The following is a 56,870-nucleotide window of genomic DNA, read 5'->3' as shown; positions in this document are numbered from 1 at the left end:
TCGTTTTGGCGGACGGATGCATGCGCGCAACGACGGGATCAAACCGTTTATTCAGTCGGTGCGCCAGGGCTACTGGGGCTACTATTTGCCCGATCAGGATCACGGCGCCGAGCACAGCGAGTTTGTGGATTTCTTCGCTACCTATAAGGCCACCCTGCCGGCGATTGGCCGCTTAATGAAGGTATGCCGCGCCCGCGTCGTTCCGCTGTTCCCGGTCTACGATGGCAAGACGCATCGCCTGACGGTGCTGGTGCGCCCGCCGATGGACGATCTGCTGGACGCTGACGATACAACAATCGCCCGGCGGATGAACGAAGAGGTGGAGGTGTTTGTTACGCCGCACACCGAGCAGTACACCTGGATCCTGAAGCTGCTGAAGACGCGCAAGCCGGGTGAAATCGAGCCCTACAAACGCAAAGAGCTGTACCCTAAGAAGTAGACTGCAAGCGCGCCAGTGGGCATTCCAGGCTCACTGGCTATATTGCGTCAGCAACATCACGCTCTCGGCCACAAGCCGGTAGCGATACTCCGGGCGGCCGGTGATGCCGTAGTGATTGCTGGTGAAGAGCACGTTGATCTGCTCCAGCCAGATCAGGTATTTGCGGCACGATACTCGGGAGATCTGCAGCGCCGCCGCCAGCTCATTGGTTGAAAAATCCCGCGCCTGATGCGCGATTATCCACCGGCACACCAGGCGAAGCGTTTGCGGCGTCAGCCCTTTCGGCAAGCGGCGGGGACCGTCCTGTTGCAGAACCCCGCGGCGTAGCAGGGTGTCGATATCCGCCTGGGCGTAGCAGGATTTCGCTTGCTTCGCATCGCGTTTATTGCGCCAGGTCCGCAGCGCCTCCTCAAAGCGCGACAACTGAAACGGTTTAATCAGGTAATCAACCACGCCATAGCGCAGTGCCGTCTGGACGGTGAGCGCATCGGCAGCGGACGTCATCATGATGACGTCAATATTCCGCCCCTCAGCGCGAAGCGCTGGCAGCAGGTCCAGGCCACTCTCCTGGTGCATATAGACATCCAGCAGCAGCAGATCGACCTGCGCCAGATGGCTTAGCATCGCTTTGGCGTCGGCGATCGTCGCCGCTACTCCACAGCAGTGAAAATCAGCTACCCGGCTGATAAATAACTGGTTCAGTTCGGCCACCATGGGATCATCATCGACAATCAGCACATTGAACATGAGTGGTTCCCCCGAGTGGCGGGAAGCCTGCCGGCTTCCCGCGAGATGAGCGATCACAATGACGAACGTTTATACGCGGTGTAGCGCGCTCGCCAGAAGGTTTTATCGATATTCGCCGCCAGTTGCACCTCGTCAATCTGCGGCGCTACGCCGTCCTGCTGAGCCGCGCGGGCGACATCAGCGGCAATGGCCCGGGAAATCATTTCGATCTCTTCTACCGGCGGCAGCAACCCGCCGGTTTCGCGGGTCGCCAGAGGCGAGTGGGCGGCCAGCGTTTTACTGCAGGTGATAAGCATTGCTTCGGTGACGCGCTCGGCTTTACTGGCAAGGATCCCCAGCCCCAGACCGGGGAAAATATAGGCGTTATTGCACTGGGCGATGTCGTAGGTTTTGCCGTCATAGAAGACGGGGTCGAACGGGCTGCCGGTGGCGATAAGCGCGCTACCCCGAGTCCACTCCAGCAGATCCTTCGGCTGGGCCTCGGCCCGGGAAGTGGGGTTAGAGAGCGGCATAATAATCGGACGCGGGCAGTGCCGATGCATCTCTTTCACTATCTCTTCGCTAAACAGCCCCGGCTGGCCTGACACGCCGATCAGCACGGTAGGGTGGACGTTGCGTACGACATCCATCAGCGACAGCTGGGCCGCCTCGGTATCCCAGTGGGCGATACTGGCTCGGGGGGTGACCAGCTCGCGCTGAAAATCGAGCAGATTAGGCATCTGATCAGTCAGCAGACCAAAGCGGTCAACCATAAAGATGCGGCGGCGTGCTTCCGTCTCTGAGAGCCCATCATCCACCATCAGCGCAATGATTTTTTCCGCAATGCCGCATCCGGCCGAACCGCCGCCAAGGAAAACCACCCGCTGATCGCGGAGCGGCGTCCCGGCGGCGGCAGCGGCGGCGATCAGCGTCCCCGATGTCACGGCGGCGGTTCCCTGAATATCATCGTTAAAACAGCACAGCTGGTGTCGATAGCGGTTGAGCAGTCGCGTGGCATTTTTTTGGGCAAAATCTTCAAACTGGAGCAAGACATTCGGCCAGCGCTGTTGAACGGCATGGACAAACATGTCCATAAACTCCAGGTATTGCTCGTCGCTGATGCGCGGATGTCGCCAGCCCATATACAGCGGATCTTCCAGATGCTGCGGATTGTTGGTACCGACATCTAACATAATGGGCAGCGTTGATGCCGGATGAATACCCCCGCAGGCGGTATATAACGAGAGTTTGCCGATGGGGATCCCCATCCCGCCAATCCCCTGGTCGCCCAGCCCCAGAATACGCTCGCCATCGGTCACCACGATGACTTTGATATCGTTGCGGGAAAATCCCTGCAGCATCTCGTCAATATGGTGACGGTTGGGCCAGGAGATGAACAGGCCGCGTCCTCGGCGATATATTTCTGAAAAATGTTCGCATGCTTCACCCACCGTCGGGGTATAAATAATCGGCAGCGTCTCTTTCATATGGCTGCGCAGCAGGTTATAGAATAACGTCTCGTTGGTGTCCTGAATATTTCTGAGATAAATATGGCGCGAAATACTTTTTTTGAACTGGCAAAACTGGCCCCATGCGCGCTCGGTTTGTTCTTCAATGGTTTCCACATTGTGCGGTAACAGTCCCTGAAGATTAAACGCTGTGCGTTCGCTTTCCGTAAACGCGAGGCCTTTATTTAATAACGGGTTTTCCAGCAGGACGGCACCATTATAGGGGGTGTATAAGGTTTCTGTGGCTAACATGACATGACTCCTGAATATCAAATTAAAACGTTGCCTGATGTCTAGGTATTTTATTTCCGTGATTACGAAATGAGATAAATCATGACGCCTTCGGTGACCACGCCGATGGCGGTGCCCAGCAAAATAGAAGATGAGGCGGGTTCAATATAGGTATCGCTGCGCAGGGCAAACATCCCTGCCGCGATAGCGGAAGGCGTCGCGCCGATGATAATAACCTGTTGCATCAGGGTATGACTAAGCCCAAAGGCTAGCCCGGCCAGCGCCATCATGGCCGGCTGGATCAGGTTTTTAATACTGATGTTGGTGCAGGTTTGAATATTGACCGTCGGACGTTCACCGTAAAACAGCAGCCCAAGGGCGAAGAGTGACAGACCGCCGGCGATTTTACCCACCATTTCAACGGGTACGCTGAGCAGATGCGGCAGCTGGATCCCGGCCAGGCTGAGCAGTACTCCGGAAATGGGGATCCAGACAATGGGGTTTCTCACGGCTTTCAGCAGGTTTTGCAGGATCAACTGCCCGGCGTGGAGCTGGGGAGCCCCAGCGTCTCCGGGCTGGTCTCCCATGCGGATCAGGATGATGGTCAGAGGGATCATCAACACGCTGGTCACCAGGTTTCCGATAAGCACCCCGAGAAAGCCCTCCGGACCTATCAGCACCGCCAGCACGGGGGCGCCGAAGTAGGCCATATCAGGGAAGGCGCAAACCAGCGACTGAATCGCGCTAGTTTTAATATCATGACGAAAAACATAGCGTGAGATCAGTAGCGTAAGAAAATACGACCCCATCAGACCGATAACCAGCACCGCCATAAAGGTGAAGTTTTTTATTTTATCCGGGCTGGTATGTAATGCGCCGATAAAAAGATGAAAAGGAAGCGCAAAGCGGATAACTACCGTGGCGAGAACGGAGGCGTCCTCACGGCGGGTATAGCCGAGTTTGCCGCTAAGCCATCCGAGCAGCATGATAAATACCAACGGGAAAAGAGATTGCAAGAGCAGTGAAGGCATAAAAGGTCCTGACATATATTATCGGTTTGTTGTGCTGCCAATCTAACGATCCCCTAACATTTAAAAGGTGATAGCCATCACAGTCATCTGGCTTTAAATAATTTCGCCTTGGCTACTTTACTTACAAATAGGGAAAAGAGGATTAAATCATAGGGTTGCATTAACAGGGTTTATTATTTTAGCGGACGATAACTTTAGCTTCGTGATAATAAATTAAATTACTTAAAATAAACTTTATGGCTCAGTCACAAAGCCGACAGCGTTAATACGGTTGTCGTTTTTAGTTTTAAAGTCCTGTGTTACCGTTTCGGTGTATTTAGTTGATACGGCGTTTAGCGCTTTTGAATTCATAGTGCTGCGCAATTTTAATATTGCATCCTGACCCTACGTGACCTCTTTATTATTCAGGTAAAAATATGAAAAATAATTCACTCAACCAACCGATAGATAAAACATTGCCGAACGGGCAAGCGACTCGACTTTTCGCCAATATCGAAGTCGGCGCTGTGCCATTAACGCTGTTCATCGGTATCGCCGCGATAGTGGCGCTCTCCGCGGGCGCGGGGTTGTTGCCAAAAAACATGATTGGCGGACTAGCGGTCATCATGACCCTGGGGTTCGCGCTGGCGAAAATTGGCCGCATGGTGCCGGTGTTAAAAGATATTGGCGGTCCGGCGATTTTGTGTTTGATGATGCCCTCAGTGCTGGTCTACTTTGGCGTGTTTGAAGCGCATACGCTCGATACCGTGCATTTGCTGATGAAGGAGGCCAATCTCCTCTATTTCGTCATCGCCTGCCTGGTGGTCGGCAGTATCCTGGGAATGAACCGCACGATTCTGATCCAGGGGATGGTGCGCATGTTTGTCCCGCTGGTGGTTGGGACCGGCGCGGCAATCGCCACCGGCCTGCTGGTGGGCAGCTTATTCGGCTACAGTCTGTATCACACCTTCTTCTTTATCATTGTGCCGATTATCGGCGGCGGCATTGGCGAAGGGATCCTGCCGTTGTCGCTGGCTTATTCGGCGATCCTCGGGCAGACGCCTGATGTCTACGTGGCCCAGCTGGCGCCGGCGGCGGTGGTGGGTAACATCTTCGCCATTATCTGCGCCGGCTTTCTGGCCCGCATGGGCGCCCGTCGCCCGGCGCTGTCCGGCAACGGGCTACTGATCCGCAGCCATGAAGATAACAGCGTCTTTGCGCAGAATCAGAGTACGCAGCCGACCGATTTTCAGCTCATGGGCGCCGGGTTGCTGATGATTTGCGCCTTTTTTATTGTCGGCGGCCTGCTGGAGAAGGTGGTGCATATTCCGGGGCCGGTGCTGATGATTCTGGCGGCGGTATTCTGCAAATATACCAAAGTTATCCCGGCGGCGATGGAGCTGGGGGCGCACAGCTGCTACAAGTTCGTCTCCGCCGCGCTGGTGTGGCCGCTGATGATCGGCCTGGGCATGCTGTATGTACCGCTGGAGAGCGTGGTATCGGTCTTCTCCGTTGGCTACGTCGTGGTGTGCGGCTCAATTGTCATTGCCATGGCGCTGAGCGGGTTCTTTATCGCTTCACGTCTAAATATGTATCCTGTGGAAGCCGCCATTGTCACCAGCTGCCACAGCGGGTTAGGCGGAACGGGGGATGTGGCCATTCTCTCGGCCTCAAACCGCATGGGATTGATGCCGTTTGCACAGATTGCGACGCGTATCGGCGGGGCGTCGACGGTGATCGCCGCGACGCTATTACTGAGCTGGATGGTGTAGCCTGCCGGAGGGCAAAAAAAAACCTGCCAGCCGTATCGCTGGCAGGTAGACACCGAGGCTTACTCGACGGTGAGGATACGCGTGGTGTTGGTGCTGCCGATGGTGCTCATCACGTCACCCTGGGTAACAACCACCAGATCGCCGGAGACCAGGTAGCCTTTGTCCCGCAGCAGATTGACGGCATCGTGCGCAGCGGCCACCCCGTCATTCTGGCTGTCGAAGAACACCGGCGTCACCCCGCGGTAGAGGGCGGTCAGGTTCAGGGTGCGCTCGTGGCGGGAGAGAGCGAAAATTGGCAGACCGGAGCTGATGCGCGAGGTCATCAGCGCGGTGCGGCCTGATTCGGTCATGGTGATGATAGCCGTGATGCCTTTCAGGTGGTTGGCGGCATACATCGCCGACATAGCAATCGCTTCTTCCACGTTGTCGAACTGGACGTCCAGACGGTGTTTGGAGACGTTGAGGCTCGGGATTTTTTCGGCGCCCAGACACACGCGCGCCATCGCGGCCACGGTTTCGGACGGGTATTGGCCGGCAGCGGTTTCCGCGGAGAGCATCACGGCATCGGTACCATCCAGCACGGCGTTGGCCACGTCCATGACTTCCGCACGGGTCGGCATCGGGTTGGTGATCATCGACTCCATCATCTGGGTGGCGGTAATGACGGAACGGTTCAGCTGACGCGCACGACGAATCAGCGCTTTCTGGATGCCCACCAGCTCCGGATCGCCGATTTCGACGCCAAGGTCACCGCGGGCAACCATCACCACATCGGAGGCGAGGATCACGTCGTCCATGGCGTCCTGATCGCAGACGGCTTCCGCACGCTCGACTTTGGCGACGATTTTCGCATCACAGCCGGCATCGCGCGCCAGGCGACGGGCGTAGTTCAGGTCTTCGCCGCAGCGCGGGAAGGAGACGGCGAGATAGTCGACGCCGATTTTAGCGGCGGTGACGATATCGGCCTTGTCTTTGTCGGTCAGCGCTTCGGCAGACAGGCCGCCGCCGAGCTTGTTGATCCCTTTGTTATTGGACAGCGGGCCACCAACGGTCACTTCAGTGAAGACTTTCATCCCCTGAACTTCGAGGACTTTCAGCTGCACACGACCATCGTCGAGCAGCAGGATATCGCCAGGCACGACGTCCGCCGGCAGGCCTTTATAGTCGATTCCGACTTTCTCTTTATCGCCTTCGCCCTTGCCGAGGTTGGCATCGAGCAGGAATTTGTCGCCGACGTTGAGGAAAATTTTGCCTTCTTTGAAGGTCGATACGCGAATTTTTGGTCCCTGGAGGTCGCCGAGGATGGCCACGTGACGGCCCAGTTTTGCCGCAATCTCACGCACTTTATCGGCACGGAGCTGATGATCTTCCGGGGTGCCGTGAGAGAAGTTCATACGCACTACGTTTGCGCCCGCGGCGATAACTTTTTCCAGGTTGTTATCGCGGTCAGTTGCCGGGCCTAAGGTAGTAACGATTTTGGTTCTGCGAAGCCTTCTGGACATGTAATACTCCGTTGACTGATACAACTTTGGTGTTGCGTGAACATGGATTCGGTAGCGCCAGCCTGCAACGTCGCACAGCCGGATCGTTATCGAAGGTGTAATGGGGTACTGCTTGTTATCAACTTTTATTGATTATCACTGGGTACGAACGGTTCTTTATCAAAACGCGATTCCTTCAGCGCTTCCTTGACCCTCTTCAAGTTATCTCTGAATTTTGCCCCCCGGCGCAGGGTAAAGCCTGTCGCCAGCACGTCAATGACGGTCAACTGGGCCAGACGCGAGACCATCGGCATATAGATGTCGGTATCTTCCGGCACATCCAGGGTAATGGCCAGCGTGGCTTCCCGGGCCAGCGGCGAGCCGGGGGAGGTGAGAGCGATCACCATGGCATCGTTTTCACGCGCCAGCTGCGCCAGCTCTACCAGGCTCTTGGTTCTTCCGGTATGTGAGATAATCACCACCACATCATCGTCATCGCAATTCATACAACTCATGCGTTGCAGGACAATGTCGTCGGAATAGATGACCGGCACGTTAAAGCGGAAAAATTTGTTCATCGCGTCATGAGCGACCGCCGCCGAGGAGCCGAGGCCGAAAAAGGCGATTTTTTTTGCCTGAGTCAGCAGATCCACCGCACGATTCACCGCCGACATGTCGAGAGAATGGTGGACCTGATCTAAACTCGCCATGGCCGATTCAAATATTTTTCCCGTGTATGACTCAACGCTGTCGTCTTCATCAACATTGCGGTTAACATAGAGCGTGCCGTGCGCAAGGCTCTGGGCGAGATGCAGTTTGAAGTCAGGAAAGCCGCGGGTTTCGAGACTACGGCAGAAGCGATTGACGGTCGGTTCGCTCACTCCGGCCTCAAGGGCGAGGGCGGCGATGCTCGAATGAATGGCCTGCGCGGGGGTGGCAAGGATCACTTCCGCCACTTTGCGTTCAGATTTGCTAAGGTGTTCCAGTCGGGACTGGATTTTTTCCAGCATGTTCATTAGTAACAGGGCGCTCATCAATGGAAACGATTTCATTAATGGGTGAAATCATCGGGCGTTTTAGCAAGAATATACCCCTCCGCAAGCGCAAGCGGTGAGGAATGACGGGAAAAAATGTTGTTTTTTTTCATTACATGATCAGAGTCGTATTTTACTGACCTGAAACAGGTACAAACAACGAACAATATCAGCCAGATGCCTAAATCATCGCCGAATGTTTTCACCCTGTGCGGTTTTCCCGCTGCAAACGGAGGGGAAGGCTTTCGGGAAACAGGTAAACACAGTACAGTGCAGTGTAAGAAAATTACAAATATAGCCTGGCAAAAGCACCAGACTATCAACTGAGGAGAATGACATGGCGGTAACGCAAACGGCCCAGGCATGCGACCTGGTCATTTTCGGCGCGAAGGGCGACCTGGCGCGGCGTAAATTGTTGCCTTCCCTGTATCAGCTTGAAAAGGCGGGCCAGATCCACGCCGACACCCGGATCATTGGCGTCGGCCGTGCCGACTGGGATAAAGCGGCTTACACCAAAGTGGTGCGCGAAGCGCTGGAAACCTTCATGAAGGAAAAAATTGATGAAGGTTTGTGGGATTCCCTGAGCGGCCGCCTGGAGTTCTGTAATCTTGACGTCAATGACACCAGCGGCTTCACCCGCCTGGGTGACATGCTGGACCAAAAGAATCGCGTCACCATCAACTATTTCGCCATGCCGCCGAGCACCTTTGGCGCCATCTGTAAAGGTCTGGGCGAAGCGAAGCTCAATGCCAAGCCTGCGCGCGTGGTTATGGAAAAACCGCTGGGCACCTCGCTGGAAACCTCGCGGGAAATCAACGATCAGGTCGGCGAGTTTTTTGAAGAGTGCCAGGTCTACCGTATCGACCATTACCTCGGAAAAGAGACAGTCCTCAACCTGCTGGCGCTGCGCTTTGCCAACTCTCTGTTCGTCAATAACTGGGACTGCCGTACCATCGATCATGTGGAAATCACCGTCGCGGAAGAGGTAGGCATTGAAGGGCGCTGGGGGTACTTCGACCAGGCCGGACAGATGCGCGACATGATCCAGAACCACCTGCTGCAGATCCTGTGCATGATTGCCATGTCGCCGCCGTCCGATCTCAGCGCCGATAGCATCCGTGATGAAAAGGTCAAGGTGCTGAAATCCCTGCGCCGTATTGACCGCTCCAATGTGCGTGAGAAAACCGTTCGCGGCCAGTACACCGCCGGCTTTGCCCAGGGCAAAAAAGTGCCAGGCTACCTCGAAGAAGAGGGGGCGAACAAAACCAGCAACACCGAAACCTTCGTGGCGATCCGCGTTGATATCGATAACTGGCGCTGGGCTGGCGTACCGTTCTATCTGCGTACCGGCAAACGTCTGCCAACCAAATGTTCCGAAGTGGTGGTTTACTTCAAAACGCCGGAGCTGAACCTGTTTAAAGAAACCTGGCAGGAGCTGCCGCAGAACAAGCTGACCATTCGTCTGCAGCCGGACGAAGGGGTGGATATCCAGGTCCTGAACAAAGTGCCGGGCCTCGACCATAAGCACAACCTGCAGATCACCAAGCTGGATCTGAGCTACTCCGAAACCTTCAACCAGACGCATCTGGCCGATGCCTATGAACGTCTGCTGCTCGAGACCATGCGCGGTATCCAGGCGCTGTTCGTCCGCCGCGATGAAGTGGAAGAGGCATGGAAGTGGGTGGACTCCATCACCGAAGCCTGGGCGGCCGACCGCGATGCGCCGAAACCGTATCAGGCCGGGACCTGGGGACCGGTGGCCTCGGTGGCCATGATCACCCGCGATGGACGCTCGTGGAACGAGTTTGAGTAAGCTCGCGATCTTATCCGTCAGGGTTATTTTACCGGTAACATGATCTGACGCAGAAAGTCGCACGCTTTTTAATCTTTTAAGCCCCGTGAGGATTCACCCACGGGGCTTTTTTTATTACACTGCCTTCAGATATTTTGCCCCTGAGCGCTGGTGTTGGTGGCTTCGGGCACCAAAACACGTCATCTCGCAGCGGCCGGACAGATAAAATTTTGAGGAGCCTTTATGAATTCGACAATATTACGGGTAACAAATCGCATTATCGAACGGTCGCGTGATACCCGCGCGGCTTACCTCGCAAGGATTAACCAGGCCAAAACCGACACCGTGCATCGTGCGCAACTGGCCTGCGGCAATCTGGCTCACGGTTTCGCGGCCTGTCAGGCCGACGACAAAGCCTCTCTGAAAAGCATGTTGCGCAACAACATCGCCATCATCACCTCCTACAACGATATGTTGTCCGCGCACCAGCCCTATGAACACTACCCGGATATCATTCGCAAAGCGCTGCACAGCGCCAATGCGGTCGGTCAGGTGGCCGGCGGCGTGCCGGCGATGTGCGATGGCGTGACCCAGGGACAGGACGGCATGGAGCTCTCTCTCCTGAGTCGCGAAGTGATCGCCATGTCCGCGGCCATCGGCCTGTCGCATAACATGTTCGATGGCGCTCTGTACCTCGGCGTGTGTGATAAAATTGTGCCCGGACTGACCATGGCCGCGCTCTCATTCGGCCACCTGCCGTCGGTCTTTATTCCCTCCGGTCCGATGGCCAGCGGCCTGCCTAATAAAGAAAAGGTTCGCATTCGCCAGCTGTACGCGGAGGGCAAAGTTGACCGCATGGCGCTGCTGGAGTCCGAAGCCGCTTCTTACCACGCGCCGGGAACCTGTACGTTCTACGGTACGGCGAACACCAACCAGATGGTGGTGGAGTTTATGGGCATGCAGTTGCCGGGCTCGTCCTTTGTCCATCCGGATGCTCCGCTGCGGGAAGCGCTGACCGCCGCCGCCGCGCGCCAGGTCACCCGCATGACCGGCAATGGCAACGAGTGGATGCCGTTGGGCAAAATGTTTGACGAAAAAGTGGTGGTCAACGGCATTGTGGCGCTGCTGGCGACCGGCGGCTCCACCAACCACACTATGCACCTGGTGGCGATGGCCCGCGCGGCGGGCATTATCATTAACTGGGATGATTTCTCCGACCTGTCAGACGTGGTACCGCTGCTGGCGCGCCTCTACCCCAACGGTCCGGCGGATATCAACCATTTCCAGGCGGCGGGCGGCGTTCCGGTTCTGGTGCGCGAGCTGCTGAAAGGCGGCCTGCTACATGAGGACGTTCACACCGTCGCTGGCTTCGGTCTGTCGCGCTACACCCTCGAGCCGTGGCTCAACAACGGCGAGCTGGACTGGCGGGAAGGGGCGACGGCGCCGCTTGACGATCAGGTCATCGCGACATTCGAGAAACCGTTCTCCCGTCACGGCGGCACCAAGGTGCTGAGCGGTAACCTGGGCCGCGCGGTCATGAAAACCTCGGCAGTCCCGGCTGAGAACCAGGTGATCGAGGCGCCGGCGGTGGTGTTCGAGAGCCAGCACGACGTGTTGCCGGCCTTTGAAGCGGGTCTGCTGGACAAAGACTGCGTGGTGGTGGTCCGTCATCAGGGGCCAAAAGCGAACGGGATGCCAGAATTACATAAACTTATGCCGCCACTTGGTGTATTATTGGACCGCCGTTTCAAAATAGCGCTGGTGACCGATGGCCGACTCTCTGGCGCCTCCGGTAAAGTCCCGTCAGCCATCCATGTCACGCCTGAAGCCTATGATGGTGGGTTGCTGGCGAAAGTGCGCGATGGCGATCTTATTCGCGTGAACGGGCAGACGGGGGAACTGACGCTGCTGGTGGACGATGCCGAACTGGCGGCGCGTCAGCCGCATATCCCTGACCTCAGCGCGTCGCGCGTAGGTACCGGTCGGGAGATGTTTGGGGCGCTGCGTGAGAAGCTCTCTGGCGCGGAGCAGGGCGCAACCTGCATCACTTTTTAAGACGATTTAATTTGTAGATCTGGCGAGAGAAAATCCTGATGAAAAACTGGAAAACAACAGCAGAAGCAATCCTCACCTCCGGTCCGGTTGTCCCGGTTATCGTAGTGAAAAAGCTGGAACACGCGGTACCGATGGCGAAAGCGCTGGTCGCGGGCGGCGTGCGCGTCCTGGAAGTGACTCTGCGCACCGAGTGCGCCCTGGAGGCGATCCGCGCGATTGCTAAAGAAGTGCCGGACGCGATTGTCGGCGCGGGCACCGTCACCAACGTCGAGCAGCTGAAAGCGGTAACAGAAGCCGGCGCGCAGTTCGCTATCAGCCCGGGGCTGACCGAATCTCTGCTGAAAGCGGCGACCGAAGACGGCACTATTCCGCTGATCCCGGGGATCAGCACCGTCTCCGAGCTGATGCTGGGCATGCAGTACGGTCTGAAAGAGTTTAAATTCTTCCCGGCAGAAGCCAACGGCGGCGTGAAAGCGCTGCAGGCGATTGCGGGTCCGTTCGGTCACATTCGTTTCTGCCCGACCGGCGGTATCTCCCCGGCTAACTACCGTGATTACCTGGCGCTGAACAGCGTGCTGTGCATCGGGGGCTCCTGGCTGGTGCCGGCCGACGCCCTGGAAGCTGGCGACTACGATCGCATCACCACCCTGGCGCGTGAAGCGGTGGAAGGCGCGAAGTAAACCGCGCCTCAAGGTCAACAACCCGGTCAGCGGCAACGCGACCGGGTTTTTTTGTCTTTACCCCTCGACGATAACCGCCGCGGCGGCGGTTTTAGCCCGCGTCACAGCCTCTTCCACCGAATCGGCGACGGCGAGGGTCACCCCCAGACGACGGGTGCCGTCAATCTCCGGCTTGCCGAACAGACGCAGCTGCAGGCCAGCTCCGACGGCCGACTGCAGCTGGCCGAAGCTGACGTTCTGACTGGTCAGCTGCGGAAGGATCACCGCGGAAGCGGCCGGACCATACTGGCGGATAGCGCCGACGGGCAATCCAAGAAAGGCGCGAACGTGCAGGGCGAATTCCGAGAGATCCTGCGAAATAAGCGTCACCATTCCGGTGTCGTGCGGGCGCGGGGAGACTTCGCTGAAGATCACCTCATCGCCGCAAACGAACAGCTCTACCCCGAACAGGCCATGCCCTCCCAGCGCCAGCACCACCTTACGGGCGATATTCTGCGCGCGTTCAAGGGCCAGGTCACTCATCTGCTGCGGCTGCCAGGATTCACGATAATCGCCATCTTCCTGACGATGACCGACCGGGGCGCAGAAATGCACGCCATCGACGGCGCTGACGGTGAGCAGGGTGATTTCAAAGTCGAAATTCACCACCCCTTCGACGATCACCCGCCCGGCGCCGGCGCGGCCGCCCTGCTGGGCGTAGCGCCAGGCTTCGCTGAGCTGGTCAGCCGAGCGGATAAAGCTCTGACCTTTACCGGAGGAGCTCATCACCGGCTTGACGATGCACGGCAAGCCGATCTCCGCTACCGCCGCGCGGAAGGCTTCATCACTGTCGGCGAAACGGTAGCTGGAGGTGGGGAGCTGCAGCTCTTCGGCCGCCAGACGGCGTATGCCTTCGCGGTTCATGGTGAGCTTCGCTGCCCGCGCCGTGGGGACCACTTTCTGCCCGGCCTGCTCCAGTTCGACCAGGGTATCGGTGGCGATAGCTTCGATCTCCGGCACGATGTAATCGGGTTTTTCCTGTTCGATCAGCGCGCGCAGGCTTTCGCCGTGCAGCATATTGATGACGTGGGCGCGGTGGGCGACCTGCATCGCCGGGGCATCGGGGTAGCGGTCGACGGCGATAGTTTCAATGCCCAGACGCTGACATTCGATGGCGACTTCTTTACCCAGCTCGCCGGAGCCTAACAGCATAACTTTGGTGGCTGCCGGGCGCAGCGCGGTGCCTAATACAGTCATAACTCTCTTCCGCAGTAAAAAAAGATGCGGTCGATTATAAACGAAAACGTTTGCGTCTGTCTTTATGCGCGTGAGTTGAGTCCGGAAGGGAAATTTGCTATACTGTATAAAAATACAGTTCTAAGAGGCTGCAGCATGGCGGTTGAAATTAAATATGTAGTGATCCGCGAAGGTGAGGAAAAAATGTCTTTTGCCAGCAAAAAAGAGGCCGACGCTTACGACAAAATGCTCGATCTGGCAGAGGTGCTGAATGACTGGCTGGTAGCATCGCCGCTGGAAATGGACGATGCCCAGCGCGATACCATGGCGATGTGGCTGGCGGAGCGTAAAGAGGCGCTGCAGCATATTCTGCGCGCCGGCAGACTGCCGGAGCAGGATGCGACTGCGCACGATGCGCCCGCGCCGTCAACGGACGCTGAGGCTTCCCCGGCGGAAGAGGCCGCCGCGCCAGCTGCCAAAACGCGGAAAGCCAAAGCGGCCTGATGGCTGGCGGTCAGCCGCTGATGGGCTGATGGGCTGATGGGCTGATGGGCTGATGGGTTGGTCGGTTGGTCGGTTGGTCGGTTGGTCGGTTGGTCGGTCGGTCGGTCGGTCGGTCGGCTGGACCCGGTGCCGCCGCCGCGCGCACCTTTGCGCATCTTTAGCCATGTCTAACATTTCCTGACATCGCGTCGTTTAGGCTGATAACAGTGTTTGTCACCTGAGAGGAAAACCATGGCTAACTGGCTAAATCAACTGCAGTCGCTGCTCGGACAGCAGGGCGCGTCGCCGTCCGGCGAGTCGTCAAAAGGGAGCGCCCTGCTGCCCGGCGCCATCGGCGGGCTGGCGGGGCTGCTGGTGGCCAGCAAATCGTCACGCAAGCTGCTGGCGAAATATGGCACCAGCGCGCTGCTGGCTGGCGGTGGGGCGGTGGCGGGTACCGTATTGTGGAACAAGTATCAGCAGAAAATGCGCGCTCAGAACACGCCCGCTCCGACACCCGAGACGGCTGCGGCGCCGACGGAGGTCGATCCGCGCAGCGTGCGGTTGATCACCGCCCTGGTGTTTGCCGCCAAAAGCGATGGTCATATCGACGATCACGAGCGGGCGAGGATTGAAGCCCAGCTTCGGGAGGCCAATATTGACGTGCAGGCCCGGGTGCTGATTGACCAGGCGCTGGCTCAGCCGCTGGATCCGCAGCGTCTCGCCGAGGGCATCGTTGACCCGCAGGAGGCGCTGGAGATCTACTACGTCAGCTGCGCGGTGATTGATATCGACCACTTTATGGAGCGCAGCTATCTCAACGCCCTGGGTGAGGCTCTGGCGTTGCCAAAAGATGTCCGGGCCGACATCGAACAGGACATCCAGTCACAAAAACAGGCGCTAAGCGTTTAAATTATCACGTTTCGCTTGCATCGCCCGCGTCTTTTGCCACCCTTATAGACACGTCATCATTCAGGCGCCACCCTGCGGCCTGAATGCTCTTGTGTCACGAAAAAGCAGCAGAAGAATAACATGCCACCTAAAGCCAAACGGATCCCTCACGCCATGACCTTGCATGGCGATACACGCATCGATAACTATTACTGGCTGCGCGACGATGAACGCGCGCGGCCTGATGTGCTGGAATATCTGCACGCGGAAAACGCCTACGGCAAGCAAGTGATGGATTCGCAGCTCAGCCTGCAGGAGCGTCTGCTGAAAGAGATTATCGACCGCATTCCGCAGCGGGAAGTCTCTGCCCCCTATAGTAAAAACGGCTTTCGCTACCGGCAGGTGTATGAGCCGGGCTGCGAATACGCTATCTACCAGCGACAGTCGGTGCTGAAAGAAGAGTGGGACGAGTGGGAGATCCTGCTTGATGCCAACCAGCGGGCGGCAAAGAGCGAGTTTTACACCCTGGGCGGGCTGGGTATTGCGCCCAACAACCAGTTGATGGCGGTGGCGGAAGATTATCTCTCCCGTCGCCAGTACGGTCTGCGTTTTTGCGACCTCAGCAACGGCGAGTGGTATCCGGAGACCCTGGAAAATGTCACCTCCGGCTTTGCCTGGAGCAACGATTCACGCTTTGTGTGGTACGTGCGTAAACATCCCACCACGCTGCTTCCTTATCAGGTCTGGCGCCACACCGTCGGGACGCCGGCGCAGAGCGACGTGCTGGTCTACGAGGAAAAAGATGAGACCTTCTACGTCAGCGTGCATAAAACCACATCCCAGCAGTTCGTGGTGATTTATCTCTCCAGCGCCACCACCAGCGAAGTACTGCTGCTCAACGCCGAACTGCCAGACGCTGAGCCGGTCTGCTTCCTGCCGCGGCGTAAAGATCATGAATATAGCCTCGATCACTATCAGCACGCCTTCTATCTGCGATCCAACCGGGACGGGAAGAATTTTGGTCTCTATCGTACCGTGCTACGCGATGAAGATCAGTGGACCACGCTGATCCCGCCGCGTCACGACGTGATGCTTGAAGGATTTACCCTGTTTACCGACTGGCTGGTCGTCGAGGAGCGTCAGCGCGGCCTGACCAGTCTGCGGCAGATTAACCGCAAGACCCGGGAGGTGGTGGGGATCGCCTTTGACGATCCGGCCTATGTCACCTGGCTTGCCTATAATCCGGAGCCCGAAACGTCGCGCCTGCGCTACGGCTACTCCTCGATGACGACGCCCGACACCCTGTTTGAACTGGATATGGATACCGGCGAACGACGGGTGATCAAGCAGCAGGAGGTGAAGGGGCTGGACACCCGCTGCTATCAGAGCGAGCACCTGTGGGTGACCGCCCGCGATGGCGTCGAAGTCCCGGTCTCGCTGGTCTACCATCGCGACCATTTTCGTAAAGGGAGCAATCCGCTGCTGGTCTATGGCTATGGCTCGTATGGCGAGAGTATCGATGCCGATTTCAGCGCCAGTCGGCTGAGCCTGCTCAACCGCGGCTTTGTCTACGCCATCGCCCATGTCCGCGGCGGCGGCGAGCTGGGTCAGCAGTGGTATGAGGACGGTAAATTCCTGTGTAAGAAAAATACCTTTAACGACTATCTCGACGTCTGCGACGCGCTGCTGGCTCAGGGGTACGGCGACCCGCGGCTCTGCTATGGCATGGGCGGCAGCGCCGGCGGGATGCTGATGGGGGTGGCCGTTAACGAGCGTCCAGAGCTGTTCCACGGCGTGATAGCCCAGGTGCCGTTCGTCGACGTGGTAACCACGATGCTGGATGAAACCATTCCGCTGACGACCGGCGAATTTGAAGAGTGGGGGAACCCGCAGGATGAAACCTATTACCACTACATGAAAAGCTACAGCCCCTACGACGGCGTGAAGGCGCAGGCGTATCCGCATATGCTGGTGACCACCGGGCTGCACGATTCCCAGGTGCAATACTGGGAGCCGGCGAAGTGGGTGGCAAAACTGCGTGAACTGAAAACCGACGATAACCTGCTGCTGCTTTGCACCGATATGGACTCCGGGCATGGCGGAAAGTCCGGGCGTTTTAAAAGCTATGAGGGGGTGGCGCTGGAGTACGCCTTTTTCATCGCCCTGGCGCAGGGGACACTGCCGGGGAAAGCGGCAGTGTAGGGGCTATTCCCCAAGGTAATGCTTGAGCGTGAGGCGCAGTTCGGGGCTCATGCGGTCGAGATTGTTGAATAACCAGCGCAGATAGCCTGGATCGTTTTCAGCAATCTCGGCGACGGCTTTACCGCGATATTTGCCGAAGGTAAAGGTGGTGAGCAGCGCCGGCCGACCTGTGATATCGGCCATTTCGTCAGGCGTCCAGCCGGAAACGTTGATGATATCCAGCAGCAGCGCAGCGGTGATATAGCAGTCATACAGCGCCCGGTGGTGATGCAGCCCCGGCGGCGTGGCCACGTTCAGCTTGCGTGATTTATAGAGCCCCATATTACTGTATTTGATCCCCGGCCACAGCCGGCGGGCCAGCTTCATCGTACAGATCCACTCGCCATGCATCTCCGGTAGCACCCGACGATCGAAGCTGGCGTTATGCGCGACGTACCACGGGCTGCCATGATAGTGCGGAATAATCTCCTCAATCCACGGCTTATCGGCGACCATCTCTTCGGTAATCCGGTGGATAGCCATCGCCTGCGGGCTGATGGGGCGGTCAGGACGCACCAGATGACTCATGGGATTGGTGATTTGCCCGTCGACAATGTCGACCGAGGCGATTTCAACGATGCCCCCCTGCAGTCCGCAGGTTTCGGTATCAATGACGCGCAGCATGGCTCGCTCCAGAGCAAAACAATAAGCGTAAAGTAATTGGCCGGGCTTGCCAACCGACGGCGAGGAGGCAAGTAGGCATTATTTCTGTTTCGGCTCCCAGGGCAGGCGGGACAGTGAAACGGAGGCCAGCCGATGGGCGATCAGCCGTTCGCGGAACCAGTCGCGCAGATGGGCGGGCTGTTCACGCTCGACCAAATCAGCGACCACCGGCATATTATACCGCTCTTTAAAGGCGACGCCGGCGGCGGCGAGATCGACGTTAACTTTATCCATCTCATCTTGCGAAATTTTGGCCAGATTTCTTTCCATCATACACTCCACTCTGCTTGTAAACCCGGTCAGGGCCTGACGCCCGGCTCGACTCTGCCATTATACAGGGTTATTCTCTGTGCTACAGACATAACAAAAGGGAATGACGAATATGCGACTTCTTGCTGGACGCGCATTGCGCCTCTCCGTTGCGTTTGCCGGGCTATTAACCGCGGCGGGCGCGCTCGCCCACGCTCACCTGCAGCAGCAGATCCCCGCCGCCGGAGCGCAGCTGGCGGCCTCCCCGCAGACGTTGACGCTCAGTTTCTCCGAAGGCATTGAACCCGCGTTCAGCGGCGTGACCGTCACCGGTCCACAGCAGCATGCGGTAGCCACCGGCAAACTGACCCGCAGCGCCGACAACCCCGCCCAGGTCACCGTGCCTGTAGCGGAAACCTTGCCGCCGGGAGAATACACTGTGGCTTGGCATGTGGTCTCAGTGGATGGCCATAAAACCAAAGGGCAATACACCTTTAGCGTGAAGTAAGCGATGCTGACCGGGCTCTACATTACTCTGCGCTTTGGGCACTTTATCACCCTGATGCTGGCTTTTGGCTGCGTGCTGTATGGCGCCTGGTGGGCGCCGGTGCCGCTGCGACGCGTACTGATGCTGCGCTTCTATCCGCTGCTGCGCCCGCTGCTGCTGATCGGCGCCCTCTCTACCCTGGCGCTGTATCTGCTGCAGGGGGGATTGATGGGCGACGGCTGGGCAGATGTCTGGCAACCCGCCGTCTGGCAGGCGGTGGCGGGCACCCGCTTCGGCGGGGTGTGGATTTGGCAGATCCTGCTGGCGTGGATCGCCCTCGCCGTAGTGTGGATCCGTCCCCGACATGGCGCTCGCCAGCTGGTGGCCCTGCTGGCGGCCCAGCTGCTGCTTTCCGCTGGGGTAGGGCATGCCGCCATGCATGATGGTTTACTCGGCGCCCTGCAGCGGACTAATCATGCTGTCCACCTCTTCTGCGTTGCCAGCTGGTTCGGCGGCCTGTTGCCCTTTATCTATTGCCTGCGCCTGGCGCAGGGGCGCTGGCGGCAGGCCGCGGTCTATACCATGGCGCGCTTTTCACGTTACGGGCATCTGGCCGTCGCCGGCACCCTTGCCAGCGGGGCGATCAATGCGCTGTTGATCCAGGGAGGGATGATTGGCGCATCGCCCTGGGGACGTCTGCTGTTGATCAAATGTGCGCTGGTGGCCGGGATGGTGGTAATTGCGTTAGTGAACAGGTATGTTCTGGTACCGCGCATGTCGGCAAGCGGTTCGCGGGCGGAAAGTCTGATCCTGCGAACCACGCAGGCTGAGATAGGGCTGGGCGCGCTGGCGCTGCTGGCCGTCAGTCTGTTTGCCACCTGGGAACCTTATTGAATTAACTGGCAAAATCATGAAAAAAATTGTTCTGACCATGTTGTTACTGGCAAGCTCCGGCGCTGCACTGGCGGCGCCGCAAATTATCACCGTGAGCCGCTTTGAGGTAGGGAAGGAGAGCTGGGCGTTCAACCGTGAAGAGGTGATGTTGACCTGTCGTCCGGGCAATGCCCTTTACGCTATCAACCCGAGCACCCTGGTCCAGTATCCGCTCAATGAGGTGGCTGAGCAGCAGGTCAAAGCCGGCAAAACCACCGCCCAGCCGATCTCAGTGATCCAGATCGACGATCCGCAGCACCCGGGGCAAAAAATGAGCCTCGCGCCGTTTATCGAGCGCGCGCAGAAGCTCTGCTAGATTTTCGCGCTATCTCGCTGTAATAGCATAAAAAAAACCGCCCTTGCCGGACAACGGCAGTGGCGGTTTTTTGGCTGGCAGCGCCCACTTTTCCAGGAATTATTCGGCCACATTGGCCGCAGACTGGAAAAGCTGACGCGTTAAACTATTCTTATAGTGCAAGGCGACTTAGCCTGCATTAATGCCAACTTTTAGCGCACGGCTCTCTCCCAAGAGCCATTTCCCTGGACCGAATACAGGAATCGTATTCGGTCTCTTTTTATCTTAATCTGTCTGCTTTCGCGATCACCAGCGACATCCTGTCAGTCAATTCAGTCAATCACCAGGCTGGCCTCTGGATGTCCCGTTATAGCACACCGTTTTTAGCATACACAATTCATTTACACACAAATTGCATCCTGCGGAAGAACGGTATGGGGAAGGCGGAACCGTAAGCGAGGGGAGAGGAAAAGAAAAAACCTGCACCTAAACAGGCCCGGCGTGCAGGTTAACTGGCGGGCCAACATCGGAAGGCTGCTAGTATACATATTTGTATGATAAATAGAATAAACAAAACCTTATTGATTTGGCAATTCATGCGATTAGCCGTCCGCGCCCCACGAAAGGGCGGGAAATAATATTGAGGGGCGTAGTTCCGAGCGTCCGGTATTATTCCGGAACGCTGAAGGTGGGAAATATCTGACTTTCCAGATAGCAGAGTAGAAGCCAAATTTCATCGCTGAAAATAAACCATATGCTGCCCAGCAGGACGACCGCGAGAATAATCAGCAGGAAAATTTCGGTTTTACTCATCATGCTAACGACTATCCAGTGGTCTGCGGGGACCATGATAGTAGCGAAATAAGCACATAATAAGCAAACGCCGCGTGACGGGACGAGTTCACTGATCGTGAAATTACTCGCCCGGCAGTGGCTGCGTCAATATTGCCACCTGCTCCGCCAGCTGATCCAGCAGCTGGAATCGACGCCGGTATTCGGCCCGTTTTTTACTGGCGATGCTCTCCAGCGGTTTTCTTTCCAGACGCAGCGGTAGCTGCCAGCGCCAGGGGCTTTCCGGCTTGCCGTCGATGGATTGCCAGAATTCGTCGTAGCTGGCGTGGAAATGGCGCCCCTTGCTCAGGCGATAGCGCAGGGCGCGAAACACATGGCCATTATCGCTAACGCCGTAAATCGCTGCGATATGGCTGCGAGCGGCCAGCAGCCAGATAAACTCCAGCAGCAGGCGCTTCGGGAACAGACCGTAGCAGGCGCGGGTCGCCTGCTTGATCACCTCATGAGAAACGTGGCGTCGCGGTCCCTGCAAGCCGCCGATGATCAGTTGCCAGGCTTCGCCATCCCAGGTCACGCTGAAGGTGGCGCTGGCCAGCAGGGTATGATCGCTGTCGCGCAGCCACAGGGTGGTTTCACCCTCACGCTCGGCCTTCCCGGCCGAAGAGGCCGAGAGGGAAAACTGGCGCTCTTCCTTTCCATTGAGCGTCAGCAACGGGACCTCGCACACCGCGGTCATGGCATGCGCCAGCCGGGAACCGCGCAGGGTATCGACATAGCGATAATGGCTTATTACCGCCATCGCCCGCTGCCAGGCGTTGAGATCGCGCGTTAGATATTGACGGTGCACTTTCCCCGGCAGCGTCGTCTGCGCCGCCAGCAGCTGGTTAAAATCGTCACGAGCGCTCAGCGCCTCCAGCATCGCTTTGGTCGGGCTATAAAATAATGCCGTGCGCAGCAGAAATTTAAAGCGGTAATTTTTCTGCCGCCATATAGGTGCGGGTGTTAATCTACCCATCACCAGATCGGCAATGAGATGCGAGCGCGGCGTAAGCACGCTGGATGAATGCAGGCTATTGTCTGTCACGATAAACACCTCGTTGTTATTTCCTGCTATTTTAAAACGAGGCGCTGATAAGCTTAATCCTCTGGCCGACTATATTTGCCGTTTGTTTAAAATCGATTGAGGTGTAAATAAAAAACAGCGGCTATAAGCTGGAATTACCTATAATTACAGCAGAGAGGTAATTATATGTATCAGCGTATTAATGGCAGAGACTGGCGTAATATCTGGCTGATGGGCGATCTGCATGGCTGCTTTGCGCTGCTGATGGCGCGCCTGCGCCGACTGCGCTTTGATCCCTGGGCCGATCTGCTGATCTCGGTGGGCGATCTGATCGATCGCGGGCCGCAAAGCGCTGACTGTCTCGGCCTGTTGCGCAGCCGCTGGTTCCGGGCCGTGCGCGGGAATCATGAGCAGATGGCGCTCGAGGCGCTTGAGAGCGGAGATATGACGCTCTGGCAGATGAACGGCGGCGACTGGTACGCCCGGAGCAACGTGCGGCAGCGGGATGACGTCGATCGCCTGCTGGCGCGCTGTCAGCGGCTGCCGTTGATTATTGAAGTGGAGTGCGCAAAAGTGCGGCATGTGATCGCCCATGCCGATTATCCGGCGCCGGTCTATCGCTGGCAGCAGCCGGTGGATCCCCAGCGGGTCCTGTGGAGCCGCCATCGTCTGAGTGAACATCTGGCCGGGCGTCATGGCGCTATCGCCGGGGCTGACCATTTCTGGTTTGGCCATACGCCGCTTCGCGCGCGTTATGACTCCGACAATCAACACTATATTGACACCGGCGCTGTGTTCGGCGGCACGCTGACGCTGGTGGCGCTGCAGTCGGCAGACTAAAAGTCACTGTATTCGCTGGCGGGTTGCCAGAAGCCGTCAATAAAATCTTCTATCGGGTAGCAGCCGCCGTGGCGGATCCGCTGATCTTCCATTGCCACCAGGCACTGCGTTTCCTCGCGGTAGACGTCCACCACAATGTCCTCGCAGCCGCCATCCAGATAGCAAATAAACAACACTAAGGCAAACATCCTGGCCTCATGTTCGGGGGGACATACTGTTTAGTGTAGGGGATGACGGCGGGACGGGGAAATAAATAACCCGTCTCAGGCGACGGGTTCATTGGCGTCAGGCAAGGCGCATGACCCAGGCATCGGACTGGCGGTCGTAATGTTTACGGTAGAGGACGGAATGTTCACCATTGAGAATCGCGGGAACGCTGGTGTCGGCATCCCAGGCGTCAAGCTGCATACATAAATCTGGATCGGATTTGCAGGGAATGCTTAACGTTCGCTCACCCTGATGTTCACCATGCAGTTCGGCATCGTCTATCTCAAACGCGCCGATGCGGACATTGGTTTTACTCATCGCTTCACCCCATTTTTTTAGCTGAGTTGTGGTACGACCAGTTGCGGCCGTCATTTTTCAGCGTAGTCAATGGGGGGAAAACCGCCAGTCAAAAAGTGCGTATTTTTTGCGCGGCGTCACACCTTGCCGGCAAAAAGTTTCCCATCGCGTACCAGCTCGCGCGGGTAACTGTTCTTCAGACGGGAGCCGACGCGCTTGGCCAGGCCCAGCGGCACGCCCTGGAAGGTGACAATGGCTTCATCCTGCGCTGGCGGGGTTTGCGGATAGACGTCGCGTCCGCGATACCATTCCTCCGCTTCCTCCAGCGTCAGCTCGAAGGCGCGCTGCGGCGCGGCAAAGGCAATAACCGCCTCATGCTGCCAGCGGTAACCCTTATTGTGCAGTTCCGCCAGACGCACGCCAATGCGCGAAAACCGCACCTGACCAAACAGAGGCTCCATAGACTGCGGAAACAGCCACAGCTCTTTATCCCGTTGCCACAGCGTGTGGCTCGCGTCCCATTCCAGCCCGACAGCGCGGGCGGCGGCGGTCGCCGCGGCGGCCTCCCGGCCCTTCAGCGGCGCAAACGGGAACTTGCCGACCTTGTAGCCCGGCGCCGGGAGCGGATCGATCGACGCCGTCTTGCGCAAGCGGGCGACAAAGAAGCCTTCACAATCGAAGATCTGCGGGAAGACATGCAGAAATCCCTCGGCGGTTAAGGCATCGGCCGCGCCGGGAAACAGCTCTCCCAGCGGCTGGATCGCCACCGCCTGCGGGTAGCGGGACAGCAGCCAGTGAATGACGGACTGATTTTCTTCGCGGTTAAGGGTGCAGGTCGAATAGACCAGCGTCCCGCCGGGGCGCAGGGCATGGAAAGCGCTGTCGATAAGCTCGCGCTGGGTGGCGGCGATGTCGAGGTTGCTCTCCGGCGACCAGTTTTTCAGCGCGTCCGCATCTTTGCGTACCACCCCTTCGCCGGAGCAGGGGGCATCAAGCAGAACGGCGTCGAAAGCTTCGGGCAATGCCGCGCCGAACACCCGGCCGTCGAAATGGGTCAGGGCGACGTTGCTGATGCCGCAGCGGCTGATGTTGGCATGCAGCACTTTCACCCGGCTGGCGGAGAACTCATTCGCCAGGATGCCGCCCGCATTGCCCATCCGGGCGGCGATCTGGGTGGTTTTCGACCCCGGAGCGGCAGCAACGTCCATGACTCGTTCAGGCTGCGGGTTATCGGCGAACAGGGCGGCGACCGGCAGCATTGAGCTTGCTTCCTGTATATAGAACAGACCGCTGAGATGTTCGGCGGTGCTGCCCAGCGGCAGCGCGTCGTCGTCGTCCCGCTCGATCCAGAATCCCTCCTCGCACCAGGGGACCGGCGTCAGCTGCCAACCATAGGGGGCGACCAGAGAGAGAAAATCATCGACGCTGATTTTCAGCGTATTGACGCGAATACTTCGGCGTAGCGGGCGCTGACAGGCGGCGATAAATTCGTCGAAAGAGAGGTGCGCCGGCATCGCCGCGCGCATTTGAGCAAGAAACGCTTCAGGGAAATAGACAGTATTTTCGGCCACAGGCAGCGCACCACAGAAAAAAAGGGTGCGCAGTTTAGCACAAACGCCCCGGTGCAGGACACCGGGGCGTGAGGTTTGTGTCTGCCCGCGCCCGGCGTTTGCCGGGGCGGGAGAAGGGGAGGCGAGGATTACTGCGGCAGGGCGGTGCCCCACTCCCGCCACTCTTTCGGCTCGCTCTCCAGCAGCAGGAAGTGCTTGCCGTCCTGGGCCTTCGGCGCCAGCGGCGTACCCGGCGGCGTGGCAAAGGCGATCCCGCCGCGGATAAACTGATTGAAGGTCCCGGTTTTCACCACGCCGCCAACCAGGCCGAAGTCGAGGCTGTAACCCGAGGCCAGCCAGAACACCGAGTTATTGCGCACCAGGTACTGGTAGCGCTTGCTGATGCGCATCTTAACCATGACCCGGTCAGACATCGATCCCAGCGACAGACCGGTCACCGTCCCGACTTCCAGGCCGCGGAACAGCACCGGCGTACCGATGCCGAGCGATCCGGCCTCCGGCGCTTCCACCACGATATTCAGGCCGTCGATATAGCGCGAGTCGCTGATCGTCGTATCCTGGATCTCAAAGTCGCGGCGCGCCGGGCCGCGTCCGGGCTCAACGTTAATATAGGACTGGAACAGGGTGTCGAGATGCTCCACGCCCGCGGCGGAGATCTGCGGGGTGATCACCGAGAAGCGGGTCCCGGCGCGGGCAAACGTGCCGACGTATTCCGGATAAAGCACGGCTTTCGCCTGCACCTCGTTTTTGGCGGTGATCAGCTCCAGCGACTGGATCTGACCGATATCGATGCCGAGATAGCGAATCGGCATCCCGGCCGCCATCTTCCCGGCGTCGAACGCATGCAGGGTGATCTGGCCGCCCACGGCGCGCGCCGCCGTTTCAGAAGCGTAAAGGATACGTTTGTTATTCAGCCGCGCATTGGCGCTGCTGCCGTTGAGGTTATCGAAACTGATCGCCCCTTTTATGGCGCGGGCCAGCGGCGAGGCCTGAACGGTGAGTCCGTTGCCGTCAAGTTTAACCTTCGCACCCCCTTCCGCCCAGAAGACGCTGTTGTTGGTCAGCAGGTAGCGGTATTCCGGCTTGATATGCAGATCGATATCGAAAGCGTCTTTGCGCGGTTTCACGGCGATGATCTCGCCGACGGCGAATTTACGATACAGCACCACCGAGCCAGCCTGAACGTCAGGCAGCGTCTCAGCGGAGAGGCTCAGGGTGGTGGTCGGCACTTCGCTCAGGCTGTTTTCCTGCGCCTTTTCGAGGTTGGCGTACAGCGGATAGCTGCTCTGCATTTCGCCTTTTTCACCCGGGATCACCCGGATCCCGCCGTTCACCCATTCGCTGGCGCTGGCGCCCAGCACCTGCACGCCATCAAGTCCCACTTTGACGTCCAGACGACTGTTCACCACAAACTTGCTGTCGCCGCGAATCAGATCGCGGTATTCCGGGGCAATCGCCACCTGGAAGGTTACCCCTTTGGCCGTCAGCTTGCGCTCCAGCACCTGGCCGACTTTCACTCCGTGAAGCACCAGCGGCTGGCCGCCGTCGATCCCGTAGCTCTCCGGCGCCGAAAGGGTGACGGTGGCGACATTGGGCTCCTCCAGCAGCGCTTTATCCGCTGGCATGACGGAGAAGTGATTACGCGGCTCGCCTTCGCCGGGCACCAGTTCAAAGGTATTGCCGGTGAGCAGGGCGCTGACGCTGGGGTTATCGAGGGAGATCTTCGGCTTCTTCATCTGAATCAACGTTTTCTCCCGCAGCAGGGTCACCACGCTCGGATCGACGGTCATCTCGCCAGTGACTTTGCCGCCGGGGTTAAGATTCAGTTTGCTTAACTGGCCCACTTCCAGCCCCTGATACATCAGCGGCGTCGAGCCCGCTTTCAGGCCGTCGCCGTCAGGCAGGTCAAGGGTCACCACTACCCCGCGCTGGCTGTGCGCCAGGTCTTCATACAGATGATAGTCATCGTTTTGCGACGCGACCTGCGAATCGGCAGGGGAGTCAAAGGCGATGGCACCGTTCACCAGCGCGGAAAGGTTCTCCAGCTGCACTTTGGCCCCGCTCAGGCCAACATCGGCTTTGATCCCCGAGACGTTCCAGAAACGGCTGCCTTTTTTCACCAGGTTGGTGAACCGGCGCTCGATCAGCACATCAATGGTGACCCCCTGATTATTATCATTCAGCGTGAAGTCATACACCCGCCCGACCGGGATCTTACGGAAGTAGACCAGCGAGCCGCTGCTCAGAGAGCCAAGGTCGGGCGCCTGCAGGTGGATCATCAGCTCGCCGTTGTTGATACGGTATTTTGGCTGAGTGTCGAGGGCGACGAAGTGATCTTCGGGTTCGCCCTTGCCCGGCATCATGCCGATATAGTTCCCGCCCACCAGCGCATCAAGGCCCGACACGCCGGCCAGAGAGGCTTTCGGCGTGACCAGCCAGAACTGCGTATCTTTGCGCAGCGCCTCTTTCATATCGCGCTTGATGCTGGCGGAAACTTCAATCTTGCTCAGGTCTTTACTGAGACTAATATCCTGGACGGTACCGACTTCCACCCCCTGATAGCGGATAGGCGTCCGCCCCGGCACGATGCCGTTAGCAGACTGGAAATCGATAGTAATCGTCGATCCGCGGTCGTCAAAGATGGTCCAGATGAGCCAGGCGGCAATCAGCAGCGCGATGACCGGCAACAGCCAGAATGGCGAGATACGACGTTTGGTTTTTATTCTGGCTTCAGTCTGCGAAGCGGGCGTTTCCTGACTCATGTGCGTCCCAAAGTAAGCGGCTGTCCAGCCATTCAACTGCAAGAATAGTTAAAATTACCGCGCCGCCAAAGTAAACCGCGGCCGGCCCCATCGTAAAGGCGAGGAGCTGATCGCGATTAATGAGCGACATGGTGAGTGAGATAACAAACAGATCCAGCATCGACCAGCGGCCAATCCAGGTTATCAGCCGCAGCAGCAGGATGCGGGTGCGCAGCCCCTGCTCGCACTTGAATTGTATGCTGAGCAGCAGGGTAAATAACACTATAACTTTGGTGAATGGCACCAAAATACTGGCGATAAATACCACGCCGGCAATGGCGATATTGCTGCTGGCGAGGGAGATGATCCCGGAAAGGATGGTGTCTTCCTGGCGCGCGCCGTTGACGTAGATGATAGAGATCGGCAGCAGGTTGGCCGGTAGGAGGAAAACCAGCGAGGCAATCAGCGCCGCCCAGCTGCGCTGCAGGCTCTGCGGACGGCGATGGTGCAGCGGCGTGTGGCAGCGTCGGCAGCGGCCGCGGGCGTCGCGGTAGCCGGTGTAGTGGCAGCCGGTGCACACCTGCAGATTGTTATCGGCGCGGGTCGCCGGCCGTTCGGGATAGAAGCGCTCCCATAGCTCTTCGACGTTCATATGGATAAGCGTCAGGATGCTCAGCAGCGTCAGGGAGATAAACGCCACCAGGCCGATGCCGGGCTGCAGAAAGGCGTAATCCTGCACCTTGATGGAGGCGACGCCGATGCCCACCAGATAGATATCCAGCATCACCCACTCCTTGAGCTTATCGAGCATCAGCAGCACCGGGCGCAGGTTCATCCCCAGCACGTTGCCCAGCCACAGATAGCTAATCGAGACCACCAGCAGTACCGGGGCGACCACCGCGCAAAACAGCACCATCGCGGCGGTAAGCGGGTCGCCCTGCGCGGTCATCTGCCAAATCCCCTGCAGGACGTTGGCGTCAATGCGAACCCCCAGCAGGTGAAGGCGCAGCAGGGGTTCGGACCAGGCAAAGGGCATTAACAGCAGCATGGCCAGGGCCATGCTGCCCAGACGGGTCAGCGACCAGTCGCGGCCATCGCGCACCTTCGCGTTACAGCGTGGACACCAGGCGCTTTGGTTGCGTTTGAGCACCGGTAAGCGGAACAGCATGTCACACTGCGTACAGCGCTGATAATGCGCATAGGGAAGCGGCGTGCTGACGGCATGCACGACCATCTTATTCGCAGGCTTAAGGGTGGGTGTTTTTATCGGCATTTATTACGTACAGGAATGAATGTATCTCACTATCTTAACCTATGAATGAATTCATCTTGAGCCCAAGCGCATTTAATGCTTATTTTAGTAGGCTGTACGTATCAGGCAGTAAGACAACCAAGTGAAGATATAATGAGCAAAACAGAATTTTACGCGGATTTGAACCGCGATTTCCAGGCATTAATGGCAGGTGAAACCAGTTTTCTGGCGATGATCGCTAATACCAGCGCGCTGCTGTTTGAACGACTGGGCGAGGTCAACTGGGCCGGTTTCTATCTTCTGGAAGGCGATACCCTGGTGCTGGGGCCGTTCCAGGGCAAACTGGCCTGCGTCCGGATCCCGGTTGGGCGCGGCGTATGCGGCGCGGCGGTGGCGCAAGCCCAGGTGCAGCGCGTCGAGGACGTCCACGCCTTTGACGGCCACATTGCCTGCGATGCCGCCAGTAATTCGGAAATTGTCTTCCCCCTGCGCGTGAACGACCAGATTATCGGCGTGCTGGATATCGACAGTCCGGCTTACGGCCGCTTCACTGCTGAAGATGAGCAGGGGTTGCGCACACTGGTCGAACATCTGGAAAAACTTATCGCGGCCACTGATTATCAAAAAATCTTTACCCGTGTCGTGGGATAATCAACGGATAACGTAGCATTTAGCGAGGACGTCATTATAATGTCGCCTGTTCATGCCTGCGGCTTGTTGGCTACGTCCGTTGTAATCAGGAAATTTCATGGAAAATCAACCTAAGTTGAATAGCAGTAAAGAAGTTATCGCCTTTCTGGCCGAACGTTTCCCTCAGTGCTTCAGCGCTGAAGGCGAAGCGCGCCCCCTGAAAATCGGAATTTTTCAGGATCTCGTTGAGCGAGTGGGTGGTGAGATGAATCTCAGCAAAACCCAGCTTCGCGCTGCATTACGTCTCTATACCTCGAGCTGGCGCTATCTCTACGGCGTAAAAGCCGGCGCTATCCGCGTTGACCTGGACGGCAACCCGTGCGGCGAACTGGAAGAGCAGCACATTGCCCATGCGCGTCAGCAGCTGGAAGAAGCGAAAGCTCGCGTTCAGGCGCAGCGCGCTGCCCAGCAGGCGAAAAAACGCGAGGCCGCTGCCGCTGCAGGCCAGCCGGATGAAGGCGTTCGCCGCGAGCGTAAACCGCGTCCTCAGCAGCCGCGTCGTAAAGAGGGCGCTGAACAGCGTAAACCGCGTCCTGTTGCGGCCAAAGCTCCGCGTGAAGAGCGTCTTACTCCGGTATCGGATGTTTCCGTTCTGACCGTCGGCCAGGCGCTGAAGGTAAAAGCAGGCAATAACGCAATGGACGCCACCGTTCTGGAAATCACCAAAGATGGCGTTCGTGTACAGCTGACTTCTGGTATGTCAATGATTGTACGCGCAGAACACCTGGTGTTCTGAAACGGAGGCCGGGCCAGGCATGAACACATTTTTTAAAATCACCGCGCTTGCGGGCCTGCTGGCAATAGCAGGCCATGCTTTCGCTGTTGATGAAATAACCCGTGCAGATCAAATCCCCGTGCTGAAAGAAGAGCCGCAGCACGCGACGGTGAGCGAGCGCGTGACGTCGCGCTTTACCCGCTCTCACTACCGTCAGTTCGATCTCGACAACGCCTTCTCGGCAAAAATTTTTGACCGTTATCTGAACCTGCTGGACTACAGCCATAATGTGCTGCTGGCCAGCGATGTGGCGAAGTTCGCGGCGAAAAAAGACCAAATCGGCGACGAACTGCGCACCGGGAAACTGGATGTCTTCTACGACCTCTACAACCTGGCGCAGCAGCGCCGCTTCGAGCGCTATCAGTATGCTTTGAAGGTGCTGGAACGTCCGATGGACTTTACCGGCAACGACAATTTCAACCTTGACCGCTCCAAAGCGCCGTGGCCGAAAGACGAGGCCGAGCTGAACAAGCTGTGGGACGCCAAGGTTAAATTTGACCAGTTAAGCCTGAAGCTGGCGGGAAAAGACGATAAAGAGATCCGCGACACCTTAACCCGTCGCTACAAGTTCGCTATCCGTCGTCTGGCGCAAACCAACAGCGAGGATGTCTTCTCGCTGGCGATGACCGCCTTCGCCCGCGAAATCGACCCGCACACCAACTATCTGTCGCCGCGCAATACCGAGCAGTTCAACACCGAGATGAGTCTCTCACTCGAAGGGATCGGCGCTGTGCTGCAGATGGATGATGACTACACGGTGATTAATTCGCTGGTGGCCGGTGGTCCGGCTGCGAAGAGCAAAGCGATCAGCGTCGGCGACCGCATCGTTGGCGTCGGCCAGACCGGGAAGTCGATGGTCGATGTCATTGGCTGGCGTCTGGATGACGTCGTGGCGCTAATTAAAGGGCCGAAGGGCAGCAAGGTTCGCCTTGAGATCCTGCCGGCCGGCAAAGGGGCCAAGACGCGTATCGTCACCCTGACCCGCGAGCGCATCCGTTTGGAAGATCGCGCGGTGAAGATGTCGGTGAAAACCGTTGGTAAAGAAAAAGTCGGCGTGCTGGATATCCCGGGCTTTTACGTTGGCCTGACCGATGACGTGAAGGTGCAGCTGCAGAAGCTGGAAAAACAGAACGTCAGTAGCATCGTTATCGATCTGCGCAGCAACGGCGGCGGGGCGCTGACCGAAGCGGTATCGCTGTCGGGGCTGTTTATTCCGTCCGGCCCGGTGGTGCAGGTGCGGGATAACAATGGCAAGGTGCGCGAAGACAGCGATAACGATGGCGTAGTCTATTACAAAGGGCCGCTGGTGGTGCTGGTTGACCGCTTTAGCGCCTCGGCGTCTGAGATCTTTGCCGCCGCAATGCAGGATTATGGCCGCGCGCTGATCGTTGGCGAGCCGACCTTCGGTAAAGGTACCGTACAGCAGTATCGCTCGTTGAATCGTATCTACGATCAGATGCTGCGTCCGGACTGGCCGGCGTTAGGTTCCGTGCAGTACACTATCCAGAAGTTCTACCGCATTAACGGCGGCAGTACTCAGCGCAAAGGCGTTACGCCGGATATCATGATGCCAACCGGCAATGAAGATCGCGAAACCGGCGAGCAGTATGAAGACAACGCGCTGCCGTGGGATAGCATCAACGCGGCCACCTACGTGAAGTCCGGGGATCTGACCCCATTTGGACCGGAACTGCTCAAGCGCCACGACGAGCGTATTGCCCAGAATCCTGAGTTCCAGTACATCATGAAGGATATTGCCCGTTATAACGCGATGAAGGACAAACGTAACATTGTCTCTCTGAACTACGCTCAGCGTGAAAAAGAGAACGAAGAGGATGATGCGATTCGTCTGGCGCGGATTAACGATCGCCTGAAACGCGAAGGCAAACCGCCGCTGAAAAAACTGGACGATTTGCCGAAGGATTACCAGGAGCCGGATCCGTATCTTGATGAGACGGTCCATATCGCGGTAGACCTCGCCCATCTCGAAAAAGCGCGCCCGGCGGTGGAACCGCCGGCCAGCCAATAAGTCGCCAACGGGCACCCTGAGAGGTGCCCGTTTTTTTTATGCCCTTTGTCATCGCCATTCAGCTCATCTAACAAAATGTCAACCTGCTCTGCCGCTGTCAGCAAGATGCTACAAAATGTAAAGTTGTGTTTTTATCGTGACTTAGCGGGGGCTGATGGTTGAAAATTGCAGCCTGACCCATACGATGTGGGTAATCGCATAGTGCGTTTTGTTAAATTGAGGTAAAAAGAAAATTATGATGCGAATCGCGCTTTTCCTGCTGACGAACCTGGCAGTGATGGTCGTGTTCGGGCTGGTGTTAAGCCTCACGGGGATCCAATCCAGCAGCATGACCGGTCTGTTGATTATGGCCCTGCTGTTCGGCTTCGGTGGTTCTATCGTTTCGCTGATGATGTCGAAATGGATGGCGCTGAAGTCTGTGGGTGGGGAAGTGATCGAGCAGCCGCGCAACGAAACGGAACGCTGGCTGATGAACACCATTGCGCAGCAGGCGCAGCAGGCGGGCATTGCCATGCCGCAGGTGGCTATCTATCACGCCCCTGACATCAACGCCTTCGCTACCGGTGCGCGTCGCGACGCCTCGCTGGTCGCTGTCAGTACCGGGCTGTTGCAAAACATGAGCCGTGATGAAGCGGAAGCGGTCATCGCCCATGAAATCAGCCACATCGCCAATGGCGATATGGTCACCATGACTCTGATTCAGGGGGTGGTGAACACCTTCGTTATCTTTATCTCCCGCGTTATCGCGCAGATTGCGGCCGGCTTCCTCGGCGGCAACCGGGAAGATGAAGGCGAGAGCAGCAATGGCAACCCGCTGATCTACTTCGCCGTCGCCACGGTGCTGGAGCTGGTGTTCGGTATTCTGGCCAGCATTATCACCATGTGGTTCTCTCGTTATCGCGAATTCCATGCTGATGCCGGCTCGGCGCGTCTGGTGGGCCGCGAGAAGATGATTGCCGCCCTGCAGCGCCTGAAAACCAGCTATGAGCCGCAGGAAGCCAGCAGCATGATGGCGTTCTGCATCAACGGTAAAGCGAAGTCCATGAGCGAGCTGTTTATGACCCACCCGCCGCTGGACAAGCGTATTGAAGCGCTGCGTAGCGGAGAATATCTGAAATAGTCCGTCAATCTGACGCTGAAAATAAAAATCCGCAGCCCGAAGGCTGCGGATTTTTTTTGTCCTTAATCGTCAGGCTGCGCGCGGCTGAGTGACGCGCAGACCGCTAATCAGCGCAGCGACGGTCGCCAGGATGCCGGCCAGCAGCAGGGCGGTGTGGGTGCCGCTGTTGCCGAGCAGGTTGAATAAAAGGGCCACCAGCGCGGCGCCGGTGCTCTGGCCGAGCAGGCGAGCGGTACCCAGCATGCCGCTGGCGCCGCCGCTGCGATGGCTCGGGGCCGAGGCGACAATGGTGTGGTTGTTTGGCGACTGGAACAGCCCGAAGCCGGCGCCGCACAGCGCCATACGCCAGATAATATCCAGATCGCTGGGCGACGCCGGAAGCAGCGCCAGGCCGAACAGGCCGCAGGCCATAACCAGCAGCCCAATGGCCCCCAGCAACCCCGCATGGCATTTTTCAATTAAATAACCGGCCAGCGGCGCCATCACCATCGTTGCCAGCGGCCACGGCGTCAGCAGCAGGCCGGTCTCCACTTCGCTGCGCCCGATCATTGTTTGCAGGAAGAAGGGCAGAGAGACCATCGCCAGCATTTGCGCACAGAAAGAGCAGATGGAGGTGCAAATAGAGAGGGAGAAGAGCGGGATGCGAAGCAGATCGACCGGCAGCAGCGGGACGGGCATCGTGACCTGACGGCGAACGAAGAAAAAGCCCACCACCAGCATAGCGGCGACCTCCGCCAGCACCAGCTGAGTGGACTGGCCCTGGGCGAAACCGCTCAGGGCGGAGATCAACAGCCCGAAGGTCAGCGCGTTCATGATGGCGCTCGGCAAATCGAAGCGGACGATTTTGCTGCGCGCGATGTTGGGCGGCAGAAAGCGCATCGCCAGGAGTAAGGCGACGATGCCGAGAGGCACGTTAATTAAAAACAGCCATTGCCATGAGGCGAGGGAGAGGATCGCAGCGGCTATCGTCGGGCCTGCCGCCGAAGAGACGGCGACGACAAAGGAGTTGATACCCATGCCACGACCGAGAAAGCGCTGCGGATAAATCAGGCGGATCAACGCGGTGTTTACGCTCATCAGCGCGGCGCCGCCCAGCCCCTGGGCGACGCGGGCGAAGGTTAGCATTTCGAGGCTGCGCGACAGGGCGCAGGCCAGCGAGGTAAAGATAAACACCACCAGGCCTATCTTATAGATACGACGATAGCCGACCATGTCGCCGAGGAAAGAGAGCGGTAGCAGGGCGATCACAATGGCAATTTGGTAGGCGTTAACGATCCAGATTGAAGCCGCCGGCGAGGCGTTAAGATCGCTGGCGATGGTCGGCAGCGCGACGTTGGCGATGGCCCCGTCGAGCACGGCCATGGTCAGCCCAAGCACAATGGTCAGAATGGCGCCATAGCGCTGCGGCAGCGGCACGCCATCGGAAGAGTTTTTATCCATGGTGAAAATGAGTCTTAAATGAAACGGTTTTTTGAATGATGAGTTTAGCATTGATTATTCCGCCGTATGTCGCAGATTTGTAACGAAGTGGCAGAAGAATGATTGCGGCGCAGAGGCGGCGAATTTATAATAAAAACCGGTTCTAAATTTTATAAAACAGTTACGACGAGGTGATAAATGGCAGGTGCAGATTTGGATAAACAGCCAGATTCTGTCTCTTCGGTATTGAAGGTTTTCGGCATCCTGCAGGCGCTGGGTGAAGAGCGTGAAATTGGCATTACCGAACTGTCCCAGCGCGTCATGATGTCGAAAAGCACCGTTTATCGCTTTTTACAGACCATGAAATCACTGGGCTATGTGGCGCAGGAGGGAGAGTCTGAGAAATACTCCCTCACGCTCAAACTGTTCGAGCTGGGGGCGCGCGCGCTGCAGAACGTCGACCTGGTGCGCAGCGCCGATATTCAGATGCGGGAACTTTCCCGACTGACGAAAGAGACTATCCATCTCGGCGCGCTGGATGAAGACAGTATTGTTTATATTCACAAGATTGATTCGATGTATAACCTGCGGATGTACTCTCGTATCGGCCGTCGCAATCCGCTGTACAGCACCGCGATTGGCAAGGTACTGCTGGCGTGGCGCGACCGCAGCGAAGTGGAGCAGATCCTTGACGGCGTGGAGTATAAACGCAGCACCGAGCGGACCATCACCAGTACCGCTGAGTTGCTGAAGGTGCTGGATGGCGTTCGCGAGCAGGGGTACGGCGAAGATAACGAAGAGCAGGAAGAGGGGCTACGCTGCATTGGGGTACCGGTATTCGACCGTTTCGGCGTAGTCATCGCCGGGTTGAGTATCTCTTTCCCGACCTTACGGTTCTCTGAAGAACGTTTGCATGAATATGTGGCGATGCTGCACCAGGCGGCGCGCAAGATTTCTGAACAGATGGGCTACAACGACTACCCCTTCTGACCGCGCTGAAGCATTCGGCGACCGCGGCGCTATCGTCGCGGTCGCCGGTTCGATCTTAGCCGTTATCCACGACGGTTGCGCTTTTACGCAGCAGCGGGCAGCTGCTGACGCCGATCACGCCGCTATCGGAATGCACATAAAGTGCGGTACTGACCCCACGGGCGGTGAGATATTGACACTTCAGGCCCAGGCCGCCGACGTTTTCTTCACTGTGGAATAATACCCCGTAGCCGCTTAATAATATGCCAATCCATAAGATAGCCACGACCACAATAGTACGAATGATTAATCGCATTGATGCCTCATTATTTGTATGATCCTTGCCGTGATTTTGACACGAACACGTTTTGAAACAAGTCGATGATTCCTAAACTTGCCTTTCGTATTACAGTTAGCCGCGGTTTAAGAAGGCCGTGTTATCCTGGCGACATAAAGTACTGATGCGGAGAGTGGAGTGAAAAAATTACGGTGGGTTTTACTGATAGTCATCATAGCAGGCTGCCTGTTGCTGTGGACTCAGATGCTTAACGTAATGTGCGACCAGGATGTTCAGTTTTTCAGCGGCATTTGCACTATCAATAAATTTATCCCGTGGTAAGACATTTTTCTGACGACTGATTTCCTTCTGCGCCGCGGGTGGTAGAATGAACGCCTTCTCTTTGAGGTGGTGAAATGAGTGAGTTACTAAATCCTGGGATCTTAAATCTGGCATCGCTGGCCGTGTCTGTGGCGCTGCTGCTTGTCGGTCTGTTGTTATGGTTCTTCGTCAACCGCGCCAGCTCGCGGGCGAATGAGCAGATAGAACTGCTGCAGGCTCTGCTGGATCAGCAAAAGCGGCAGAATGCGCTGCTACGTCGCTTGTGCGAAGCCAGTGCGCCGGAAAAAGAGGACGTGGTCGAGCCGACCGTCGCCGGTAAGGCGAAAGGGGAGGATGAGTTTATCCGCCTGGTGGCAGAGCGCTAAGTACCTCGACAGGTGTGCATCATATGATGCGCACCTGCATGATAGCGGTCGGTAATATCTTATTCTTATTCCATTATTCCTTTCTCAATGCACTATCCTCTTTTATACACGCTGTAAATAAAGTGATCCCCGCCGCGTTTATTGTCGGATAACGTGACGCTGTCATCTTTTTTTCATTATTAAGGTGCAGAATTAGCACTATTTTTAGCGAGACGACTGAAAGGATTTATTATCACTACACTGGCCTGGCTTTAGCGATTTTTCGTCTGGGGTTATAACGAATTTTGCGCATCAATATTCATCACGGCTCGTCAGTCGCCCGTATACTGGCAGTTCGTATACGGACATACCTGGACGAAGCGAAGTTGTTGAGCTATGGTAAAAAAGTTGCAGTTACAAGGCAGCGCTCCGGCGTTATTGATAAACGCCATAGCGCCTTGCCAGGGGCGGCAAAGACGCATAAATGTGCAGGCGATCAAAGGATTACCTTATAATTTGTGCGAACGATCGAGACACGTTTAAAAATGGCTTGCCATTATTTACGTAGTGTGTGATAACACCTTTCGGGTTAAACGAGGTACAGTTCTGTTTATGTGTGGCATTTTCAGTAAAGAAGTCCTGAGTAAACACGTTGTCGTTGAATACCGCTTCTCTGCCGAACCTTAAATTAGTGCCTCATGCAGTTATGTGTCAGTTTTATCTATGTAAACGCCAGCAGGCGAAGAAAACAGTCTAAGGAATTTTGCAAATGGCAAAGATTAAAGGTCAAGTTAAGTGGTTCAACGAGTCTAAAGGTTTTGGTTTCATTACTCCGGCTGATGGCAGCAAAGATGTGTTCGTACACTTCTCCGCTATCCAGGGTAACGGCTTCAAAACTCTGGCTGAAGGCCAGAACGTTGAGTTCGAAATTCAGGACGGCCAGAAAGGTCCGGCTGCAGTTAACGTAACTGCTATCTGATACAAGACCACTCTTCTTGTATAAAAGCCTCGCCTGTGCGGGGCTTTTGCGTTTTTATTGCAAAGCATGTCATTTTTCCCCCTCTCGTCGCGTCTTGTTGCAAATACTCAACTTTATTAGCATTGTGTAGCAGTCTGTTTTGCTAATTTTCTGTTAAATCAGTTGGTTGCAAAACAATGCCGGAGCTATGGTGCTAAACAAAAAAATGAAGTCCGCCGCCAGCTTTACCCCGATTCGCTTCGGGTTACTCTGTGTGGCCATACTCGGTTGTCTGGGACTGCTATTGGCCCGCGTGGGCTGGCTGCAGATTGTTTCCCCCGATAATCTGGTAAAACAAGAGGATATGCGTTCTCTGCGCGAAGAGCCCGTTGCGGTTGAGCGGGGGATGATCACCGACCGGGAAGGACGACCACTGGCGGTGAGCGTTCCGGTTAGCGCGATCTGGATCGATCCGCAGACCACCATGGAGAAAGGCGGCGTCGGCTACGGCCCCCGCTGGCAGGCGATGGCCGAAGCGCTGCATCTCAACCTCGGGGAACTGGCCCAGCGGGTACAGAGCCATCCTCATGCCCGCTTTCTCTATCTGGCGCGGCAGATCAATCCCGAGCAGGCGGAGTGGATTGATAAACTGCATCTGCCTGGCGTCTACCTGCGTGATGAATCGCGGCGTTTCTATCCGGCAGGCCACGTGGCTGCCAATCTGCTGGGCTTTACCAATGTCGATAATCAGGGCATCGAAGGGGTGGAGAAAAGCTTCAACGCCCAGTTGACCGGTAAACCCGGGCGACGTCTGGTGCGTAAAGATAAACATGGCAATGTGATTGAGAATATTACCGAAGTACCGCCGGTGCCGGCGCATAATCTGCAGCTGAGTATCGATGAGCGCCTGCAGACGGTAACGGAAGATGCCCTCGATAACGCTGTTCGCTGGAATAAAGCCGAGTCCGGGGCAGCGGTGCTGATCAAAATCGATACCGGCGAGATCCTGGCGATGGCCAGCTATCCCGACTTCAATCCAAACAATCGCGATGCCGCAACGCTGGATGATTTTCGCAACCGGGCCATCAGCGATACCTTCGAGCCGGGGTCGACCGTCAAACCGCTGGTGATCATGACCGCGCTGCAGCAGGGGATTGTCCAGCCGGACAGCGTCGTGGACACCCATCCGTTTGTCCTTGACGGCCACCGTATCCGCGATGTCGGCTATTATCCGGAGCTGAGCCTGACCGGGATCCTGCAGAAATCCAGCGATACCGGCGTGTCGCATCTCTCGCTGGCCATGCCGGTGCAGCATCTGATTGACACCTATACGGCTTTCGGTTTCGGCGAGCCGACGGGGCTGGGGTTGACCGGGGAAAGCGCTGGGCTGATGCCGCATCGTCGCTACTGGGGGCAACTGGATCGCGCCACCTTCGCTTTCGGCTATGGTTTGATGGTGACTCCGCTCCAGCTGGCACACGTTTATGCCACCATCGGCGGCTTCGGCATTGAACGACCGTTGTCGATCACCCGTATCGACCCGCCAGTGATTGGCACGCGCGTAATGCCGGAGAATATTGTCCACAGCGTGGAGCATATGATGGAGAGCGTGGCGCTCCCGGGCGGAGGCGGCACCAAGGCGGCGGTGCGCGACTACCGGGTGGCGGTAAAAACGGGGACGGCGAAGAAGATCGGTCCGGACGGCAAATATATTGATAAATATGTGGCCTATACCGCCGGCGTGGCGCCCGCCAGCCGTCCGCAGTTCGCGCTGGTGGTAGTGATGAACGATCCCAGCAATGGCTCGTATTACGGCGGGGCCGTTTCCGCTCCGGTATTCAGCCAGATTATGGGCGACGTCCTGCGGCTGGAGAACGTCATGCCGGACGGTATGCCGCAAGGCGCGGAGAATCTGATCGTCATGCACGACAGCCACCCGCTGGCGCCGGCGCTGTAACAGTGGTCTGCAAGGGCGAATAGCGCTACACTTTCGCCCTTTCAGCGACACCGGAGCCGTCATGTCATACAGTTGCCCCCTTTGCCACGCGCCGCTCAGCCGTAGCGACAACCACTATTCCTGCCCGCAGCGGCACCAGTTCGATCTGGCGAAAGAGGGGTACGTCAATCTGCTACCGGTGCAGTTCAAACGGTCGCGCGATCCCGGCGACAGCGCTGAGATGATGCAGGCCCGTCGGGCGTTCCTCGACGCCGGGCATTATCAGCCGCTGCGGGACGCTATCGCTGAACGACTGCGGCACGCTGCCCCTCAGGCGTTACTGGATATCGGCTGTGGCGAAGGATATTACACCCACGCGTTTGCCGCCATCGCCAGCCGCAGCTGGGGGCTGGACGTATCGAAGCCGGCAATCCGCGCGGCGGCAAAACGCTATCCGCAGGTGAATTTTTGCGTCGCCTCCAGCCAGCGTCTGCCGTTCTCCGATAACAGCTTCGATGCGGTAGTGCGCATTTACGCCCCCTGCAACGCCGGTGAGCTGGCGCGAGTGGTGCGGCCTGGCGGGTGGGTGATCACCGCCACGCCGGGACCCCGCCATTTGCTGGAGCTGAAAGGGCTGATTTACGATGAGATCCGCCTGCATGAGCTGAAGACGGAAGCGATGCCGGGGTTCCGCCTGGCTGCTCAGCAGCAGCTGGCTTATCCGATGACCCTGACGGGCAGTGAAGCGCAGGCCCTGCTGCAGATGACGCCTTTCGCGTGGCGGGCCAACGCCGACGTGCATGACGCGCTGCGTCAGCAGGCAACCTTTGGCTGCCAGACCGATTTTATGATCCATTGCTGGCAGCGCGAGGAGTAAAGCTTAACCGGCGAAATGGCTCCAGAGGATTTCGCTGCCGATGCCAATCAGCACGATACCGCCGAGAATTTCGGCCCGTTTGCCCAGCAGCGGGCCGATAAAGCGACCTACCATGATCCCCAGCGTCGACATGATAAAGGTGGCGCAGCCGATCGCCAGCGCGGTGGTGACAATGCTGACCTGCAGGAAGGCCAGGCCGACGCCGACCGCCATGGCGTCAAGGCTGGTGGCGAAGGCGGTGGTGACCAGCAGCCAGAAGCCATGCCGGCGAGGCGCCTCGCACGCCTCGTCGCTGTCGCCGCGAAACCCCTCGATGATCATCCGCCCGCCGAGAAACACCAGCAGAATAAAGGCAATCCAGTGGTTCCATTCGAGAACAAACTGGCTGGCCAGCATGCCCAGTCCCCAGCCGACCAGCGGCGTCAGGGTTTCAATAGCGCCAAAAATCAGCCCGGTGCGCACTGCTTCTGAGAATTTGGGTTTGTGCAGGGTGGCGCCTTTGCCAATAGAGGCCGCGAAGGCGTCCATAGACATGCCGAAAGCGAGAAGAAGGGTTGCGGATAAATTCATGTGCCTGTCCTGACCGGGGATAATCCATATGACACATCGCTGCCCCCAGTAAATATACGCGGAGCCGCTCAATGGCTGAGCAATACGTACAGCAGTGATGTATCTATGGTCTCGCCTGATTGAATCACTTCAACCCGTACGTGCCACGTTTTGCAACGAGTATGTTGACACGTACATTTCCTGGCGGGCAGGAAATTGGCTACTCCCCAACGACGGGCGCAACCTTAACATATTTTTAGAATATAAAACAATAACAGAAGAGGGCTATTTTAATAACCAAATGATAACGATTTTCATTTGAATTTATAAGTAAATAAATAGTTAATGAAAAACAGAAGAGCAGGTGGGGAAATATAGCCATGGCTATATAATCCCCCAGACGAAATCGGAAAAAACATAGCGCTGGCTATATTTATAACTCATTGAGTTGAAACAAGAAGTTTGTATATCTTCTCCAGATCGTCGATATTTCGTACGCGAATCAGCAGCCGCCGTTGCTCTAATTGCATCACCAGCACGCCGTCTTCGGATAAATTCATCTCTTTAATTCGCTGATATTCTATCCACACGTTGGCGAAGAAAAAGCCGCGCGGTTTGAAAATGATTTTCGGCGTACGGATCCAGAATAAATAGAGTCCCATCAGCGCCAGCGCAGACAATAGCCAGGTGGTGATTGGGGTGCCGTGCTGGGTGATGTTGTTATAGATTAGAATGGCGATGAGGCCGACAAAGATCAGGCCGTCAACGCGGCTGCGGCGAAGCAGGGGAATGGCCAGCAGCACCGGGCCGTTGCGCCTCGGCATAATAAACTGGTCATACACCGCGTAGGCCAGTAGCGCAAGGATGAACAGGATGATCACCAGGTCCGTGAATGTCATTGCTTTGCGTTCCTCCTGATAAAAAAAAGCCGGGGGCTAGCCCCCGGCGTACAACCTGGAAATTACAGACCCAGCAGGCCGACAGCGTAGCCTGCGATACCGATGACGAAGAAGCCAACGATGATCCACAGCGGGTTAACTTTCTTACGCAGCAGCCACATACAGGCGAAGGTCAGCAGCAGCGGTACCAGGCCCGGCATCAGCTGGTCGAGGATCGTCTGCACCGTGGTGACATGAACCTGTCCGTCAGAGCCGGTGATTTTTGACACCACCATCGGAATGTTCACGTGCGTCCACTTGTTAACCAGCGCCCCCATGACAAACAGGCCGAGGATTGACGCCCCTTCAGTCAGTTTCTGCAGGAAGCCGCCGCCCATATCTTTCACGATGTCCACGCCTTTGCGGTAGCCGTAGGCGACGCCATAGTAGCGGGTCAGCAGTCGCACCGCGTTGAACAGGATAAAGAACAGCAGAGGGCCGAGCAGGCTTCCGCTCATCGCGATCCCGGCGCCTAAGGCCGCGAACACCGGACGCACAGTGCCCCAGAAGATTGGGTCGCCGACACCGGCCAGCGGCCCCATCAGACCGACTTTGATGCCGTTGATAGCGCCATCGTCAATCTCTGCGCCATTGGCGCGCTGCTCTTCCATCGCCAGCGTTACGCCCAGTACCGGAGCGGCAACGTAAGGATGGGTATTGAAGAACTCAAGGTGACGCTTAATCGCCTGCTTACGCGCATCGTTATTCTCCGGGTACAGACGACGAATCGCCGGAACCATAGAGAAGCAGAAGCCCAGCGCCTGCATACGTTCGAAGTTCCATGAACCCTGGAACAGGTTAGAACGAATGAACACGCCACGAATATCACTCTGAGTGAGTTTTTTCTCGGTGGTATTTTTAGTCATATCAACCATTTCGCTCACCTGTTAGTCCAGTTCGTTATCGAGATCGTTGTTACCAGCCGCCTGAGCCGGGGCACCGGCGACGCGGTTATATTTCGGGCTCAGCTGGATGTAGAGGATTGCCATGACCGCGCCAATCACGCCCAGGGCCACCAGGTTGAAGTTGGTGAAGGCGGCGGTGACGAAGCCGAGGTAGAAGAACGGCATCAGGTAGCCCGCGCGCATCATATTGATGACCATCGCGTAACCAACCACCACGATCATGCCGCCGGCAATGTTCAGGCCGCTGGTGACCACTTCAGGGATTGCGTTCAGCAGGCCCTGGACTTCGCTGGTACCGACGGAAATGGCCACGATGACGGCCGGGATAGCGATACGCATCGCCTGCAGGAACAGGGACGAGACGTGCAGCCACGACAGGGCGGTCAGGTTGCCATTCTCCGCCGCTTTATCCGCCGCGTGCTGGAAGGCTACGGTGATAGTACGCACGATGATGGTCAGCACCTGGCCTGCAGCCGCCAGCGGGATAGCCAGCGCGATGCCGGCGCCGATGCTCTGATGGCCGGCAATAACCAGAACGGTGGAAATAATGGACGCCAGCGCGGCATCAGGGGCAACCGCCGCACCGATGTTCATCCAGCCCAGGGCGATCATTTCCAGCGTACCGCCGATAATAATACCGGTTTTCATATCGCCGAGAACGGCGCCGATCAGCGTACAGGCGACCAGAGGACGGTGGAACTGAAATTCATCAAGCACCGACTCCATACCCGCAATACACGCGACGATGAACACCAGCACAATCTGAAGAAGGGTAATCTCCATTGTACTTCTCCTGTTGATTAAGTCTTAAAGTGAAAACTGGGGCGCGATCGTCCGGGTTATTTATCGACCTTGGCGATCAGATCCATCATTTTCAGTTTCGGGTCGGTGGACACTTTACGTGCCTCCAGCTCGATACCGCGTGCGTTCAGCTTGTTAAACGCCTCAATATCTTTGGCATCGACCGAAATCGCGTTGTTAACCTGGGTTTTGCCCTGGCGGAACGCCATACCGCCGATGTTGACGCTGGTGATTTTCACGCCGCCCTCGACGACGCGCTCAACGTCGGTCGGGTTAGTAAACAGCAGCATGACGCGCTGTCCGGCGTACATCGGGTTGTTGTAGACGCGGATCATTTTGGCGACGTCCACCACGTGGGCGGTGACGCCCGGCGGCGCAACCTGGGTCAACAGGGTTTTGCGCACGGTATCTGCGGCGACTTCGTCGCTGACGACGATGATGCGGGTGACGTTGGTCTCTTTGGTCCAACGGGTGGCGACCTGACCATGGATCAGGCGATCGTCGATACGCGCGAGGCCAATCACCATGTAGTCATTCGGACCCATCGGTTTGGCCGGTGCTGCGGCTTTAGGCGCCGCGGCTGGAGCGGGCGCAGGGGCCGCTTTTTCCACCGGTTTGGCCTTCAGCGCTTTCACGCCTTCGCTGCCGGTCTCTACCGCTAAGGCGACCAGCTCATCAAAGGAAGGATCGTCATCGCGGGCCATGAAGGTTTCCACCAGCATCGGGATGTTGACGCCGGCGATAACTTCGTAGTGCTCTTTATCGACGACAATGCGGCTCGCAGCGTTGAACGGGCTGCCTCCCCATGTATCGACGAGAAACAGCACGCCTTTACTGGTATCCAGTTTTGCCAACTGGGCATTGTATTTCTCGATCAGCGTTTCGGCGTTTTCACCCGGAACGAAATCGATCCAGCCAACGTTTTCCTGCTCGCCCAACAGCATCTCTGCTGTTTTCAGCAGCTGTTCTGCAGCCCAACCATGTGTGCCTATTACAATAGCAATCGTCACTTGCTACCTCCTTTATTATCGTGAATGCATCATCTGCTTTGATACATCCTGAATCACTCTTGAGGACAAAATCGATTCAGTTAGGGTGTAAGATAGAAAATAGTTACTACCGCGAATTATTTTAGACAGTGAAAAAATAATTAATGTGATGAAGATCCGTTAATCAGGCATCGCCTGCTAATAATTTTGCAGCGCAAAAAATAGCCTTAGTTATTGCAAATTCAGGTAAATCTTTTCCAATTTCGCTCTATATTTTGCTATGTTTAACTTCCGTTTAATTACTCAGGAGTATAGGGCATAGCCCGCAGTATGGACCGTCATCGACGTCTTTTCACTTTCTGGCACCTGGTTGCCACCTCCACGCATCACGCTTATCTTTCAGCATCTATTGTCGCGTCCGTGCATGACATGGCGATGACTGACCTTGCCGCTAACCGGAGTCGCACATGGAATTGTTAATGGATCCCTCAATCTGGGCCGGCCTGTTGACGCTTATCGTTCTGGAAATTGTGCTCGGTATTGATAACCTGGTGTTTATTGCCATCCTGGCGGACAAACTGCCGCCGAAGCAGCGTGATAAAGCGCGACTGATCGGCCTGTCGCTGGCGCTGGTGATGCGCCTGGGGCTGCTGTCGGTGATCTCCTGGATGGTGACGCTGACGAAGCCGCTGATTACTATCGCCGATTTCTCCTTTTCCGGGCGTGACCTCATCATGCTGCTTGGCGGGATCTTCTTGCTGTTCAAGGCGACAACTGAGCTGCATGAACGGCTGGAAAACCGCCAGCACGATGCCGGTCACGGGAAAGGCTATGCCAGTTTCTGGGTGGTGGTACTGCAGATCGTAGTGCTGGATGCCGTCTTCTCACTGGACGCGGTGATCACCGCGGTCGGGATGGTGAACCATCTGCCGGTGATGATGGCAGCGGTCGTGATCGCGATGATCATGATGCTGCTGGCCTCCAAGCCGTTGACGCGCTTTGTCAACCAGCACCCGACGGTGGTGGTGCTCTGTCTGAGCTTCCTGTTGATGATCGGCCTGAGTCTGGTGGCGGAAGGGTTTGGCTTCCATATTCCGAAAGGGTACCTTTACGCGGCGATCGGTTTCTCGATCATCATTGAGTTCTTTAACCAGGTGGCGCGCCGCAACTTTGTACGTCACCAGTCGACGTTGCCGCTGCGCGCCCGTACCGCGGATGCGATCTTGCGTCTGATGGGCGGCCGTATTAAACAGGCCTCCGTCAACCACGACGCTGACAGCCCGGCGGCGGTGCCGGTACCGGAAGGCGCCTTTGCGGAAGAAGAGCGCTACATGATTAACGGCGTGCTGACCCTGGCTCAGCGCTCTCTGCGCAGCATCATGACGCCGCGCGGGGAAATCAGCTGGGTCGACGCCGAGCAGAGTGAAGATGAAATTCGCCGTCAGCTGCTTTCGTCGCCGCACAGTCTGTTCCCGGTCTGCCGCGGAGAACTGGATGAAATCATTGGTATCGTGCGGGCGAAGGAGATGCTGGTGGCTCTGGAGTCGGGCGAAAACGTCGCGGCGCTGGCCTCCGCCTCCCCGGCGATCGTGGTACCTGAAACGCTGGACCCGATCAATCTGCTCGGCGTCCTGCGCCGCGCCCGCGGCAGTTTCGTCATCGTGACCAATGAATTTGGCGTGGTGCAGGGATTAGTGACCCCGCTGGACGTTCTGGAAGCGATCGCTGGAGAATTCCCGGACGCCGATGAGACGCCGGAGATCGTTATCGATGGCGACGGCTGGCTTATTAAGGGGTCGACCGACCTGCATGCGTTGCAGCAGGCGCTGGGGCTGGATCCGCTGATCAATGACGATGAGGATATTGCTACGGTTGCTGGTCTGGTGATCTCCGCCAATGGCCATATCCCGCGCATTGGCGACGTGGTGTCATTGCCGCCGCTGCATTTCACCGTGGTGGAAGCGAATGACTACCGGGTCGATCTGGTTCGCGCGGTGGTCACCCGTCCGCCGAGTGACGAAGAAGAGTAATCGTCCTGCGCGCCGGTCCCCGTGGGGGCCGGCGCGTTATTCTGTTGCCTCTCGGCTGGCCAGCCACGCCGGGAATGCCTCCACCGGCATCGGCCGGGCATAATAAAACCCCTGCAGCACATCGACACCGTGGTCTCTGAGGTAGCTTTCCTGTTCCTGCGTCTCCACCCCTTCGGCAACGGTAATAATATTCAGCCGGTTGGCGAGGGCGATAATGATATCGGTCACCGTGGCATTGACGCTGTCTATCCCCACCGAGCTGGTAAACGAACGGTCAATCTTCAGCACGTCCGGGCGCAGTGTTTCCAGCCACGACAGGGAGCTGTTGCCGGTGCCAAAGTCATCGATCGCCAGCTGGACGCCTTTCTGGTGCAGATCTTCGGCCATGTGCTGGTCGCCATCCTGCAGGACATCGCGTTCGGTCAACTCGACCACCAGCTGCTGTACCGGGTTCATGCTGAACCAGTAATTATGCAGGTCATGCAGCAGTAAGCCGTTGGCAAAGTGGCGGGCAGCGACGTTAATCGCGATATGAAACTGGCGGTCGCGGGGAAAAGCATCCAGACGGCGGGCGGTTTCGGCAATCACATAGCGGGTGAGGGGGATGATCAGATTGTCCCCTTCGGCGATGGGAATAAACACCTCCGGCGAAATCGCACCGCGGCGAGGGTTGTTCCAGCGCAGCAGGATCTCCACCCCGCAGCAGCGGCCGCTGCGCGCATCCTGCAGCGGCTGGCACCAGAGGGCAAACTCCCGGGCGGAAATACCGAGGCTTATCTCCCGCGAGAAGCTCATTCTGCCGGCGGTGGCCAGCCAGGCGATGCCGGTCATCAACAGGCTGAAGATCAGCGCCAGCGGCAGCTCGCCGGGCAGCTCCTCAAGCGCAATCGCAGAGGCGCCAGGGCCATTGATATTGACGATAAACGGAAACTCGGTAGAGCGCTGGCGATAAATCACCGTTCCCGGCGGGGTATGCGCTTTCTCGAGAAGCCCATGGCTGCTGCTAAAATAACGATCGCCAACCTGCAGGCTGACGTCGCTTATCAGGGATGATTTTTCGTTGAGAATTAAGGTCCCCAGCAGCTCGATATTGACAATCAGCATCACGCCGTCCACGCCTCTCTCCGAGGCTGGATACCACTGTATCAGCACCGGTGAGCCTTTGAGCAAGGAGCTGTCATTCGAAAAGAGCAGCAGAGGACGGGGTGCAGGAAGCGCAGGCTGCAGGCGATGTAAATCCGCCTGTCGCGGCCCAAAAATACTCGAACAGTAAACGATACCTGACGTCACGAGCGCGACGGAACGAACGGTCTGCAACGAGGCCGCGATTTTACGCAGCGACAGATGGATATCCGGGCAGGGGTGACCCACCAGAGGAAGCAGAGTGGTTCGCTGCGCGCTCAGCGGACGCAGGATGTTATCCAGCGCCGCCACCCGTTGGTTGGCGGCCATGCGAATATGGCCTTCATTTTCGCTACGCTGCGAAATAAATCGGATAGCTAAGGTGGCGCCCAGGGTCACCAGGGCTACCAGCAGGCAGACAATAATGCGTTTGCGACGATAGGCCGTAATGACTTTTTGTGCAGTCTGCATGTGCGACACCCTGTCGACAGGACGAGTGGTTAAGCGTGGCTTATTTAATAGAGCAATTGTAGTGGCAGAATATCGTCAGGTATAGAAAAAAGAAATGCGCCACAGAGGGCGCATCAGGAAGGCAGGGGGCTTTCAGTTCCCCTCGCTTCACGCCTGCGCACCGGGAGGGGGCAGGCGAAAGCCAACACTTTAGTCACACTGAACTTTAATCGCCAGTCCGCCGCGCGAAGTTTCGCGGTACTTGGCGTTCATGTCTTTGCCGGTTTCGTACATGGTCTCGATCACTTTATCGAGCGAGACGCGCGGTTCGCTGGTGCGGCGCATTGCCATCCGCGCGGCGTTGATCGCTTTCACGGAGGCGATGGCGTTACGTTCAATGCACGGCACCTGTACCTGGCCGGCGACCGGGTCGCAGGTCAGTCCGAGGTTATGTTCCATGCCGATCTCCGCCGCCACGCAGACCTGTTCCGGGCTGGCGCCGAGCAGTTCGGCCAGACCCGCCGCCGCCATCGAGCAGGCGACGCCCACTTCGCCCTGACAGCCGACTTCGGCGCCGGAAATGGAGGCATTCATCTTGTACAGCGCGCCAATCGCACCGCAGGCCATAAAGTAGCGGATATAGATCTCCGGGCTGACGGATTCGATAAAGTGATCGTAATAAGCGAGTACCGCCGGAACGATGCCGCAGGCGCCGTTGGTCGGCGCGGTCACCACGCGACCGCCGGCGGCGTTCTCTTCATTGACCGCCAGCGCGAACATGTTGACCCAGTCAACGACGTTCATCGGATCGCTGGAGAGCTTATCGCTGGCCACCAGCAGACGACGCAGCGCCGACGCGCGACGCGGTACGCGCAGCGGGCCAGGCAGCACGCCTTCGGTGTTCATGCCGCGGTCGATACAGGCGCGCATGGTCTGCCAGACATTAGCGAAATAGTCCTCGATCTCTTTTTTGCTGTGCAGCGCCAGCTCGTTCTGCATCACCATCCCGGAGAGCGACAGGCCGGTCTCCTTGCAGTAGGCCAGCATTTCCTGCGCCGATTTAAACGGGTAGGGCACCTGCAGTTCGTTGGCGTTCTCTTTGCCGAAGTGCTCTTCATCGACGATAAAGCCGCCGCCAATCGAGTAATAGGTCTTGCAGTAGATCTCTTTCTCGCCGGCCCAGGCATGAATGGTCATGCCGTTTTCGTGCAGCGGCAGATTGTCGCTGCGAAAACGCATGCCGTCATCCGCCGGGAAGTCGACTTCGTGCTGACCGTTGGCCAGCAGCAGACGGCCGCGTGTCTCGACGTCACGGATAAATGCCGGTATCGCGTCTATATCGACCGTATCGGGCTGATTGCCCGCCAGTCCCATGATAATGGCGATGTCCGTATGGTGGCCTTTGCCGGTTAATGACAGCGAACCGTAGACGTCAACCGCCACGCGGGTCACTGCATTAAGCAATCCTTTTTCGACCAGGTCATCGACGAACTGTTTACCGGCCTTCATCGGGCCAACAGTGTGGGAAGATGAGGGACCAATCCCCACCTTGAACATGTCGAATAGACTAATCACGATAATACTCCTGACAGGGTTACCGCGGGTGCGGTAACGATGTAATAACTGCGCATAGTGTAAGAGGGAAGCGCCCTGTCAGTTCAACTATTCACATGAATTAAACTAATGGAAAACCGCGATTTTACTAATAGTGAGAGCGCCCTCTCATAATCAGTATAGCTAAGGGCGCGCGCCTATCTGCAGCGCCAGCTCGCGAATGATCCCGGCGGTCATTCCCCAGACAAAATAATGCTGGTACCAGGAGAGCCAGACGCGGTGGTCGTTGCCCCGGCGGTGGATATCGAGCGGATGGTAGCGCCCGAGGCGCAGGGCTTCGGCGAGCGGCATTTCAAAAACCGCGGAGACCTCGTCCTGGCTGGCGTGATAGTGCAGATCCGGCGGAATAATGCCCACCACCGGCGTCACCTGGAAGCCGGTGACACTGTCCACCGGCGGCAGAACGCCAATCACCTCAACCTTCTCTGGCGGGATCGCCACCTCTTCCTGGGCTTCGCGCAGAGCGGCGGCGATAAGCGTCGCATCGGTATTATCTACCGCCCCGCCGGGAAAGGCGACCTGGCCGGCGTGCTTGCGCAGCAACGGCGAACGCTGGGTCAACAGCAGGCCAGGCTGCGGCCGGCGTACGATCGGCACCAGCACCGCCGCCTGCCGCTGGTTTAGCGCCTGTGGCGAAGGCTGTGGACGCAGCAGCTGAAAGCGGGACAGAAAGTCATCCAGATTGAGGGCGCGGTCCGCCATGGTCTAGTTCTCCAGTTGGTGCAGGATACGATTAACTTTATCAAAAGTTTCCTGATATTCTGCGGCTTCCTCACTATCCGCCACAATCCCGCCGCCGGCGGAACAGTACAGTTGCCCCTGCCAGGCCGTTAGGGTGCGAATGGTGATGCTGGTATCCATATTGCCGCAATAGCTCAGATAGCCGATGCTCCCGCACCAGGCGTTACGTCGCTGGGGTTCCAGTTCATCAATAATCTCCATCGCCCGGACCTTCGGCGCGCCGGTGATCGACCCTCCCGGGAAGGCGGCGCGCAGCAGATCGCTGGCGTGCAGCGTCGCCGGCAGGCGGGCGGTGATGGTGCTGACCAGATGATGGACCGCCGGGAACGGCTCCACCACGAACAGCTCGGGGACCCGCACGCTGCCCGGGACGGCGACGCGGCCGATGTCGTTGCGCATCAGGTCGACAATCATTAAATTCTCGGCGCGATCTTTCGGCGAGTTCGCCAGCTTCTCCGCCTGCTGCGCATCCGCCAGCGGCGAATCGAGCCGCGGCAGGGTGCCCTTAATCGGGCGCGTCTGGATTTCCCCCTGGCGGAGCTGAATAAATCGCTCCGGCGACAGGCTTAAAATCGCCCCTTCCGCAAGGCGGATGAAGGCGCTAAAGGGGGCGCGGTTGGCGGCGTTCAACTGGCGGAAAGCCTGCCATTCATTCCCGACGTAGCGGGCCTGAAAACGCTGGGCGAGATTGACCTGATAGCAGTCACCGCTGCGCAGATAGGCCTGCACCTGACGAAATTTCTCGCCGTATTGCTGGCGGCTCATATTTGACTGCCAGGCAGAGGTCAGGGCGAAGGTTTCACCTGGCGCCGACGTTTGCGCCTCCAGCCACTGCAGACGCTGCTGCGGGTCGTCATAGCTGAGCAGCGACACCTGCTGGCGCTGATGGTCGACGATTAGCGCCCAGTCATAAATCCCCACCGCCATATCCGGCAGCGCGATATCGGCCTGCGCCACAGTGGGAAGTCGCTCAAAACGGCGGCACAGATCGTAACCGAACAGCCCCAGCGCGCCGCCAAGAAACGGCAAATCCTCATGGGGCTGCGGCGTGAACGGCTGACGATCCAGCTGCTGCTGGAGTAGTTGCAGCGGATCGTCCGCCGAGACAAAAGTGGTCTCGCCGTCATCGACCCAGGTCTGTTCACCGCGCGTCAGCAGCGTGGCGCGCGGGGCCGCCACCAGGATATCAAAACGGTTATGCGGGTGGTCGGCAAAGCCGGAATGTAGCAGCATCGCCCAGGGCAGGGCGCTTAACGGCGTAAAATAGTATTCGGCGGCATCCGGGCGCCAGGGCAGGGTAATAATCGCGGGGGACAACATCTTTCTCGATCCTGAACGTTACCGTCCCTCTGGCGTAGGCGGGGACGGCGTGAAATAATTACGCCCCACAATGTAGCAGGAGTACAAGATGTTTGCAGGTTTACCTTCGCTGAGCCACGAGCAACAGCAAAAAGCGGTCGAACGTATCCAGGAGCTGATGGCCCAGGGGATGAGCAGTGGCCAGGCGATTGCCCTGGTGGCGGAAGAGCTACGCGCGACGCATACCGGCGAACGGATCGTCGCGCGCTTTGAAGATGAAGACGAAGACGAGTAATTACACCGCGGCGATAATTTTGATTTCAACCTTATACTGCGGGTTCATCAGCGTTGCTTCCACCGTGCAGCGCACCGGGGCGTGACCGGCTACCACCCAGGCGTCCCACGCTTTATTCATCGCCGCAAAGTCGCTTTTGTCGGCGAGGAAAATGGTGGCGTCAAGAATGCGCGACTTGTCGCTGCCCTGTTTTTCCAGCACCGCGTCAATCTGCGCCAGGGTGTTGGCGGTCTGCTCGAAGGCATCGGCATCAAGATTCGCCGGCACGCCGGTGTAGTAAAGGGTCTGATTGTGGATCACTACATCTGACCAGCGGGCTTCGGCATCAATACGCGTAATTGTCATTTCTCATTCCTCTCTGAGCATTCCATTTGGCTGCGGCAAGACTGCCATAATGTTCCGCTCGCGTCACTACCCGGACTGGCGAAACGCCGCCCTCCCTGACATAATCACTGTCCAAATAACCAGGGGGCAATGTGATCGACGATTTTGCAGCAGACGGCCAGCTAGCCAAAGCCATACCGGGATTTAAACCGCGCGAGCCGCAGCGCCAGATGGCGGTGGCGGTCAGCGAAGCGATTGAGGCCTCCCGGCCGCTGGTGGTGGAAGCGGGGACCGGAACCGGTAAAACCTACGCTTACCTGGCGCCAGCGCTGCGGGCGAAAAAAAAGGTGATTATCTCCACAGGGTCGAAAGCGCTGCAGGATCAGCTCTACAGCCGCGATCTGCCCACCGTCGCCAAAGCGCTCAAATTCACCGGCAAACTGGCGCTGCTCAAAGGGCGCTCCAACTACCTGTGCCTCGAACGCCTGGAACAGCAGGCGCTGGCGGGCGGCGATCTGCCGGTGCAAACCCTCAGCGACGTGATCCTCCTGCGCTCCTGGTCGAACCAAACTCAGGATGGCGATATCAGCACCTGCGCCAGCGTGGCGGAAGATTCCCAGGCCTGGCCGCTGGTCACCAGTACCAACGATAACTGCCTCGGCAGCGACTGCCCGCTGTATAAAGATTGCTTCGTGGTGAAGGCGCGTAAAAAAGCGATGGACGCCGACGTAGTGGTCGTCAACCATCACCTGTTCCTTGCCGATATGGTGGTCAAAGAGAGCGGCTTTGCCGAACTGATCCCCGAGGCGGAGGTGATGATCTTCGACGAAGCCCATCAGCTGCCGGATATCGCCAGCCAGTACTTTGGCCAGTCGCTCTCCAGCCGCCAGCTGCTGGATCTGGCGAAAGACATCACTATTGCCTATCGCACCGAACTGAAAGACACTCAACAGCTGCAAAAATGCGCCGACCGCCTGGCGCAAAGCGCCCAGGATTTCCGCCTGCAGCTGGGGGACCCTGGCTACCGCGGCAACCTGCGCGAACTGCTGGCGGACAGCCACATTCAGCGGGCGCTGCTGCTGCTCGATGATGCGCTTGAACTGTGTTACGACGTCGCCAAACTCTCGCTGGGGCGCTCGGCGCTGCTCGATGCCGCCTTTGAGCGCGCCACCCTTTATCGCGGGCGCCTGAAGCGGCTGAAAGAGATCAATCAGCCGGGCTACAGTTACTGGTATGAGTGCACCTCGCGCCACTTTACCCTTGCGCTGACGCCGTTGACCGTGGCCGAGAAGTTTAAAGAGGTGATGGCGCAGAAGTCGGGGAGCTGGATCTTTACCTCGGCGACACTGTCGGTAAACGACGATCTGCACCATTTCACCGCCCGGCTGGGGATCGACGAGGCGCAGACACTGTTGCTGCCGAGCCCCTTTGACTATCAGCATCAGGCGCTGCTCTGCGTGCCGCGTAACCTACCGCTGCCGAACCAGCCCGGCGCGGCGCGCCATCTGGCGGCGATGCTCAAGCCGCTGATCGAGGCTAACGACGGTCGCTGCTTTATGCTGTGCACTTCGCACGCCATGATGCGCGATCTGGCGGAGCAGTTCCGCGCCACCATGACTTTGCCGGTGCTGCTGCAGGGCGAGACCAGTAAAGGCCAGCTTCTGCAGCAGTTCGTCAGCGCCGGCAATGCCCTGCTGGTGGCCACCAGCAGCTTCTGGGAAGGGGTCGACGTGCGCGGCGACGCGCTGTCGCTGGTGATCATTGATAAGCTGCCGTTTACCTCGCCGGACGATCCGTTGCTGAAAGCGCGGATGGAAGATTGCCGGCTGCGCGGCGGCGATCCGTTCGATGAAGTGCAGCTCCCGGACGCGGTGATCACCCTTAAGCAGGGGGTGGGCCGCCTGATCCGCGATATCGACGATCGCGGGGTGCTGGTGATCTGCGACAACCGGCTGGTGATGCGCCCCTACGGCGCGGTCTTTCTGGCCAGTCTGCCGCCGGCGCCGCGAACCCGCGATATCCGCCGGGCGGTGCGCTTTCTCGCCGTGCCGCCGGCAAGGTAATCCGCCCTGAAATGTGTTAAGCTGCGCGCCATTTTGTTAATTAGCGGTTCCCACTAGACTTCGGGCGGTGTGGCGACGGGTTGTCCGTCTGCCGGAAAACAGGCTGCCTGAAGGCCTGAACTATGTAACGAGAGCGTGACCACCCATGCGAATTTTGGCTATCGATACCGCCACAGAAGCCTGCTCCGCAGCGCTGTGGAATGATGGCACCCTTAGTGCTCATTTCGAAATTTGTCCCCGCGAACATACCCAACGTATCCTGCCGCTGGTGCAGGAGGTCCTCGCCGAGAGCGGCACCACCCTGACCGAGCTGGACGCGCTGGCCTTTGGCCGCGGTCCTGGCAGCTTTACCGGCGTACGCATTGGCATCGGTATCGCTCAGGGGCTGGCGCTGGGCGCGGAGCTGCCGATGATCGGTGTTTCCACACTGGCCACCATGGCGCAGGGCGCGTGGCGCAAAACCGGCGCCACCCGCGTGCTGGCGGCGATTGACGCCCGGATGGGGGAAGTCTACTGGGCCGAGTATCAGCGCGACGAGCAGGGCGTCTGGCACGGCGAAGAGACGGAAGCGGTGCTCAAACCGGACGCGGTGGCCGAACGGCTGGCACAGCTTTCCGGCGAATGGGCCACCGTCGGCACCGGTTGGCAGGCGTGGCCGGATCTGGCGAAAGAGAGCGGACTGACCTTAAGCAGCGGCGAAATTGAACTGCCGGCGGCAGAGGATATGCTGCCGTTAGCCTGTTATCTGCTGGCGGCAGGGAAAACCGTGGCCGTGGAGAAAGCGGAGCCGGTTTATTTGCGTAACGAGGTGGCGTGGAAGAAACTTCCGGGCCGCGAGTGAATCTCAGTAACAAGAAGACTGAGAAAAGGAGTCGCATCATGGCGGGTCAAAAACAGGGCGTTCGCTGGCTGCTGGCCGCGGCGGTTGCCGTTGCGCTGAGCGGCTGCGTATCGGTGCCGGATGCCATCAAAGGCACCAGCCCCACGCCGCAGCAGGATTTAGTGCGGGTGATGAATGCCCCGCAGCTGTACGTCGGTCAGGAAGCGCGCTTTGGCGGCAAGGTGGTCAACGTGCAGAACCAGCAGGGGAAAACCCGCTTAGAAATCGCTACCGTGCCGCTGGACAGCGGTGCGCGACCGGAACTGGGCGAACCCTCGCGCGGGCGGATCTATGCCGATGTTAACGGCTTCCTCGATCCGGTGGACTTCCGCGGTCAGCTGGTGACCGTGGTCGGGCCGATTGCCGGGGTGGTCGAAGGCAAAGTAGGCAGCACGCCCTACAAATTTATGCTGATGAACGCCACCGGCTACAAACGCTGGAACGTGGTGCAGCAGGTGGTGATGCCCCCGCAGCCGATCGACCCGTGGATGCTGGGTCCGCGCCCCTGGGGTTACGGCTATGGCGGATGGGGGTGGTACAACCCCGGCCCAGCAGAGGTCAGAAACGTTGTAACCGAATGATTTTGTTGTTTTTGTTAGTTCAAAGAAACAGCGGCCGGTCCGCTGTTTCTTTGTTTTCAGTCGAATAAGAAAAAAAATAGTGACGCGCTTCGCAACCTGCTCATTGCCTAATTAATAAACTGGTACGCTGAGTTAATATAATGTTAACAAAATGTATTTTCCAGGGGCTGTGATGACGACGAATAACTATTTCAGAGGTGATGCAGTGAAAAAGGTTTGGCTAAACCGTTATCCCGCAGATGTTCCGGCGGAGATAAATCCTGACCGCTATCAATCCCTGGTTGAACTGTTTGAACATGCCACCACCCGCTACGCCGACCAACCGGCGTTTATCAATATGGGTGAAGTGATGACCTATCGTAAGCTGGAAGAGCGCAGTCGCGCCTTCGCCGCTTACCTTCAGGAGGGCTTAGGACTACAGAAGGGCGACCGGGTGGCCCTGATGATGCCTAACCTGCTGCAGTATCCGGTGGCCCTGTTTGGCATCCTGCGCGCCGGGATGATCGTGGTTAACGTCAACCCCTTATATACCCCGCGTGAACTGGAGCATCAGCTCAACGACAGCGGCGCGGCGGCGATCGTCATCGTCTCCAACTTTGCCCATA

General features: G+C 57.7%; 55 protein-coding genes and 2 pseudogenes (2 of these 57 cut by a window edge). 30 read left to right on the top strand and 27 right to left on the bottom strand.

What is annotated here, in order from left to right:
- On the top strand, positions 1-439 hold the final stretch of the coding sequence (gene lpxM, locus MKS11_RS13545; protein WP_017900217.1) for a lauroyl-Kdo(2)-lipid IV(A) myristoyltransferase. Its footprint begins 533 nt before the window's first position; 439 of the gene's 972 nt are visible here — the last part of the coding sequence; its start codon lies beyond the left edge, outside the window; the stop codon is at positions 437-439.
- 30 nt (positions 440-469) lie between these two features.
- Here lpxM and dcuR read toward each other — a convergent pair whose 3' ends face one another.
- The 3 genes from dcuR to MKS11_RS13530 form a co-directional block, all read right to left on the bottom strand.
- Positions 470-1,186, bottom strand: a complete 717-nt coding sequence (gene dcuR, locus MKS11_RS13540; protein ID WP_048295103.1) for a two-component system response regulator DcuR — start codon at positions 1,184-1,186, stop codon at positions 470-472.
- A 53-nt stretch (positions 1,187-1,239) separates the two neighbouring features.
- A complete protein-coding gene (locus tag MKS11_RS13535; RefSeq protein WP_004203398.1) occupies positions 1,240-2,925 on the bottom strand; it encodes an NAD-dependent malic enzyme in 1,686 nt (561 codons plus the stop codon).
- A 62-nt stretch (positions 2,926-2,987) separates the two neighbouring features.
- Positions 2,988-3,935 (bottom strand): AEC family transporter, encoded by a 948-nt coding sequence (locus MKS11_RS13530; protein ID WP_004203397.1) that lies wholly within the window; start codon positions 3,933-3,935, stop codon positions 2,988-2,990.
- Between the two features lie 416 nt (positions 3,936-4,351).
- On the opposite strand from MKS11_RS13530, the gene MKS11_RS13525 reads away from it, so the two are divergent.
- The gene (locus MKS11_RS13525; RefSeq protein WP_053810189.1) at positions 4,352-5,686 is read left to right on the top strand and encodes a 2-hydroxycarboxylate transporter family protein; all 1,335 of its coding nucleotides are present in this window, start codon (positions 4,352-4,354) and stop codon (positions 5,684-5,686) included.
- Between the two features lie 59 nt (positions 5,687-5,745).
- Here the strand turns inward: MKS11_RS13525 and pyk are convergent, their stop codons facing one another.
- The gene (gene pyk / locus MKS11_RS13520; protein ID WP_002911440.1) at positions 5,746-7,188 is read right to left on the bottom strand and encodes a pyruvate kinase; all 1,443 of its coding nucleotides are present in this window, start codon (positions 7,186-7,188) and stop codon (positions 5,746-5,748) included.
- A 125-nt stretch (positions 7,189-7,313) separates the two neighbouring features.
- Positions 7,314-8,219: a MurR/RpiR family transcriptional regulator gene (locus tag MKS11_RS13515; RefSeq protein ID WP_072096624.1), complete on the bottom strand. Its 906-nt coding sequence runs from the start codon at positions 8,217-8,219 to the stop codon at positions 7,314-7,316.
- Positions 8,220-8,378: 159 nt separating this feature from the next.
- Between MKS11_RS13515 and MKS11_RS13510 the strand changes: the two genes are divergently transcribed.
- The 4 genes from MKS11_RS13510 (at position 8,379) to MKS11_RS13495 (ending at position 12,728) form a co-directional block, all read left to right on the top strand.
- Complete coding sequence (locus MKS11_RS13510; protein ID WP_032425929.1) at positions 8,379-8,528, top strand: hypothetical protein; 150 nt, start codon at positions 8,379-8,381, stop codon at positions 8,526-8,528.
- Positions 8,529-8,538: 10 nt separating this feature from the next.
- Positions 8,539-10,014, top strand: coding sequence for a glucose-6-phosphate dehydrogenase (gene zwf, locus MKS11_RS13505; RefSeq protein ID WP_004203394.1), 1,476 nt, complete (start codon positions 8,539-8,541; stop codon positions 10,012-10,014).
- A 222-nt stretch (positions 10,015-10,236) separates the two neighbouring features.
- Positions 10,237-12,048 carry a phosphogluconate dehydratase gene (edd, locus tag MKS11_RS13500; RefSeq protein WP_284109593.1) on the top strand — a complete coding sequence of 604 codons (1,812 nt, stop codon included), beginning with the start codon at positions 10,237-10,239 and terminating at the stop codon, positions 12,046-12,048.
- A 38-nt stretch (positions 12,049-12,086) separates the two neighbouring features.
- Entirely contained in the window at positions 12,087-12,728 is a 642-nt protein-coding gene (locus MKS11_RS13495) for a bifunctional 4-hydroxy-2-oxoglutarate aldolase/2-dehydro-3-deoxy-phosphogluconate aldolase (protein WP_002911423.1), read from the top strand.
- Between the two features lie 57 nt (positions 12,729-12,785).
- Here the strand turns inward: MKS11_RS13495 and purT are convergent, their stop codons facing one another.
- Complete coding sequence (gene purT / locus MKS11_RS13490) at positions 12,786-13,964, bottom strand: formate-dependent phosphoribosylglycinamide formyltransferase (protein WP_087771160.1); 1,179 nt, start codon at positions 13,962-13,964, stop codon at positions 12,786-12,788.
- Positions 13,965-14,099: 135 nt separating this feature from the next.
- Between purT and MKS11_RS13485 the strand changes: the two genes are divergently transcribed.
- The 3 genes from MKS11_RS13485 to ptrB all read left to right on the top strand — a co-directional run bounded on the left by MKS11_RS13485 (position 14,100) and on the right by ptrB (position 17,519).
- Positions 14,100-14,447: a YebG family protein gene (locus tag MKS11_RS13485; RefSeq protein ID WP_004203390.1), complete on the top strand. Its 348-nt coding sequence runs from the start codon at positions 14,100-14,102 to the stop codon at positions 14,445-14,447.
- A 231-nt stretch (positions 14,448-14,678) separates the two neighbouring features.
- Complete coding sequence (locus tag MKS11_RS13480; RefSeq protein ID WP_004203389.1) at positions 14,679-15,338, top strand: tellurite resistance TerB family protein; 660 nt, start codon at positions 14,679-14,681, stop codon at positions 15,336-15,338.
- A gap of 120 nt (positions 15,339-15,458) precedes the next feature.
- Positions 15,459-17,519 carry an oligopeptidase B gene (gene ptrB, locus MKS11_RS13475; RefSeq protein ID WP_065904503.1) on the top strand — a complete coding sequence of 687 codons (2,061 nt, stop codon included), beginning with the start codon at positions 15,459-15,461 and terminating at the stop codon, positions 17,517-17,519.
- Positions 17,520-17,522: 3 nt separating this feature from the next.
- On the opposite strand, the gene exoX is transcribed toward ptrB, so the two are convergent.
- Together exoX and MKS11_RS13465 are read right to left on the bottom strand one after the other, a co-directional pair.
- Positions 17,523-18,182 carry an exodeoxyribonuclease X gene (gene exoX, locus MKS11_RS13470; protein ID WP_004203387.1) on the bottom strand — a complete coding sequence of 220 codons (660 nt, stop codon included), beginning with the start codon at positions 18,180-18,182 and terminating at the stop codon, positions 17,523-17,525.
- A gap of 78 nt (positions 18,183-18,260) precedes the next feature.
- Positions 18,261-18,491 carry a DNA polymerase III subunit theta gene (locus MKS11_RS13465; protein ID WP_002911406.1) on the bottom strand — a complete coding sequence of 77 codons (231 nt, stop codon included), beginning with the start codon at positions 18,489-18,491 and terminating at the stop codon, positions 18,261-18,263.
- Positions 18,492-18,603: 112 nt separating this feature from the next.
- On the opposite strand from MKS11_RS13465, the gene yobA reads away from it, so the two are divergent.
- The 3 genes from yobA to MKS11_RS13450 are packed head-to-tail and all read left to right on the top strand — an operon-like array spanning position 18,604 to position 20,206.
- Positions 18,604-18,978 carry a CopC domain-containing protein YobA gene (yobA, locus tag MKS11_RS13460; RefSeq protein ID WP_004203386.1) on the top strand — a complete coding sequence of 125 codons (375 nt, stop codon included), beginning with the start codon at positions 18,604-18,606 and terminating at the stop codon, positions 18,976-18,978.
- 3 nt (positions 18,979-18,981) lie between these two features.
- Positions 18,982-19,851, top strand: coding sequence for a copper homeostasis membrane protein CopD (gene copD, locus MKS11_RS13455; protein WP_004203385.1), 870 nt, complete (start codon positions 18,982-18,984; stop codon positions 19,849-19,851).
- A gap of 16 nt (positions 19,852-19,867) precedes the next feature.
- Positions 19,868-20,206, top strand: coding sequence for a YebY family protein (locus tag MKS11_RS13450; protein ID WP_002911404.1), 339 nt, complete (start codon positions 19,868-19,870; stop codon positions 20,204-20,206).
- Positions 20,207-20,854: 648 nt separating this feature from the next.
- Here MKS11_RS13450 and MKS11_RS13445 read toward each other — a convergent pair.
- Entirely contained in the window at positions 20,855-20,998 is a 144-nt protein-coding gene (locus MKS11_RS13445; RefSeq protein WP_032425946.1) for an Ecr family regulatory small membrane protein, read from the bottom strand.
- Positions 20,999-21,101: 103 nt separating this feature from the next.
- Complete coding sequence (locus MKS11_RS13440) at positions 21,102-22,070, bottom strand: VirK/YbjX family protein (protein ID WP_122543197.1); 969 nt, start codon at positions 22,068-22,070, stop codon at positions 21,102-21,104.
- Between the two features lie 156 nt (positions 22,071-22,226).
- Here MKS11_RS13440 and pphA point away from each other — a divergent pair, with 156 nt between their 5' ends.
- Positions 22,227-22,880 carry a protein-serine/threonine phosphatase gene (gene pphA / locus MKS11_RS13435; RefSeq protein ID WP_053810193.1) on the top strand — a complete coding sequence of 218 codons (654 nt, stop codon included), beginning with the start codon at positions 22,227-22,229 and terminating at the stop codon, positions 22,878-22,880.
- Here pphA and MKS11_RS13430 read toward each other — a convergent pair.
- The 5 genes from MKS11_RS13430 to yebS form a co-directional block, all read right to left on the bottom strand.
- Positions 22,877-23,068, bottom strand: coding sequence for a YebW family protein (locus MKS11_RS13430; protein ID WP_002911395.1), 192 nt, complete (start codon positions 23,066-23,068; stop codon positions 22,877-22,879). The two genes, pphA and MKS11_RS13430, sit on opposite strands and share 4 nt — an antisense overlap.
- Positions 23,069-23,165: 97 nt before the next feature.
- Positions 23,166-23,405: a YebV family protein gene (locus tag MKS11_RS13425; RefSeq protein ID WP_002911393.1), complete on the bottom strand. Its 240-nt coding sequence runs from the start codon at positions 23,403-23,405 to the stop codon at positions 23,166-23,168.
- A gap of 116 nt (positions 23,406-23,521) precedes the next feature.
- Positions 23,522-24,955, bottom strand: coding sequence for a 16S rRNA (cytosine(1407)-C(5))-methyltransferase RsmF (rsmF, locus tag MKS11_RS13420; protein ID WP_065802960.1), 1,434 nt, complete (start codon positions 24,953-24,955; stop codon positions 23,522-23,524).
- Positions 24,956-25,083: 128 nt separating this feature from the next.
- Positions 25,084-27,717 carry a PqiB family protein gene (locus MKS11_RS13415; RefSeq protein ID WP_284109592.1) on the bottom strand — a complete coding sequence of 878 codons (2,634 nt, stop codon included), beginning with the start codon at positions 27,715-27,717 and terminating at the stop codon, positions 25,084-25,086.
- A complete protein-coding gene (gene yebS, locus MKS11_RS13410; protein WP_004203379.1) occupies positions 27,686-28,969 on the bottom strand; it encodes a membrane integrity lipid transport subunit YebS in 1,284 nt (427 codons plus the stop codon). The genes MKS11_RS13415 and yebS overlap by 32 nt, the downstream gene beginning before the upstream one ends.
- Before the next feature lie 132 nt (positions 28,970-29,101).
- Here yebS and MKS11_RS13405 point away from each other — a divergent pair.
- The 4 genes and pseudogenes from MKS11_RS13405 (at position 29,102) to htpX (ending at position 33,562) form a co-directional block, all read left to right on the top strand.
- Positions 29,102-29,615: pseudogene (locus MKS11_RS13405) on the top strand (GAF domain-containing protein).
- 81 nt (positions 29,616-29,696) lie between these two features.
- Positions 29,697-30,374, top strand: a complete 678-nt coding sequence (gene proQ / locus MKS11_RS13400; RefSeq protein WP_004203375.1) for an RNA chaperone ProQ — start codon at positions 29,697-29,699, stop codon at positions 30,372-30,374.
- Positions 30,375-30,393: 19 nt separating this feature from the next.
- Positions 30,394-32,442: a carboxy terminal-processing peptidase gene (prc, locus tag MKS11_RS13395; RefSeq protein WP_080846935.1), complete on the top strand. Its 2,049-nt coding sequence runs from the start codon at positions 30,394-30,396 to the stop codon at positions 32,440-32,442.
- A 235-nt stretch (positions 32,443-32,677) separates the two neighbouring features.
- Complete coding sequence (htpX, locus tag MKS11_RS13390) at positions 32,678-33,562, top strand: protease HtpX (RefSeq protein ID WP_284109591.1); 885 nt, start codon at positions 32,678-32,680, stop codon at positions 33,560-33,562.
- 69 nt (positions 33,563-33,631) lie between these two features.
- Here the strand turns inward: htpX and MKS11_RS13385 are convergent, their stop codons facing one another.
- On the bottom strand, positions 33,632-35,002 hold the full coding sequence (locus MKS11_RS13385) for an MFS transporter (RefSeq protein ID WP_087771329.1): 1,371 nt from the start codon (positions 35,000-35,002) through the stop codon (positions 33,632-33,634).
- A gap of 177 nt (positions 35,003-35,179) precedes the next feature.
- Here MKS11_RS13385 and kdgR point away from each other — a divergent pair, with 177 nt between their 5' ends.
- Positions 35,180-35,971: a DNA-binding transcriptional regulator KdgR gene (gene kdgR, locus MKS11_RS13380; protein ID WP_004203369.1), complete on the top strand. Its 792-nt coding sequence runs from the start codon at positions 35,180-35,182 to the stop codon at positions 35,969-35,971.
- A 55-nt stretch (positions 35,972-36,026) separates the two neighbouring features.
- On the opposite strand, the gene MKS11_RS13375 is transcribed toward kdgR, so the two are convergent.
- Positions 36,027-36,266, bottom strand: coding sequence for a YobH family protein (locus MKS11_RS13375; RefSeq protein ID WP_284109590.1), 240 nt, complete (start codon positions 36,264-36,266; stop codon positions 36,027-36,029).
- 159 nt (positions 36,267-36,425) lie between these two features.
- Here MKS11_RS13375 and mgrB point away from each other — a divergent pair, with 159 nt between their 5' ends.
- The 6 genes and pseudogenes from mgrB to rlmA all read left to right on the top strand — a co-directional run bounded on the left by mgrB (position 36,426) and on the right by rlmA (position 40,684).
- A complete protein-coding gene (gene mgrB, locus MKS11_RS13370; RefSeq protein ID WP_002911375.1) occupies positions 36,426-36,569 on the top strand; it encodes a PhoP/PhoQ regulator MgrB in 144 nt (47 codons plus the stop codon).
- Between the two features lie 74 nt (positions 36,570-36,643).
- Complete coding sequence (locus MKS11_RS13365; RefSeq protein ID WP_004203366.1) at positions 36,644-36,934, top strand: YebO family protein; 291 nt, start codon at positions 36,644-36,646, stop codon at positions 36,932-36,934.
- Positions 36,935-37,525: 591 nt separating this feature from the next.
- Positions 37,526-37,597 (top strand): annotated as a pseudogene (locus MKS11_RS13360) (DUF2627 domain-containing protein); the annotation flags it as partial.
- A gap of 85 nt (positions 37,598-37,682) precedes the next feature.
- Entirely contained in the window at positions 37,683-37,892 is a 210-nt protein-coding gene (gene cspE / locus MKS11_RS13355) for a transcription antiterminator/RNA stability regulator CspE (RefSeq protein WP_001062678.1), read from the top strand.
- 187 nt (positions 37,893-38,079) lie between these two features.
- Positions 38,080-39,828 carry a peptidoglycan glycosyltransferase FtsI gene (gene ftsI / locus MKS11_RS13350; protein ID WP_004203364.1) on the top strand — a complete coding sequence of 583 codons (1,749 nt, stop codon included), beginning with the start codon at positions 38,080-38,082 and terminating at the stop codon, positions 39,826-39,828.
- Between the two features lie 61 nt (positions 39,829-39,889).
- Positions 39,890-40,684 carry a 23S rRNA (guanine(745)-N(1))-methyltransferase gene (rlmA, locus tag MKS11_RS13345; protein ID WP_048324825.1) on the top strand — a complete coding sequence of 265 codons (795 nt, stop codon included), beginning with the start codon at positions 39,890-39,892 and terminating at the stop codon, positions 40,682-40,684.
- A gap of 3 nt (positions 40,685-40,687) precedes the next feature.
- Here rlmA and mntP read toward each other — a convergent pair whose 3' ends face one another.
- From mntP to manX, 5 genes are all read right to left on the bottom strand, one after another.
- On the bottom strand, positions 40,688-41,254 hold the full coding sequence (mntP, locus tag MKS11_RS13340) for a manganese efflux pump MntP (RefSeq protein ID WP_017900206.1): 567 nt from the start codon (positions 41,252-41,254) through the stop codon (positions 40,688-40,690).
- 419 nt (positions 41,255-41,673) lie between these two features.
- Positions 41,674-42,132, bottom strand: coding sequence for a DUF986 family protein (locus MKS11_RS13335; protein WP_004203361.1), 459 nt, complete (start codon positions 42,130-42,132; stop codon positions 41,674-41,676).
- A 62-nt stretch (positions 42,133-42,194) separates the two neighbouring features.
- A complete protein-coding gene (locus MKS11_RS13330; RefSeq protein WP_004145526.1) occupies positions 42,195-43,046 on the bottom strand; it encodes a PTS mannose transporter subunit IID in 852 nt (283 codons plus the stop codon).
- 12 nt (positions 43,047-43,058) lie between these two features.
- Positions 43,059-43,859: a PTS mannose/fructose/sorbose transporter subunit IIC gene (locus MKS11_RS13325; RefSeq protein WP_004203359.1), complete on the bottom strand. Its 801-nt coding sequence runs from the start codon at positions 43,857-43,859 to the stop codon at positions 43,059-43,061.
- Positions 43,860-43,915: 56 nt separating this feature from the next.
- A complete protein-coding gene (manX, locus tag MKS11_RS13320; RefSeq protein ID WP_004203357.1) occupies positions 43,916-44,887 on the bottom strand; it encodes a PTS mannose transporter subunit IIAB in 972 nt (323 codons plus the stop codon).
- Positions 44,888-45,333: 446 nt separating this feature from the next.
- Here manX and yoaE point away from each other — a divergent pair, with 446 nt between their 5' ends.
- A complete protein-coding gene (gene yoaE / locus MKS11_RS13315) occupies positions 45,334-46,896 on the top strand; it encodes a CNNM family cation transport protein YoaE (protein ID WP_087771218.1) in 1,563 nt (520 codons plus the stop codon).
- Between the two features lie 36 nt (positions 46,897-46,932).
- On the opposite strand, the gene MKS11_RS13310 is transcribed toward yoaE, so the two are convergent.
- From MKS11_RS13310 to pabB, 4 genes are all read right to left on the bottom strand, one after another.
- Positions 46,933-48,489: an EAL domain-containing protein gene (locus MKS11_RS13310; RefSeq protein WP_284109589.1), complete on the bottom strand. Its 1,557-nt coding sequence runs from the start codon at positions 48,487-48,489 to the stop codon at positions 46,933-46,935.
- A gap of 189 nt (positions 48,490-48,678) precedes the next feature.
- A complete protein-coding gene (gene sdaA, locus MKS11_RS13305) occupies positions 48,679-50,043 on the bottom strand; it encodes an L-serine ammonia-lyase (RefSeq protein ID WP_004203344.1) in 1,365 nt (454 codons plus the stop codon).
- 162 nt (positions 50,044-50,205) lie between these two features.
- Entirely contained in the window at positions 50,206-50,784 is a 579-nt protein-coding gene (locus tag MKS11_RS13300) for a CoA pyrophosphatase (protein WP_004203342.1), read from the bottom strand.
- Between the two features lie 3 nt (positions 50,785-50,787).
- On the bottom strand, positions 50,788-52,143 hold the full coding sequence (gene pabB / locus MKS11_RS13295) for an aminodeoxychorismate synthase component 1 (RefSeq protein WP_087771220.1): 1,356 nt from the start codon (positions 52,141-52,143) through the stop codon (positions 50,788-50,790).
- Positions 52,144-52,231: 88 nt separating this feature from the next.
- Between pabB and MKS11_RS13290 the strand changes: the two genes are divergently transcribed.
- Entirely contained in the window at positions 52,232-52,417 is a 186-nt protein-coding gene (locus tag MKS11_RS13290; protein WP_004203339.1) for a YoaH family protein, read from the top strand.
- On the opposite strand, the gene MKS11_RS13285 is transcribed toward MKS11_RS13290, so the two are convergent.
- Positions 52,418-52,762, bottom strand: coding sequence for a RidA family protein (locus tag MKS11_RS13285; RefSeq protein WP_002910910.1), 345 nt, complete (start codon positions 52,760-52,762; stop codon positions 52,418-52,420).
- Between the two features lie 131 nt (positions 52,763-52,893).
- On the opposite strand from MKS11_RS13285, the gene MKS11_RS13280 reads away from it, so the two are divergent.
- The 4 genes from MKS11_RS13280 to fadD all read left to right on the top strand — a co-directional run.
- Complete coding sequence (locus MKS11_RS13280; protein WP_004175456.1) at positions 52,894-54,804, top strand: ATP-dependent DNA helicase; 1,911 nt, start codon at positions 52,894-52,896, stop codon at positions 54,802-54,804.
- A 145-nt stretch (positions 54,805-54,949) separates the two neighbouring features.
- The gene (tsaB, locus tag MKS11_RS13275) at positions 54,950-55,645 is read left to right on the top strand and encodes a tRNA (adenosine(37)-N6)-threonylcarbamoyltransferase complex dimerization subunit type 1 TsaB (RefSeq protein ID WP_017900203.1); all 696 of its coding nucleotides are present in this window, start codon (positions 54,950-54,952) and stop codon (positions 55,643-55,645) included.
- Positions 55,646-55,683: 38 nt separating this feature from the next.
- Positions 55,684-56,265, top strand: coding sequence for a Slp family lipoprotein (locus MKS11_RS13270; protein WP_032456304.1), 582 nt, complete (start codon positions 55,684-55,686; stop codon positions 56,263-56,265).
- A gap of 205 nt (positions 56,266-56,470) precedes the next feature.
- A protein-coding gene (fadD, locus tag MKS11_RS13265) for a long-chain-fatty-acid--CoA ligase FadD (RefSeq protein WP_087771330.1) crosses the window boundary here: on the top strand, positions 56,471-56,870 show its beginning. It continues 1,286 nt past the right edge of the window; only the first 400 of its 1,686 coding nucleotides appear in the window; it begins with the start codon at positions 56,471-56,473; its stop codon lies off the right edge, out of view.

The organism is Klebsiella sp. K5-45 (assembly GCF_030128605.1).
GTDB lineage: Bacteria > Pseudomonadota > Gammaproteobacteria > Enterobacterales > Enterobacteriaceae > Klebsiella > Klebsiella quasipneumoniae.
This window is presented reverse-complemented; position numbering and strand designations above follow the sequence as displayed.

Coding starts and splice junctions, on each gene's coding strand:
- ftsI (WP_004203364.1), top strand. CDS start 38,080: ATGGTGCTAAACAAAAAAATGAAGTCCGCCGCCAGCTTTACCCCGATT.
- MKS11_RS13365 (WP_004203366.1), top strand. CDS start 36,644: ATGAGTGAGTTACTAAATCCTGGGATCTTAAATCTGGCATCGCTGGCC.
- MKS11_RS13450 (WP_002911404.1), top strand. CDS start 19,868: ATGAAAAAAATTGTTCTGACCATGTTGTTACTGGCAAGCTCCGGCGCT.
- MKS11_RS13285 (WP_002910910.1), bottom strand. CDS start 52,762: ATGACAATTACGCGTATTGATGCCGAAGCCCGCTGGTCAGATGTAGTG.
- edd (WP_284109593.1), top strand. CDS start 10,237: ATGAATTCGACAATATTACGGGTAACAAATCGCATTATCGAACGGTCG.
- MKS11_RS13300 (WP_004203342.1), bottom strand. CDS start 50,784: ATGGCGGACCGCGCCCTCAATCTGGATGACTTTCTGTCCCGCTTTCAG.
- MKS11_RS13535 (WP_004203398.1), bottom strand. CDS start 2,925: ATGTTAGCCACAGAAACCTTATACACCCCCTATAATGGTGCCGTCCTG.
- MKS11_RS13310 (WP_284109589.1), bottom strand. CDS start 48,489: ATGCAGACTGCACAAAAAGTCATTACGGCCTATCGTCGCAAACGCATT.
- MKS11_RS13375 (WP_284109590.1), bottom strand. CDS start 36,266: ATGCGATTAATCATTCGTACTATTGTGGTCGTGGCTATCTTATGGATT.
- pphA (WP_053810193.1), top strand. CDS start 22,227: ATGTATCAGCGTATTAATGGCAGAGACTGGCGTAATATCTGGCTGATG.
- cspE (WP_001062678.1), top strand. CDS start 37,683: ATGGCAAAGATTAAAGGTCAAGTTAAGTGGTTCAACGAGTCTAAAGGT.
- prc (WP_080846935.1), top strand. CDS start 30,394: ATGAACACATTTTTTAAAATCACCGCGCTTGCGGGCCTGCTGGCAATA.
- exoX (WP_004203387.1), bottom strand. CDS start 18,182: ATGCTGCGCGTCATTGATACCGAAACCTGCGGACTGCAGGGGGGCATC.
- MKS11_RS13445 (WP_032425946.1), bottom strand. CDS start 20,998: ATGAGTAAAACCGAAATTTTCCTGCTGATTATTCTCGCGGTCGTCCTG.
- zwf (WP_004203394.1), top strand. CDS start 8,539: ATGGCGGTAACGCAAACGGCCCAGGCATGCGACCTGGTCATTTTCGGC.
- tsaB (WP_017900203.1), top strand. CDS start 54,950: ATGCGAATTTTGGCTATCGATACCGCCACAGAAGCCTGCTCCGCAGCG.
- dcuR (WP_048295103.1), bottom strand. CDS start 1,186: ATGTTCAATGTGCTGATTGTCGATGATGATCCCATGGTGGCCGAACTG.
- MKS11_RS13515 (WP_072096624.1), bottom strand. CDS start 8,219: ATGAAATCGTTTCCATTGATGAGCGCCCTGTTACTAATGAACATGCTG.
- MKS11_RS13510 (WP_032425929.1), top strand. CDS start 8,379: ATGCCTAAATCATCGCCGAATGTTTTCACCCTGTGCGGTTTTCCCGCT.
- MKS11_RS13495 (WP_002911423.1), top strand. CDS start 12,087: ATGAAAAACTGGAAAACAACAGCAGAAGCAATCCTCACCTCCGGTCCG.
- MKS11_RS13270 (WP_032456304.1), top strand. CDS start 55,684: ATGGCGGGTCAAAAACAGGGCGTTCGCTGGCTGCTGGCCGCGGCGGTT.
- MKS11_RS13385 (WP_087771329.1), bottom strand. CDS start 35,002: ATGGATAAAAACTCTTCCGATGGCGTGCCGCTGCCGCAGCGCTATGGC.
- proQ (WP_004203375.1), top strand. CDS start 29,697: ATGGAAAATCAACCTAAGTTGAATAGCAGTAAAGAAGTTATCGCCTTT.
- MKS11_RS13530 (WP_004203397.1), bottom strand. CDS start 3,935: ATGCCTTCACTGCTCTTGCAATCTCTTTTCCCGTTGGTATTTATCATG.
- purT (WP_087771160.1), bottom strand. CDS start 13,964: ATGACTGTATTAGGCACCGCGCTGCGCCCGGCAGCCACCAAAGTTATG.
- MKS11_RS13415 (WP_284109592.1), bottom strand. CDS start 27,717: ATGAGTCAGGAAACGCCCGCTTCGCAGACTGAAGCCAGAATAAAAACC.
- kdgR (WP_004203369.1), top strand. CDS start 35,180: ATGGCAGGTGCAGATTTGGATAAACAGCCAGATTCTGTCTCTTCGGTA.
- copD (WP_004203385.1), top strand. CDS start 18,982: ATGCTGACCGGGCTCTACATTACTCTGCGCTTTGGGCACTTTATCACC.
- MKS11_RS13335 (WP_004203361.1), bottom strand. CDS start 42,132: ATGACATTCACGGACCTGGTGATCATCCTGTTCATCCTTGCGCTACTG.
- pyk (WP_002911440.1), bottom strand. CDS start 7,188: ATGTCCAGAAGGCTTCGCAGAACCAAAATCGTTACTACCTTAGGCCCG.
- MKS11_RS13430 (WP_002911395.1), bottom strand. CDS start 23,068: ATGTTTGCCTTAGTGTTGTTTATTTGCTATCTGGATGGCGGCTGCGAG.
- MKS11_RS13465 (WP_002911406.1), bottom strand. CDS start 18,491: ATGGAAAGAAATCTGGCCAAAATTTCGCAAGATGAGATGGATAAAGTT.
- yobA (WP_004203386.1), top strand. CDS start 18,604: ATGCGACTTCTTGCTGGACGCGCATTGCGCCTCTCCGTTGCGTTTGCC.
- htpX (WP_284109591.1), top strand. CDS start 32,678: ATGATGCGAATCGCGCTTTTCCTGCTGACGAACCTGGCAGTGATGGTC.
- MKS11_RS13525 (WP_053810189.1), top strand. CDS start 4,352: ATGAAAAATAATTCACTCAACCAACCGATAGATAAAACATTGCCGAAC.
- MKS11_RS13480 (WP_004203389.1), top strand. CDS start 14,679: ATGGCTAACTGGCTAAATCAACTGCAGTCGCTGCTCGGACAGCAGGGC.
- MKS11_RS13325 (WP_004203359.1), bottom strand. CDS start 43,859: ATGGAGATTACCCTTCTTCAGATTGTGCTGGTGTTCATCGTCGCGTGT.
- ptrB (WP_065904503.1), top strand. CDS start 15,459: ATGCCACCTAAAGCCAAACGGATCCCTCACGCCATGACCTTGCATGGC.
- mntP (WP_017900206.1), bottom strand. CDS start 41,254: ATGAATTTATCCGCAACCCTTCTTCTCGCTTTCGGCATGTCTATGGAC.
- rlmA (WP_048324825.1), top strand. CDS start 39,890: ATGTCATACAGTTGCCCCCTTTGCCACGCGCCGCTCAGCCGTAGCGAC.
- MKS11_RS13290 (WP_004203339.1), top strand. CDS start 52,232: ATGTTTGCAGGTTTACCTTCGCTGAGCCACGAGCAACAGCAAAAAGCG.
- MKS11_RS13425 (WP_002911393.1), bottom strand. CDS start 23,405: ATGAGTAAAACCAATGTCCGCATCGGCGCGTTTGAGATAGACGATGCC.
- MKS11_RS13485 (WP_004203390.1), top strand. CDS start 14,100: ATGGCGGTTGAAATTAAATATGTAGTGATCCGCGAAGGTGAGGAAAAA.
- yebS (WP_004203379.1), bottom strand. CDS start 28,969: ATGCCGATAAAAACACCCACCCTTAAGCCTGCGAATAAGATGGTCGTG.
- yoaE (WP_087771218.1), top strand. CDS start 45,334: ATGGAATTGTTAATGGATCCCTCAATCTGGGCCGGCCTGTTGACGCTT.
- pabB (WP_087771220.1), bottom strand. CDS start 52,143: ATGTTGTCCCCCGCGATTATTACCCTGCCCTGGCGCCCGGATGCCGCC.
- MKS11_RS13330 (WP_004145526.1), bottom strand. CDS start 43,046: ATGGTTGATATGACTAAAAATACCACCGAGAAAAAACTCACTCAGAGT.